This is a genomic window from Variovorax paradoxus (assembly GCF_030815855.1).
Lineage (GTDB): Bacteria > Pseudomonadota > Gammaproteobacteria > Burkholderiales > Burkholderiaceae_C > Variovorax > Variovorax paradoxus_M.
Genome location: NZ_JAUSXG010000001.1, coordinates 5,047,695 through 5,102,373, shown reverse-complemented (window position 1 = coordinate 5,102,373; position 54,679 = coordinate 5,047,695). Strand labels below are relative to the sequence as shown.

The 54,679-nt window shown below is 67.2% G+C and carries 52 protein-coding genes and 1 pseudogene (2 of these 53 only partly in view); 21 read left to right on the top strand and 32 right to left on the bottom strand.

Features of this window, described 5'->3' with window-relative positions:
* A protein-coding gene (lplT, locus tag QFZ42_RS24270) for a lysophospholipid transporter LplT (RefSeq protein ID WP_307703423.1) crosses the window boundary here: on the bottom strand, nt 1-941 show its 5' portion. It extends 364 nt beyond the left edge of the window; the window shows 941 of its 1,305 coding nt (coding positions 1-941); it begins with the start codon at nt 939-941; its stop codon lies beyond the left edge, outside the window.
* Between the two features lie 171 nt (nt 942-1,112).
* On the opposite strand from lplT, the gene alr reads away from it, so the two are divergent.
* Nucleotides 1,113-2,210, top strand: a complete 1,098-nt coding sequence (alr, locus tag QFZ42_RS24265; protein ID WP_307703422.1) for an alanine racemase — start codon at nt 1,113-1,115, stop codon at nt 2,208-2,210.
* A gap of 9 nt (nt 2,211-2,219) precedes the next feature.
* Here the strand turns inward: alr and QFZ42_RS24260 are convergent, their stop codons facing one another.
* From QFZ42_RS24260 to hpaR, 15 genes and pseudogenes are all read right to left on the bottom strand, one after another.
* On the bottom strand, nt 2,220-3,197 hold the full coding sequence (locus tag QFZ42_RS24260; RefSeq protein WP_307703421.1) for a 2-dehydropantoate 2-reductase: 978 nt from the start codon (nt 3,195-3,197) through the stop codon (nt 2,220-2,222).
* A gap of 13 nt (nt 3,198-3,210) precedes the next feature.
* Nucleotides 3,211-4,005: a class II aldolase/adducin family protein gene (locus tag QFZ42_RS24255; protein WP_307703420.1), complete on the bottom strand. Its 795-nt coding sequence runs from the start codon at nt 4,003-4,005 to the stop codon at nt 3,211-3,213.
* 141 nt (nt 4,006-4,146) lie between these two features.
* A complete protein-coding gene (locus tag QFZ42_RS24250; RefSeq protein ID WP_307703419.1) occupies nt 4,147-5,136 on the bottom strand; it encodes a Bug family tripartite tricarboxylate transporter substrate binding protein in 990 nt (329 codons plus the stop codon).
* Nucleotides 5,137-5,171: 35 nt separating this feature from the next.
* The gene (gene ilvD / locus QFZ42_RS24245; RefSeq protein WP_307703418.1) at nt 5,172-6,929 is read right to left on the bottom strand and encodes a dihydroxy-acid dehydratase; all 1,758 of its coding nucleotides are present in this window, start codon (nt 6,927-6,929) and stop codon (nt 5,172-5,174) included.
* A gap of 4 nt (nt 6,930-6,933) precedes the next feature.
* A pseudogene (locus tag QFZ42_RS24240) lies at nt 6,934-7,408 on the bottom strand (nuclear transport factor 2 family protein).
* A 42-nt stretch (nt 7,409-7,450) separates the two neighbouring features.
* A complete protein-coding gene (locus QFZ42_RS24235) occupies nt 7,451-8,272 on the bottom strand; it encodes an HpcH/HpaI aldolase/citrate lyase family protein (RefSeq protein ID WP_307703416.1) in 822 nt (273 codons plus the stop codon).
* Nucleotides 8,273-8,282: 10 nt separating this feature from the next.
* On the bottom strand, nt 8,283-9,086 hold the full coding sequence (gene hpaH / locus QFZ42_RS24230) for a 2-oxo-hept-4-ene-1,7-dioate hydratase (protein ID WP_307703415.1): 804 nt from the start codon (nt 9,084-9,086) through the stop codon (nt 8,283-8,285).
* Between the two features lie 4 nt (nt 9,087-9,090).
* A complete protein-coding gene (locus QFZ42_RS24225; protein WP_307703414.1) occupies nt 9,091-9,495 on the bottom strand; it encodes a 5-carboxymethyl-2-hydroxymuconate isomerase in 405 nt (134 codons plus the stop codon).
* A gap of 15 nt (nt 9,496-9,510) precedes the next feature.
* The gene (locus QFZ42_RS24220; protein WP_307703413.1) at nt 9,511-10,338 is read right to left on the bottom strand and encodes an extradiol ring-cleavage dioxygenase; all 828 of its coding nucleotides are present in this window, start codon (nt 10,336-10,338) and stop codon (nt 9,511-9,513) included.
* Complete coding sequence (locus QFZ42_RS24215) at nt 10,335-10,670, bottom strand: aromatic ring-opening dioxygenase subunit LigA (RefSeq protein ID WP_307703412.1); 336 nt, start codon at nt 10,668-10,670, stop codon at nt 10,335-10,337. Before QFZ42_RS24215 ends, QFZ42_RS24220 begins: the two co-directional genes overlap by 4 nt.
* 327 nt (nt 10,671-10,997) lie before the next feature.
* A complete protein-coding gene (gene hpaE, locus QFZ42_RS24210) occupies nt 10,998-12,461 on the bottom strand; it encodes a 5-carboxymethyl-2-hydroxymuconate semialdehyde dehydrogenase (RefSeq protein WP_307703411.1) in 1,464 nt (487 codons plus the stop codon).
* 12 nt (nt 12,462-12,473) lie between these two features.
* The gene (locus QFZ42_RS24205) at nt 12,474-13,457 is read right to left on the bottom strand and encodes a Bug family tripartite tricarboxylate transporter substrate binding protein (RefSeq protein WP_307703410.1); all 984 of its coding nucleotides are present in this window, start codon (nt 13,455-13,457) and stop codon (nt 12,474-12,476) included.
* 44 nt (nt 13,458-13,501) lie between these two features.
* The gene (locus tag QFZ42_RS24200) at nt 13,502-14,272 is read right to left on the bottom strand and encodes a fumarylacetoacetate hydrolase family protein (protein WP_307703409.1); all 771 of its coding nucleotides are present in this window, start codon (nt 14,270-14,272) and stop codon (nt 13,502-13,504) included.
* Nucleotides 14,269-14,910 carry a fumarylacetoacetate hydrolase family protein gene (locus tag QFZ42_RS24195; protein ID WP_307703408.1) on the bottom strand — a complete coding sequence of 214 codons (642 nt, stop codon included), beginning with the start codon at nt 14,908-14,910 and terminating at the stop codon, nt 14,269-14,271. Before QFZ42_RS24195 ends, QFZ42_RS24200 begins: the two co-directional genes overlap by 4 nt.
* The gene (hpaR, locus tag QFZ42_RS24190) at nt 14,907-15,341 is read right to left on the bottom strand and encodes a homoprotocatechuate degradation operon regulator HpaR (protein WP_307703407.1); all 435 of its coding nucleotides are present in this window, start codon (nt 15,339-15,341) and stop codon (nt 14,907-14,909) included. The genes QFZ42_RS24195 and hpaR overlap by 4 nt, the downstream gene beginning before the upstream one ends.
* Nucleotides 15,342-15,440: 99 nt before the next feature.
* On the opposite strand from hpaR, the gene radA reads away from it, so the two are divergent.
* Complete coding sequence (radA, locus tag QFZ42_RS24185; protein WP_307703406.1) at nt 15,441-16,832, top strand: DNA repair protein RadA; 1,392 nt, start codon at nt 15,441-15,443, stop codon at nt 16,830-16,832.
* Between the two features lie 54 nt (nt 16,833-16,886).
* Here the strand turns inward: radA and QFZ42_RS24180 are convergent, their stop codons facing one another.
* The gene (locus QFZ42_RS24180) at nt 16,887-17,342 is read right to left on the bottom strand and encodes a hypothetical protein (RefSeq protein ID WP_307703405.1); all 456 of its coding nucleotides are present in this window, start codon (nt 17,340-17,342) and stop codon (nt 16,887-16,889) included.
* A gap of 180 nt (nt 17,343-17,522) precedes the next feature.
* On the opposite strand from QFZ42_RS24180, the gene QFZ42_RS24175 reads away from it, so the two are divergent.
* The gene (locus QFZ42_RS24175) at nt 17,523-18,005 is read left to right on the top strand and encodes a glycerate kinase (RefSeq protein ID WP_307703404.1); all 483 of its coding nucleotides are present in this window, start codon (nt 17,523-17,525) and stop codon (nt 18,003-18,005) included.
* A 30-nt stretch (nt 18,006-18,035) separates the two neighbouring features.
* On the opposite strand, the gene QFZ42_RS24170 is transcribed toward QFZ42_RS24175, so the two are convergent.
* Nucleotides 18,036-19,034, bottom strand: coding sequence for a recombination-associated protein RdgC (locus tag QFZ42_RS24170; RefSeq protein WP_307703403.1), 999 nt, complete (start codon nt 19,032-19,034; stop codon nt 18,036-18,038).
* Between the two features lie 132 nt (nt 19,035-19,166).
* On the opposite strand from QFZ42_RS24170, the gene QFZ42_RS24165 reads away from it, so the two are divergent.
* A complete protein-coding gene (locus QFZ42_RS24165) occupies nt 19,167-20,117 on the top strand; it encodes a branched-chain amino acid transaminase (RefSeq protein WP_307703402.1) in 951 nt (316 codons plus the stop codon).
* An 8-nt stretch (nt 20,118-20,125) separates the two neighbouring features.
* On the top strand, nt 20,126-20,335 hold the full coding sequence (locus QFZ42_RS24160; RefSeq protein WP_307703401.1) for a zinc-finger domain-containing protein: 210 nt from the start codon (nt 20,126-20,128) through the stop codon (nt 20,333-20,335).
* Nucleotides 20,336-20,363: 28 nt separating this feature from the next.
* Here QFZ42_RS24160 and QFZ42_RS24155 read toward each other — a convergent pair whose 3' ends face one another.
* The 7 genes from QFZ42_RS24155 to QFZ42_RS24125 all read right to left on the bottom strand — a co-directional run bounded on the left by QFZ42_RS24155 (nt 20,364) and on the right by QFZ42_RS24125 (nt 28,853).
* Nucleotides 20,364-21,620, bottom strand: a complete 1,257-nt coding sequence (locus QFZ42_RS24155; protein ID WP_307703400.1) for an O-antigen ligase family protein — start codon at nt 21,618-21,620, stop codon at nt 20,364-20,366.
* A gap of 60 nt (nt 21,621-21,680) precedes the next feature.
* The gene (locus QFZ42_RS24150) at nt 21,681-22,877 is read right to left on the bottom strand and encodes an ATP-binding protein (RefSeq protein WP_307703399.1); all 1,197 of its coding nucleotides are present in this window, start codon (nt 22,875-22,877) and stop codon (nt 21,681-21,683) included.
* On the bottom strand, nt 22,877-23,599 hold the full coding sequence (locus QFZ42_RS24145) for a response regulator transcription factor (RefSeq protein ID WP_307703398.1): 723 nt from the start codon (nt 23,597-23,599) through the stop codon (nt 22,877-22,879). Before QFZ42_RS24145 ends, QFZ42_RS24150 begins: the two co-directional genes overlap by 1 nt.
* Entirely contained in the window at nt 23,596-25,302 is a 1,707-nt protein-coding gene (locus QFZ42_RS24140) for an NAD(P)/FAD-dependent oxidoreductase (protein WP_307703397.1), read from the bottom strand. The genes QFZ42_RS24145 and QFZ42_RS24140 overlap by 4 nt, the downstream gene beginning before the upstream one ends.
* A gap of 6 nt (nt 25,303-25,308) precedes the next feature.
* Nucleotides 25,309-26,142 (bottom strand): beta-ketoacyl synthase chain length factor, encoded by an 834-nt coding sequence (locus tag QFZ42_RS24135; RefSeq protein WP_307703396.1) that lies wholly within the window; start codon nt 26,140-26,142, stop codon nt 25,309-25,311.
* A complete protein-coding gene (locus QFZ42_RS24130; RefSeq protein WP_307703395.1) occupies nt 26,139-27,341 on the bottom strand; it encodes a beta-ketoacyl-[acyl-carrier-protein] synthase family protein in 1,203 nt (400 codons plus the stop codon). Before QFZ42_RS24130 ends, QFZ42_RS24135 begins: the two co-directional genes overlap by 4 nt.
* A 126-nt stretch (nt 27,342-27,467) precedes the next feature.
* The gene (locus QFZ42_RS24125) at nt 27,468-28,853 is read right to left on the bottom strand and encodes an AmpG family muropeptide MFS transporter (RefSeq protein ID WP_373423365.1); all 1,386 of its coding nucleotides are present in this window, start codon (nt 28,851-28,853) and stop codon (nt 27,468-27,470) included.
* Nucleotides 28,854-28,911: 58 nt separating this feature from the next.
* On the opposite strand from QFZ42_RS24125, the gene QFZ42_RS24120 reads away from it, so the two are divergent.
* Nucleotides 28,912-29,778 carry a M48 family metallopeptidase gene (locus QFZ42_RS24120; protein ID WP_307703393.1) on the top strand — a complete coding sequence of 289 codons (867 nt, stop codon included), beginning with the start codon at nt 28,912-28,914 and terminating at the stop codon, nt 29,776-29,778.
* A gap of 46 nt (nt 29,779-29,824) precedes the next feature.
* Here QFZ42_RS24120 and QFZ42_RS24115 read toward each other — a convergent pair whose 3' ends face one another.
* Nucleotides 29,825-32,326 carry a YncE family protein gene (locus tag QFZ42_RS24115; protein WP_307703392.1) on the bottom strand — a complete coding sequence of 834 codons (2,502 nt, stop codon included), beginning with the start codon at nt 32,324-32,326 and terminating at the stop codon, nt 29,825-29,827.
* Between the two features lie 321 nt (nt 32,327-32,647).
* Between QFZ42_RS24115 and atzF the strand changes: the two genes are divergently transcribed.
* From atzF to QFZ42_RS24070, 9 genes are all read left to right on the top strand, one after another.
* Complete coding sequence (gene atzF, locus QFZ42_RS24110; RefSeq protein WP_307703391.1) at nt 32,648-34,387, top strand: allophanate hydrolase; 1,740 nt, start codon at nt 32,648-32,650, stop codon at nt 34,385-34,387.
* Nucleotides 34,388-34,412: 25 nt separating this feature from the next.
* Nucleotides 34,413-34,793: an oxalurate catabolism protein HpxZ gene (hpxZ, locus tag QFZ42_RS24105; RefSeq protein ID WP_307703390.1), complete on the top strand. Its 381-nt coding sequence runs from the start codon at nt 34,413-34,415 to the stop codon at nt 34,791-34,793.
* A gap of 48 nt (nt 34,794-34,841) precedes the next feature.
* Nucleotides 34,842-35,960: a BMP family ABC transporter substrate-binding protein gene (locus QFZ42_RS24100; RefSeq protein WP_307703389.1), complete on the top strand. Its 1,119-nt coding sequence runs from the start codon at nt 34,842-34,844 to the stop codon at nt 35,958-35,960.
* A gap of 19 nt (nt 35,961-35,979) precedes the next feature.
* Complete coding sequence (locus tag QFZ42_RS24095) at nt 35,980-37,083, top strand: ABC transporter permease (RefSeq protein ID WP_307703388.1); 1,104 nt, start codon at nt 35,980-35,982, stop codon at nt 37,081-37,083.
* Nucleotides 37,080-38,003 carry an ABC transporter permease gene (locus tag QFZ42_RS24090; protein ID WP_307703387.1) on the top strand — a complete coding sequence of 308 codons (924 nt, stop codon included), beginning with the start codon at nt 37,080-37,082 and terminating at the stop codon, nt 38,001-38,003. Before QFZ42_RS24095 ends, QFZ42_RS24090 begins: the two co-directional genes overlap by 4 nt.
* Before the next feature lie 5 nt (nt 38,004-38,008).
* The gene (gene biuH / locus QFZ42_RS24085) at nt 38,009-38,707 is read left to right on the top strand and encodes a biuret amidohydrolase (protein ID WP_307703386.1); all 699 of its coding nucleotides are present in this window, start codon (nt 38,009-38,011) and stop codon (nt 38,705-38,707) included.
* A 374-nt stretch (nt 38,708-39,081) separates the two neighbouring features.
* Nucleotides 39,082-40,680 (top strand): ABC transporter ATP-binding protein, encoded by a 1,599-nt coding sequence (locus QFZ42_RS24080; RefSeq protein WP_307703385.1) that lies wholly within the window; start codon nt 39,082-39,084, stop codon nt 40,678-40,680.
* Entirely contained in the window at nt 40,671-41,339 is a 669-nt protein-coding gene (locus tag QFZ42_RS24075; RefSeq protein WP_307703384.1) for a cysteine hydrolase family protein, read from the top strand. The genes QFZ42_RS24080 and QFZ42_RS24075 overlap by 10 nt, the downstream gene beginning before the upstream one ends.
* Nucleotides 41,336-42,109, top strand: coding sequence for a GntR family transcriptional regulator (locus QFZ42_RS24070; RefSeq protein ID WP_307703383.1), 774 nt, complete (start codon nt 41,336-41,338; stop codon nt 42,107-42,109). The genes QFZ42_RS24075 and QFZ42_RS24070 overlap by 4 nt, the downstream gene beginning before the upstream one ends.
* 13 nt (nt 42,110-42,122) lie before the next feature.
* On the opposite strand, the gene QFZ42_RS24065 is transcribed toward QFZ42_RS24070, so the two are convergent.
* Nucleotides 42,123-42,926 carry an exodeoxyribonuclease III gene (locus tag QFZ42_RS24065; protein ID WP_307703382.1) on the bottom strand — a complete coding sequence of 268 codons (804 nt, stop codon included), beginning with the start codon at nt 42,924-42,926 and terminating at the stop codon, nt 42,123-42,125.
* A gap of 12 nt (nt 42,927-42,938) precedes the next feature.
* On the opposite strand from QFZ42_RS24065, the gene pyrE reads away from it, so the two are divergent.
* Both pyrE and QFZ42_RS24055 read left to right on the top strand, forming a co-directional pair.
* Nucleotides 42,939-43,622 (top strand): orotate phosphoribosyltransferase, encoded by a 684-nt coding sequence (pyrE, locus tag QFZ42_RS24060; RefSeq protein WP_307703381.1) that lies wholly within the window; start codon nt 42,939-42,941, stop codon nt 43,620-43,622.
* Nucleotides 43,623-43,632: 10 nt separating this feature from the next.
* Entirely contained in the window at nt 43,633-44,325 is a 693-nt protein-coding gene (locus QFZ42_RS24055) for a DUF4124 domain-containing protein (RefSeq protein ID WP_307703380.1), read from the top strand.
* 109 nt (nt 44,326-44,434) lie between these two features.
* Here the strand turns inward: QFZ42_RS24055 and gatB are convergent, their stop codons facing one another.
* From gatB to gatC, 3 genes are all read right to left on the bottom strand, one after another.
* Nucleotides 44,435-45,925, bottom strand: a complete 1,491-nt coding sequence (gatB, locus tag QFZ42_RS24050) for an Asp-tRNA(Asn)/Glu-tRNA(Gln) amidotransferase subunit GatB (RefSeq protein WP_307703379.1) — start codon at nt 45,923-45,925, stop codon at nt 44,435-44,437.
* A gap of 1 nt (nt 45,926) precedes the next feature.
* A complete protein-coding gene (gatA, locus tag QFZ42_RS24045; protein WP_307703378.1) occupies nt 45,927-47,414 on the bottom strand; it encodes an Asp-tRNA(Asn)/Glu-tRNA(Gln) amidotransferase subunit GatA in 1,488 nt (495 codons plus the stop codon).
* 82 nt (nt 47,415-47,496) lie between these two features.
* Complete coding sequence (gene gatC / locus QFZ42_RS24040; protein WP_307703377.1) at nt 47,497-47,796, bottom strand: Asp-tRNA(Asn)/Glu-tRNA(Gln) amidotransferase subunit GatC; 300 nt, start codon at nt 47,794-47,796, stop codon at nt 47,497-47,499.
* 213 nt (nt 47,797-48,009) lie between these two features.
* Between gatC and QFZ42_RS24035 the strand changes: the two genes are divergently transcribed.
* The 4 genes from QFZ42_RS24035 (at nt 48,010) to mrdA (ending at nt 52,643) form a co-directional block, all read left to right on the top strand.
* Entirely contained in the window at nt 48,010-49,053 is a 1,044-nt protein-coding gene (locus QFZ42_RS24035; RefSeq protein ID WP_007833435.1) for a rod shape-determining protein, read from the top strand.
* Between the two features lie 83 nt (nt 49,054-49,136).
* Nucleotides 49,137-50,102, top strand: coding sequence for a rod shape-determining protein MreC (gene mreC / locus QFZ42_RS24030; RefSeq protein WP_307703376.1), 966 nt, complete (start codon nt 49,137-49,139; stop codon nt 50,100-50,102).
* Complete coding sequence (mreD, locus tag QFZ42_RS24025) at nt 50,099-50,620, top strand: rod shape-determining protein MreD (RefSeq protein ID WP_307703375.1); 522 nt, start codon at nt 50,099-50,101, stop codon at nt 50,618-50,620. Before mreC ends, mreD begins: the two co-directional genes overlap by 4 nt.
* A 55-nt stretch (nt 50,621-50,675) precedes the next feature.
* Nucleotides 50,676-52,643, top strand: coding sequence for a penicillin-binding protein 2 (gene mrdA, locus QFZ42_RS24020; protein ID WP_307703374.1), 1,968 nt, complete (start codon nt 50,676-50,678; stop codon nt 52,641-52,643).
* Between the two features lie 40 nt (nt 52,644-52,683).
* On the opposite strand, the gene fahA is transcribed toward mrdA, so the two are convergent.
* Together fahA and hmgA are read right to left on the bottom strand one after the other, a co-directional pair.
* Nucleotides 52,684-53,958 (bottom strand): fumarylacetoacetase, encoded by a 1,275-nt coding sequence (gene fahA, locus QFZ42_RS24015; protein WP_307703373.1) that lies wholly within the window; start codon nt 53,956-53,958, stop codon nt 52,684-52,686.
* A gap of 141 nt (nt 53,959-54,099) precedes the next feature.
* On the bottom strand, nt 54,100-54,679 hold the end of the coding sequence (gene hmgA / locus QFZ42_RS24010; protein ID WP_307703372.1) for a homogentisate 1,2-dioxygenase. Its footprint extends 755 nt past the window's final position; 580 of the gene's 1,335 nt are visible here — the last part of the coding sequence; the start codon falls outside the window, past its right edge — the gene reads right to left on this strand; it ends in the stop codon at nt 54,100-54,102.

Sequence of the window (54,679 nt, the reverse complement as noted above, 5' to 3'; positions counted from 1 at the left end):
CTGATCACCAGCAAGCCCATGGCAATGCCCATGGGAATCACGCGCGTGGCCATGTCCAGGCGCATGCGCATCGAGGCCACGATGGCGCCCACCGCCATGCCGATGGTGACCACGCCGGTGAGCGCCGTCGCCTGCGTGGTGTTGTAGTTGAGCGCCAGCGCGGCCCAGGCCAGCACGATGTACTTGAGGTTGGCGCCGGCGCCCCAGAAAAGCGTGGTGGTGGCCAGCGAGATCTGTCCGAGCTTGTCGCGCCACAGGCGGGCGTTGCAATGCCAGAAGTCAGGCAGCAGCGCCAGCATGTTGCGCGCGAGGCCTTGCGCCGGATTGGTGCGCAGCGGCCGCATCTCGACGCCGGTATGCGGAATCCGCGTGTTGAACCAGGCCGCGAGCGCATAGACGAAGATCAGCACTGCAATGGCCGCCTCGGCCGGCGAATCGATGCCGGTGTCGATCAGTGGCAAGTCGAAGGACAGTAGCTGCGTGGACACCGCGTGCCCCACCAGCGAACCGCCGAGCACGATGCCCAGCAGGATCGAGGCGATCGTGAGCCCTTCGATCCAGCCGTTGGCCTTGACCAGCTGGGACGCCGGCAGCAGCTCGGTCAGGATGCCGTACTTGGCCGGCGAATAGGCCGCGGCGCCGAGCCCCACGATCGAGTACGAGAAGAGCGGGTGCGAGCCGAACAGCATCATCAGGCAGCCGATCACCTTGATCGCGTTGCTGATGAACATCACCCGCCCCTTGGGCAAGGCGTCGGCGAAGGCGCCCACCAGCGGCGCCAGCACCACGTAGAAGACGGCAAAGATCGGCACCAGCGCCGCCCGCTGCCATTCGGCCGCCCCCGAGCTTCGCATGAGCTCGACCGCCACGACGAAGATCGCGTTGTCGGCCAGCGACGAAAAGAACTGGGCCGACATGATCGTGTAGAAACCGCGCTTCATCGATGGGCTGGCTGGCCAGGTGGGTACTGGCAGTAGTGAAAAAGTGTCGCGTCTTTTGGGCGAATGGGCGGTTATAGCATGGGGGTACGACGGCGAAATCAGCGTTGCCACCCTGGACGGCTTTGCCTGCGAAGATGCTAAAACACATCCATTCAACATCCGACGTTTTCCATGCCGCGTCCCATTCTCGCCACCGTCCACACTGCCGCACTTCGCCACAATCTCGACCGGGTGCGCCGCGCCGCGGTCGATGCCCGCGTCTGGGCCGTGGTCAAGGCCAACGCCTACGGCCATGGCATCGAGCGGGTGTATGAGGGCCTGCGCGGCGCCGACGGCTTTGCGCTGCTCGACCTGGCCGAAGCCGAGCGCGTGCGCGCACTCGGCTGGCGAGGCCCCGTGCTGCTGCTCGAGGGCGTGTTCGACGCACGCGACCTGGAACTGTGCTCGCGGCTCGATCTCTGGCACACGGTGCATTGCGACGAGCAGATCGACATGCTCGCTGCCCACAAGACGCTCAAGCCGCAGCGTGTGTTCCTCAAGATGAATTCCGGTATGAACCGCCTGGGCTACACGCCCGAACGCTTCGGTTCGGCCTGGACGCGCCTCAACGCGCTGCCGCAGGTCGACGAGATTTCGCTGATGACGCATTTCAGCGACGCCGACGGGGCGCGCGGCATCGCGCACCAGCTCGAAGTGTTCGAGCGCGTCACGCACGACCTGCCGGGCGAACGCTCCATTGCGAACAGCGCCGCCACGTTGCGGCATGCCTCACAGACCCGCGGCGACTGGGTGCGCCCCGGCATCGTGCTGTACGGCAGCGCGCCCGACTTTCCGCAGCACGACGCGGCGCACTGGCAGCTGCAACCCACCATGACGTTGTCGACCAAGCTCCTCGCGGTGCAGCAGCTGAAGGCCGGCGACACCATCGGCTACGGCTCCAACTTCACGGCCGACGGGCCGCTCACCATCGGCGTGGCGGCGGTCGGCTATGCCGATGGGTATCCGCGGCATTGCAACACCGGCACGCCGGTGCTGGTGAACGGCGTGCGCACACGCATGGTGGGCCGCGTGAGCATGGACATGATCACCGTCGACCTCACGCCCGTGCCCGACGCGAAGTTCGGCGCCGAGGTCACGCTGTGGGGCCGCTCGGCCGTGACCGGCGCCGTGCTCCCCATCGACGAGGTGGCGCAGGCGGCCGGCACCATCGGCTACGAACTCATGTGCGCGGTGGCGCTGCGCGTGCCGTTCGCTCCCGCCGACAATTGAAGCGGCGGCTCAGTAAAGCCCGAGCTGCCGCATCCGGAGCCGCGCCAACCCCAGCAGCGCATCGGTGAACGGCGTGGCGACCGCCGTGAGTTCACCGAGCTCGCGCACCACGGTGACCAGCGCATCCAGCTCCACCGAGCGGCCGGCTTCCACGTCCTGCAGCATCGAGGTCTTGAATGCGCCGAGCTTCATCGTTACCGCGTGCCGGTCTTCGGGGCTCTGCGTGATCTCGATGCCGATGCGACGGCCGATTTCCTTGGCTTCGAGCATCACGGCCGAGATGAAGCCGCGCACATAGGGGTCGCCCATGATCAGGTCGGTGGTGGTGCCGGTCAGCGCGCTGATCGGGTTCACCGTCATGTTGCCCCAGAGCTTGAACCACACGTCCTTCTGGATTTGCGGCGACAGCGTGGCGTCGAAGCCGCCGTGTTTGAGCAGCTCGACGAGTTTCTGCACGCGCGGCGTGGCTTCGCCCGAAGGCTCGCCCACGATCAGCCCGTTGCCGAAGTGATGCCGCACCACGCCCGGCGCATCGAGCGAGCAGCTCGCGTGCACCACGCAGCCGATCACGTTGCGCGACGGAATGGCCCTTGCAATCGCGCCGTCGGGGTCGACGGCTGCCAGGCGGTGGCCAGTGATCTCGCCACCGAAGCCGCCTTCGAGAAACCACCACGGCACGCCGTTCATCGCCACCAGCACGAGGGTGTCGGGCCCGATCAGCGGGCCGATGCGTTCGGCCACGCCGGCCAGCGCGGGCGCCTTCACGGCAATGACCACGAGGTCTTGCACGCCCAGGGATTCAGGGTCGGCCACTGCATTGACCGGAACGCGTGTGCGCACCTCGCCGCGCATCAATGAGAGGCCGCCCTGCTGCAGTGCCTCAAGCGTGGCGCCGCGCGCCACCACGTTGAGGCGTTCACCCGCCTGCGCGAGGCCGGCGCCGATCCATCCGCCGATCGCGCCGGCGCCGTAGATGCATATCTTCATGAAAAAGGCCGCCTCAGTTTCTGTAGCTCGGGTCGATGCGGTCGACCTGGCGCACCAGCGCATCGAACACGTCCTGCCCGGCGCCGTGCTCGGGGCTGAACTGCAGCGCATCGCGCGTGCAGCGCTGCGCGATCTCTTCGTTCACCGGAATGGCGGCGCCCATCGAAAGCGTCGCCATCTGGATCTCGCAGGCGCGCTGCAGGGTCCACAGAATCGCAAAGGTCTGCGGCAGCGTCTGCCCCCAGGCCAGCAGGCCATGGTTGCGCAGGATCACGGCGTTGCGGTTGCCGATGCTCTTGAGGAGGCGCGGGCCTTCGTCGGCATGGATGGTGATGCCTTCGAAGTCGTGGTAAGCGACCATGCCGTGCAGCTGGGCGGTATAGAAATTGGTCTGCTGCAGGCCGCCCTGCAGACAGGCCACGGCCACGCCGGCCGTGGTGTGGGTGTGCATCACGCAGTGCGCGCCGGGCAGGCCGTCGTGAATGGCGGCATGCACGGTGAAGCCGGCCGGGTTCACCGGATACGTTGAACCGTCGAGCACCTTGCCCTGCAGGTCGATCTTCACCAGGTTGCCGGCCGTGACCTCGCTGTAGTGCAGGCCGAAAGGGTTGATGAGGAACTGTTTCTCTCCTCCCGTCACGCTGTCGGGCAGCCGCACCGTGATGTGGTTGTAGATCATCTCGGTCCAGCCGAGCATCGCGAACACGCGGTAGCAAGCCGCGAGCTGCTCGCGCGCGGCGCGCTCGTCCGGATGGATCGAGGGATGGACCGGTGCCGACGGCGGCACGCGGGTGGCGAGTGTGTTCATTGCAGTTCCTTTTTTCAGATGACGCTTGTCTTGTCCCCGAACTCTTCGCGGGGAACACCGTGGAACCGGCTTTGCCGGGCCGCTGGTGTTGCCCCCTTGAGGGGGAGGCGACTACACGCAGTGAGCCGCTTCGGGGGTGGGCTAGCCTTCGGCGGTGAAGCCGACTTCCTTGACGATCGGCGCCCACTTGGCGGTGTCTTTCTTGAGCAGGTCGGTCAGCTCGCCCGGCGTGGAAGACGTGGCTTCCAGGCCGAAGGTGCCGAGGCCGTCGATCACGTCCTTCTGCGCCAGCGCGTTCTTCATCGAGGTATTCAGCCGGGCGACCAGCTCCGGCGAAGCCTTGGCGGGCAGGAAGAAGGCGAACCATTCGCTGTGCGCCATGTCCTTGATGCCCTGTTCGCCGAAGGTGGGTACGTCGGGCGCGAAGCGGCTGCGCTTGGCACCCGAAACACCCAGGATGCGCACCTTGCCCGAGGCCAGGTGCTGCGTGATGTCGCCGATGGGGCCCGAGACGGCCGAGATGTTGCCGCCCAGCAGGTCGAGCATGGCCGGCTGCGTGCCGCGGTAGGCCGCATGCTTGAGCTCGGCGCCGCCCTTCTTGCCCAGCAGCGCACCGATGAAGTGCGGCGTGGAGCCCGCGGCGGGTGAACCGAAGTTGGCGCCGGCCGGGTTGGCCTTGGCCCAGGCCAGGAACTCGGGCACCGTCTTCACGCTGGCGGGCACCGCCGGGCCGACGGCAAAGCCGAAGTCGAAGATGCAGGCGATGCTGACCGGCGTGAGGTCGACCATCGGGTCGTACGGCAGCTTCTTGTAGATGTGCGGATAGATCGTGAGGATCGAGGTGGGCGTCTGCAGGATGGTGGTGCCGTCGGCGGGCCGGCCCTTCACGTAGCTCACGGCGATCTGGCCACCCGCGCCGGTGCGGTTTTCCACCACGGCCGCCTTGGCGTAGTCGGGGCTGAGCTTCTGCGCAATGCGCCGGCAGGTGGTGTCCGAGGTGCCGCCGGCCGCAAAGCCGGTGACGATGGTGGCGGTTTCGATCGAGGCTTGTGCAAAGGCGTGCTGGCCCAGGCCGGCAAGCAGCGCCGAGGCGCCGGTGGTCTGCAGCAGGTGGCGGCGGGTGAAGGTCATGGTTTGTCTCCGGGTGTTGGTGGTTGATTGCGGGTTCACGACTCGTCGCGCAGCCAGGTGACTGCGCCCGAATGGGTTACGGCGCCCTGATGGGCCGGGCGCACGGTGAGGGCATATTTTTCCAGCAAGCCGCGGTGCGGGACCCCCGCGTTTACCTCACGTCGGGAGAGCCGGCGCGTGATTTCTTCCGACGTCAATTCCACCGAAATGCTGCGCGCCTCGGCGCGCGCGTCGATGGCCACCATGTCGCCGTCGCGCAGCGCCGCAATCGGCCCGCCGTCGGCTGCTTCCGGGCCCGCATAGCCGATGCACAGGCCGCGCGTCGCGCCGGAAAAGCGGCCGTCGGTCAGGAGCGCCACCTTGTCGCCCATGCCCTGGCCGTAGAGCAGGGCGGTGATGCCCAGCATCTCGCGCATGCCGGGACTGCCCTTGGGGCCTTCGTTGCGGATCACGATCACGTCGCCGGGCTCGTAGCGGCGGTTCTGCACCGCCGCCTGGGCTTCTTCCTCGGAGTTGAAGACACGCGCCGGGCCGCGGTGTACCAGCGTCTGCAGGCCCGCGGTCTTGAGCAGCGCGCCGTCGGGACAGAGATTGCCCTTGAGCACGGCCAGCCCGCCGTTGCGCGTGATCGGGTTGCCGGCTTCGCGCACCACGCGGCCGTCGGGCGCGGCGGCATCGGCCAGCTCTTCGGCCATGGTGCGGCCGGTGAAGGTGAGCGCGTCGCCGTGCAGGAAACCCTGTTCCATCAGCGTGCGGAGAATGACGCCTGCGCCGCCGATATAGAACACGTCGCGCGCCAGGTACTGGCCGCCCGGGCGTAGATCGGCAATGAGCGGCGTGCGCGCGAAGATCTCGGCCACATCGTCCAGGTGGAACTTGATGCCGGCCTCGTGCGCGATGGCCGGCAGGTGCAGCGCGGCGTTGGTCGACCCGCCCGTGGCCGACACCACGGCGCAGGCGTTTTCGAGCGCCTTGCGCGTCACAATGTCGCGCGGCAACGGGGCGGATCCGTCGAGACTGCCCATCACCGCCTTCATGAGGTTTTTCGCGGCGCGGCGCATCAGCGGCGCCCGCTCGCTGAACACCGCTGGCACCATGCTGGAGCCGATGGGCGCAAGGCCCAGCGCCTCGGACACCATGCCCATGGTGTTGGCCGTGAACTGGCCCGCGCAGGCCCCCGCCGTGGGCAGGCAGGCACGGCTCATCGCGTCGAGCTCTTCGTGCGTGGCGGTGCCGGCCAGCACCTTGCCGATGGTCTCGTAGGTGTCGACCACGTTGAGATCGCGGCCCCGTACGTCAGGATGTGGTCCGGGCATCTGTCCCGGCAGCGCCGAGCCGCCATGCACGAACACGCTCGGCACATTGCAGCGCACCATGCCCATCATCAGACCCGGCAGGTTCTTGTCGCACGCGCCAATGGCGAAGATGCCGTCCCACTGGTGGCCGCGCGTCGAGGCCTCGACGCTGTCGGCAATCAGCTCGCGCGAGATCAGCGAGAAGCGCATGCCCGAATGCGCCATGGTGAGCCCGTCGCTGACCGACACCACCGGGCACTCGTGCGGCGTGCCGCCGCCCGCGTAGATGCCGGTCTTGGCATGCTGCGCCTGCTCGCGCAGGTTGAGGTTGCAAGGGCTCATTTCGCCGCCGGTGTGGAACACGCCGATGTGCGGGCGCGTGATGTCGTCGTCGTCCTGGCCCAGCGCATGCAGGAAGCTGCGCGTGGTCGCGCGGATCGTGCCTTCGCGGATGATGGCGGAGCGAAAGCGCTTGGGCGGATCGGCGGGCGCGATCATGGTGTCAGAACATCCCGTTCTTGTTGGCGGCGGTTTCCGGCACCGGCTGCACCACGTCCCAGTGCTCGACGACCTTGCCGTTCTCGAGCTTGAAGATGTCGACGATGGCGCTGCCGCGCGTGCCCGGCTCGCGCACCGCATTCACGTGCAGGATCACGTAGTCACCCTCGACGAAGCTGCGCTTGATCTCGCTGCGCGAGTTCGGAAACTTCTCGCGCAGGAATGCGACGAACTTGCGAAAGCCCTCGGGCCCGTCGGCCGCGGTGGGGTTGTGCTGCACGTAGCGGTTGCCCACGTACTGCAGGGCCGCGTCGGCGTCCTTCTGGTTGAGGCCCTTTTCGTAGAACGCGAGTACCGTCTGGCGGTTGGTCTCCTGCTGGGCGGTGGCGGCGCGCGAATTGCCGCCGCCCATGGGGGCACAGGCGGCGAGGGAACAGGGTGGCGGCCATGGAAATGGCCGCAAGGGTGACGCGTTGCATGCAGGTGTGCTCCGGTGCGAAAGAGAAAGAAGAACGAATCAATCAGTAGCCGCTGGGCGTCACCGCGCTCGCGGCGTTTTTGTATCTCGACGCCAACTGCTTCGCCGCCGCCGTGAGCAGAATCGTGTCCACACCCACGGCCACGAACTGCGCGCCCGCCGCAAGCCACTTGCGCGCCTGCTCTTCGGTGGTGGAGAGAATGCCCGGCGCCTTGCCGGCCTTGCGGATGCGCGCAATGGCGTCGGCGATCATGGCCTGCACTTCGGGGTGGTTCGGCTGTCCGACGAAGCCCATCGACGCCGACAGGTCGGCCGGCCCGATGAACACGCCGTCCACGCCCGGCGTGGCCGCGATGGCGTCGAGGTTCTTCATCGCCTCGACGGTCTCGGCCTGCACCAGCAGGCAGGTCTGCGCATTCGCTTCGTGCAGGTATTGGGAGTAGGCCTGCCAGCGCGAGGCACGTGCCAGCGCGCTGCCCATGCCGCGGATGCCCTCGGGCGGATAGCGCATGCCCTGCACCATGCGCGCGGCCTGTTCGGCCGTGTCGACCATCGGCACCAGGATGGTCTGCGCGCCGATGTCCAGGTACTGCTTGAGCAGCGTGGTGTCGCCCACGGGAACGCGCACTACCGGGTGCGAGCGTTCGGACTCGGGCTGTGCCGACCACGCGCTGGAGATGCCCTGCAATTGCGCGAGCACCGAACGCACGTCGTTCGGCGCGTGCTCGCCGTCGACCAGCAGCCAGTCGAATCCGGTGCCGGCGAGGATCTCGGCCACATAGCCGTCTGCCAGGCCGACCCAGAGGCCGATTTTCTGTTCGCCGGCCTGCATGGCCTGCTTGAAGGTGTTGAGCGGTGTTTGCATGGAGCGTCTTTCAGACAAAACGGAAGGCGATGCTGCCGAGCGGGCCATAGTCGGCATGGAAGGTGTCGCCGGGCACGGCAGTGGTGGGCCGGGTGAACGAGCCCGCGAGTACCACCTCGCCGGCCTCGAGGCATTCGTCCCATGGTGCGAGCTTGTTCGCGAGCCAGGCCACGCCGGTGGCGGGGTGGTTGAGCACGGCCGCGGCCACGCCCGATTCCTCGATCACGCCGTTCTTGTAGAGCAGCGCGCTCACCCAGCGCAGGTCGACAGCGTCGGGCTTGACCGGACGGCCGCCCATGACGATGCCCGCATTGGCCGCGTTGTCGGCGATGGTGTCGAACACCTTGCGCGGCGCCTTCGTGTGGCGGTCGAACTGTTCGATGCGCGCGTCGATGATCTCGATGGCGGGCACCACGTAGTCGGTGGCGGCCAGCACGTCGAAGATGGTCACGTTCGGCCCCTGCAGCTTCTTGCCGAGGATGAAGGCCAGCTCCACCTCGATGCGCGGCGCGATGAAGCGCGTGAACGGGATGTCGCCTCCCTGCTCGAAGAACATGTCGTCGAGCAGCGTGCCGTAGTCGGGCTCGTCGATCTGGCTGGATAACTGCATGGCGCGCGAGGTGAGGCCGATCTTGTGGCCCTTCACGGTGCGGCCTTCGGCGAGCTTGGCCTTGACCCATTCGCGCGAGATCGCGTAGCCGTCTTCCACCGTCATGTCGGGAAAGCGTTTGGAAAAATGCTCGACCTGCACGCGCGACTTCTCGCTCTCGTGCAGCTCGGCCGCGAGCCTGGCGATGGTGTCGGAAGTGAGCATGGCGTTACTTGTTGAAGAGGGGATGCAGGTTGCTGTGCTTGCCGTCGTACACCTGGCCCGGGCCTTCGTCGATCTGCAGCGTGATGCCGATGCGACGCTTGTCGAAGATCGGTTCGAAATGCGATCTCACTGCCGCCAGCAGATTGTCGCCAGCCGTCTTCTTCGCCTCGTCGCTGCGTCCAGCGGCAATGCGCACATTCACGTACACGAAGGCGTAGTCGTCTGCATCGTCCGCTACAGCGTACTGAGCCGCCGGATACGCGAGCACGCGGGTTCCGCCAACGGGAAACAGCGATTGCCCCCGCGCGTCCTTTTGCGAGACGAGCGTCGCTGCGAGCGCACGGCACAAGTCACCCATGGGAATTTCGGCATCGAGGTTAGCGGTGTACTGGATCGTGACGTGTGGCATGGCGTGATTGCTTCCTTACTCAACGGACATCATGGCGACAGTGCATGTCACCGCAAAAATGGGGATGGCCTTCATGTGCAGGATCTCGCCCTTGCCCCGCGCGGCCGCAGCCACGCTCAGAAAGGTGCGAATCTCGAAGCCGCCCTGGCCCGCTTCGCGGTAGGTGGCTTCGTCGTTGTAGTCGGGCTGCGAAAGCAACGCCTCACGGTCATTGGCGCACCAGCGGCGCATGAACTCCGCGTCCCACTCGGCGTTGACCTTGCCTGAATCGGGCGTAGCCGGCCAGTGCGAGATGCCCCCGGTGCCCACCAGCGCAATGCGTTCGGGCACCTTGTCGCAGGCGCGGCGCAGTGCCTCGCCAAAAGCCCAGGCGCGGTGTAGCGGCGTGAGCGGCGGACCCTGGCAGTTGATGTTCACGGGGATGATCTTGGTGTCGAACTTCGGCGTGAGAAAGTGGAGCGGCACCATGATGCCGTGGTCGAACTTCCATTCTTCTGCGTAGGCCACGTCGACCGTCTGCATCACCTCGCGGATCAGGCGTTGCGAAAGTGCGGCGTCGCCGGGAATGGTGTGTTTCTCGATGCCGAGCCACTTCGGGTCTTCGATCGGGCCCTCGTAGCTGTCGGCCATGCCGATGGCATAGGCCGGCATGTTGTTCATGAAAAAATTCGCGAAGTGCTCGGCCGCGACCACGATCACGGCATCGGGTTTTGTCGCGCGCATCGCTTCGCCGAACCGGTGAAACTGCGCGTGAAATTCATCCTTCACCGCCGGATCGGCCAGATGGGCGCGGCCGGTGATGCCAGGGGCGTGGCTGCAAACGCCTGCGAATACAAGGCTCATACGCCTGCCACCTTTTCGTCAGTGCCGGTTGTCATGGCATAGATGCCCGCGCGCACGGGACCGTATTTGCGTACGCCTTCGCGCATGGCTTCGAGGTAGTCGGCCCATACGATGCCCAGCAGCGGCGCGAAGTGCATCAGGAGCTGTCCGTTGCAGCCGAGCACGTAGAGCTTGCCGATGTCGCCCTTGTCGATGGCTTCACGCTCTTCGTCGTTGAAATCATAGGCTGCGAGCAAAGCCGCGCGCGCCTCGCTGCCTTCTGCGTAGCGGCGCTGCACGTCGGTGTCGCGGTTGAGAGTGAACAGGAATTTCTGCATGGCGTAGAGGCTCATTGCGAAGGCCTTGCGTGTTCTTTCAGGGCGCGTGCAAAGGCCACCGGGTACTCCCCTCCGCGAATGTCCCCCGGCCTGCGGCCTCCTCCTTGATTTCGCTGCGGGGAGCACCCGATGCCCTGTGCACTGGGACACGTTCGTGGTGTATCGCTGATCAACGACTGCTCTGAATAACGCTCCCGCTGGTGGGGTGCCTTGCGCAGCGAAATCAAGGGGGAGGCCGCAGGCCGGAGGACATTCGCGGAGCAAGGTACCCCGTCGGCGGGAGCGCCCCACGAACAAAGCGCTGAACCCACAGCGCGTTGAACAGAAAAGCGGGCACTCATCTCACACACCCCAATGCGGAATATGGTGCGACCCCATCGACACCGCAACGTTCTTCGGCTCGCAGAACACTTCGTAGCTCCAGGTGCCGCCTTCGCGCCCCGTCCCCGAGGCCTTGGTACCGCCGAAGGGCTGGCGCAGGTCGCGCACGTTCTGGCTGTTGACGAAGCACATGCCCGCCTCCACCGCGGCCGCCACGCGGTGCGCGCGGCCGATGTTTTCGGTCCACACGTAGCTGCTGAGGCCGTACTGGATGTCGTTGGCCAGGCGGATCGCATCGGCCTCGTCCTTGAACGGAATCAGGCAAGCGACCGGGCCGAAGATTTCTTCTTGCGCAATCCGCATGCGGTTGTCGACACCGGCGAAGACCGTGGGCATCACATAGTTGCCCTTCTTCACACGGTCCGGCAAGTTGCCCGGTACCTCGAGGCCACCGCACAACAGCGTCGCGCCTTCCTTCGGACCGAGCTCGATATAGCTGCGCACCTTGGCCAGGTGGGCCTGCGAAATCATCGGGCCGACGATGGTCTTCTCGTCGAGCGGGTCGCCCACCACGATGCGCTTGGCGCGCTCGGCGAACTTGGCTGCAAAGTCGGCGTAGATCGACTGCTGCACCAGGATGCGCGAGCCGGCCGTGCAGCGCTCGCCGTTGTTGCTGAAGATCATGAATACCGCCGCGTCCAGCGCGCGGTCGAGGTCGGCGTCTTCGAAGATCACGAACGGGCTCTTGCCGCCCAGCTCCATGCTGAACTTCTTCAGGCCCGCGCTCTTCACGATGCGGTTGCCCGTGGCGGTGGAGCCGGTGAACGAGATCGCGCGCACGTCCGGGTGCGCCACCAGCGGCTCGCCGGCTTCCTTGCCGTAGCCGTGCACCAGGTTCAGCACGCCGGGCGGAATGCCGGCTTCGAGCGCGAGTTCCCCCAGCCGCGCAGCCGTGAGCGGCGAGAGCTCGCTCATCTTCAGCACCGCCGTGTTGCCGAAGGCCAGGCATGGCGCGACCTTCCAGGTGGCCGTCATGAACGGCACGTTCCACGGGCTGATGAGCGCGCACACGCCCACCGGGTGGAACAGCGTGTAGTTCAGGTGCGTGGGCGTGGGATAGGTGTGGCCGTCGACGCGCGTGCACATCTCGGCGAAATAGTAGAAGTTGTCGGCCGCGCGCGGAATCAGCTGCTTGCCGGTTTGCGCGATGACCTGGCCACAGTCGTCGGTTTCGGTCTGGGCGATTTCGGGCACATGCTTCGCGATGAGGTCGCCGAGCTTGCGGATCAGCTTTGCGCGTTCGGCGGCGGGCAGGCCGGCCCACTTCGGAAAGGCTTCCTTGGCGGCGGCCACGGCCGCGTTCACCTCGGCTTCGCCGCCCGAGGCGACCTCGGCCAGCACCTCCTGCGTGGCGGGATTGACGGTCTCGAAGTAGTCGGTGCCCGCGACGGACTTGCCGCCGATGAGGTGATGGATCTGCTGCATGGAATTTCCGGTTCAGTCGAGTTTGATGTCGCGCGCCTTGATCAAGGCATGCCATTTCTTGCGTTCCGCATCGACGAAGCGCGTCATCTCGGCGCCGTCGGCGGGGCGTGCTTCCCAGCCCGCGTCGAAGAGCTTCTGGCGCACGCCGGCGTCGGCCATGGTCTTCTGCAGGTCGGCGCCGAGCCGGGCCTGCACGTCCTTCGGCGTGGCGGCCGGCACCACGAGCCCTTGCCATGTATAGGCCTCGACGCCCGCGTAGCCCAGTTCCTTCGCGGTCGGAACATTGGGCAACTGCGGAATGCGCTCGGCGCCCATGGTCACGAGCGGCACCACCTTGCCGGCCTTGACCGCGCTCACGCCGCTGGGCAAGTCGAGCATCATCAGCGGTACCTGCCCGCCCATCAGGTCTTGCAACGCAGGTGCGCCGCCCTTGTAGGGCACGTGCAGCATCGACACGCCGGCTTCGCGCTGGAAGAGTTCCAGGGCCAGGTGATGCGGGCTGCCGGTGCCCGGCGTGGCAATGCTGTATTTGCCCGGCGACGCCTTCAGTGCGGCGATCAGCGCCTTGGCGTCGGCCAGGCCGGCGTTGGGCGCGGCGGTGATCACGAGCGTCGAGCGGCCCATCATGCCCACCATGGCGAAGTCTTTTTCGGCGTCGTAGGGCAGCTTCTTGTAGAGCGCGGGGTTGTAGACCAGCACGCCGTTGTCGGCCGAAAACACGGTGTAGCCGTCGCCGGGCGAGCGCGCCACGTTCTCCGACGCGATGATGGCGCCCGCCCCGGGGCGGTTGTCCACCAGCACCGGCTGGCCCAGCTGCTGCGAGAGCTGCGCGCCGGCGGTGCGCGCGAGAAAGTCGGTGCCGCCGCCCGCGGGATAGCCCACCACCCAGCGCACGGGCCTGGCGGGGAAGGCCTGCGCCTGCGCATGGGGCGCGATGGTCGCGGCGGCGAAGGCCACCAGGGCCGCGGCGAGCCCGAGTCTGTTCCTGGTCGTCATGGGGTTTGTCTCTTTTGTCGTTGGTATGGGAAAGCAGTGCGGCGCTAGGTGCCGGCAATGGTGTTGACCAGCGTCCCGATGCGCTCGATCTCGGTCACCACCACGTCGCCCGGCTTGCAATCGACCACCCCGTCGGGCGTGCCCGTCAGGATCAGGTCGCCGGGCGACAGCGTCATGAAGCCGCTGAAATATTCGATGAGGAACGGGGCGTCGAAGATCATGTCGCGCGTGCTGCCCTGCTGCGTGACCGTGCCGTTGACCGTGGTCTTGAGGGCGAGCGCCATGGGGTCGGGCACATCGGCCGCATCGACGAACCACGGGCCCAGCGGCGTGCAGGTGTCGCGGTTCTTCACGCGCAGGTTGGGGCGGTACCAGTTCTCGAGATAGTCGCGAATCGCGTAGTCGTTGGCCACGGTGTAGCCGCCGATGAAGTCGTAGGCGTCGCCCCGCTTCACGTTCTTCGCGGTCTTGCCGATCACGATGGCGAGCTCGCATTCGTAATGCATGAACTGCACGCCCGTCGGGCGGTGCGTGTGCTGGCGGTGGCCGATGAGCGTGCTTTGTCCCTTGACGAACACCAGCGGTTCCTCTGGCGCCTTGAACTCGAGTTCTTTGGCGTGGTCGGCGTAGTTGAGGCCGAGCGCGAGGATGGTGCGCGGCCGCGCGGTGGGCGCGAGCGGGGGCAGCCAGGTGAGCTGTTCTTGCGGCACGATGCGGCCGTCGTCCAGGCGCACGGCTGCGTGAGGCAGTCCGCCGAATTCGTGCGCGATGCCGGTGTGTTCGCGGCCTTCGTAGATGACGCGTGCGTGCTTCATGCGGCGGTCTCCTGCACCAGCGTATTGGTCAATGTCTCGAAGCCCGGTGAGGAAATTTCGATGCGGTCGCCCGCGCGCGCCAGCGGCCGGCCGGCGTCGCAGCCCAGCAGCAGTACGTCGCCGTGCGCGAGCGTCATGAATTCGCCCACATCCGCGAGCAGTTGCTGTGCCGGCCGCACGAGCTGCGAAAAGTCGATCGACTGCTTGAGCGCGCCGTTGATGCGCACCTCGACGCGAAAGTTCGCCGGGTCGGCCACCTCCTGCGCATCGCGCAGCGCCGGGCCGATGCCGAGAAAGCCGTCGACGCATTTGAACTTGACAGGCGGGCGGAAGAAGCTCGCATGCGGAATCGAGAGGTCGTTCATCAGCACGAAGCCTTCCACGTCGCCCTCGGCGCCGATCACCATGCCGATGCTCGCGCCGATCTCCACTTCGGGCACCGATGCAGGCACGGTGATCGCGCTGCCGTGCGGGCTCCACGTGTTGGCGGTCTTCACATAGAGCACCGGCGCTTTCGGCGCAGCCTTGTACGGCGGCTGCGTCATCCGCGGCGCGAGCGCTTCCACTTCGGCGCGGAAGTTCAGCAGCGTGCCGTACACGGTGCCGACCGGAAGGTAGTGCGCGGCGGTGCTGCTCATGAGGGTTGCTCCAGTGCGATGAGTTGGTCGAGCAGCCCGTAGAGCTGGGTGAGCTTGGCCTTGCCGAGCGACTTTTCCATCCACTCGTAGTGCGCCTCGATGCTGGTCGACAGGCGCTTCACGAGCTTCATGCCGTGCGGCGTGGCCTCGACCACGGTGCGGCGTTGGTCTGCGGGGTCGCGGCTGCGCGTGATGAGCTTGTCGCGCTCCATGCGCGCGAGCACGCCAGTCAGGCTGGGGCCGAGGATGAAGGCCTCTCGCGCGACGTGGCCTGTTTCGACCGCGCCGTGTTCGCCGAGCACGCGCAGCACGCGCCATTGCTGGTCGGACAGCGCGTGCTCGCGCAGGCTGGGCCGGGTGTGGGCCATCACGGCTTCGCGGGCCTGCAGCAGCAGGCGCGGCAAATTGCGGTGAGTGAATGTCGTGCTCAAGGCATGTCTCTTTCGAAATTACTTAACATGTTAAATGAATTGTCGGCACTTTCCAATCCGTTCGCCATCAGGGTTTGTGCGGACCCCTAAACTCCCCGCATGGCCAAGGACAAAACTCTCTTCGTCTGCAGTGAATGCGGCGGCACCAGCCCCAAGTGGCTCGGCAAATGCCCGAGCTGCGGCGCCTGGAACACACTCATCGAGCAAGCGGCGGGCAGCAATAGCGGGCCGGCCAATAACCGCTTCGGCACGCAGTACGCCGCGCTCGCGGGCGTGTCGGAGCTCGCAACCCTGTCGGAAATTGAAGCGACCGACGTCGCGCGCACGCCTACCGGGCTCGACGAACTCGACCGCGTGCTCGGCGGCGGCATCGTCTCGGGCGGCGTCACGCTGATTGGCGGCGACCCCGGCATCGGCAAGTCGACGCTGCTGCTGCAGGCGGTCGATGCGCTGCAGCGCGCGGGGCAGAACGCGCTCTACGTCACGGGCGAGGAAAGCGGCGCGCAGGTGGCGCTGCGCTCCAAGCGCTTGGGGCTCGATCATTCGCAGGTGCAGGTGCTGGCCGAGATCCAGCTCGAAAAGATCATCGCCACGCTCGACGCCACGCGGCCGGCCATTGCGGTGATCGATTCGATCCAGACGGTGTACTCCGACCAGCTCACCTCCGCGCCAGGCTCGGTGGCGCAGGTGCGCGAATGCGCGGCGCATCTCACGCGCTTTGCCAAGACCAGCGGCACGGCCGTGGTGCTGGTCGGCCACGTCACGAAAGAGGGCGCGCTCGCGGGCCCGCGCGTGCTCGAGCACATGGTGGACACGGTGCTGTATTTCGAGGGCGACACGCATTCGAGCTTCCGTCTCGTGCGCGCCATCAAGAACCGCTTCGGCGCCGTGAACGAGATCGGCGTGTTCGCCATGACCGAACGCGGCCTCAAGGGCGTGACCAACCCGAGCGCGATCTTCCTGAGCCAGCACGCGGAGCCGGTGCCTGGCAGCGTGGTGCTGGTCACGCTCGAGGGCACGCGGCCGATGCTGGTGGAGATCCAGGCGCTGGTCGACAACGGCGGACCGAGCCCGCGCCGCCTGTCGGTCGGCCTAGACCGCGACCGGCTCGCCATGTTGCTGGCCGTGCTGCACCGCCATGCGGGCGTGGCCTGCATGGACCAGGACGTGTTCGTCAACGCGGTGGGCGGCGTTCGCATCAGCGAGCCCGCGGCCGACCTGGCCGTGATGCTGGCCATTACCTCGAGCCTGCGCGGCAAGCCGCTGCCCAAGGGCTTCATCGCGTTCGGCGAAGTGGGCCTGGCGGGCGAAGTGCGCCCTGCGCCGCGCGGGCAAGAGCGCCTGCGCGAAGCGGCCAAGCTGGGCTTCAGCGTGGCCGTGGTGCCCAAGGCGAATGCGCCGCGCAAGGGTACGAAAGAGATCGAAGGCCTGACCATCCATGCCGTCGAACGCATCGAAGAGGCGATGGACGTGGTCCGCCGCCTCGATTGATCGATTACCGGGAAAAAATGCCCGGCGCACCACAGGCGCGCCGGGCCACCCTCCCTACCCCCCGATGTGCATCGTGAACGCCGGTCCGCCGTTGAGCACGCATTGGCCGCTGCCCAACGTGGCCGAGTTCATCGTGTACTGGCAACTCAGATTGCCGCCGCGATTGCCGCTGGCGTTCGCCAGGCCGGCACCTCGCGAGCCCGCAACCCGGGTCGCCTCTCCCTGAAACTGCTCATTGCCGATCTGCGCATTGAAGTGCCCGCGTCCGTTCATGTCGTTGGTCACCGTGCCCGCAACGGTTCCGTAGCGCGCCGCTTCGGCGTTCGACGGATACAGCCGCGCGCTGAAGCTCTGCGCCACCGGGCCCGGTGCCACGGCATAGGCCTGCGAAGGCGGCGCCGCGGGAGCGGGTTGTCCGAGCGGCACCACGTAGCAACCGCTGAGTGCGGTGGCCGTGAGTGCGGCGCAAAGGGAGAGACGAACGAAGGTGACGGATCGCGGAATGCTCATACGCTTTTCAGTGGCCCGGGCTGATGCCCGTGAGATGAAATGTGCCGCCTGGTGCCACCGTGCCGCGTGCTTTTCACGGCGAGTACCGCGCTGCGCGCCCGGCGGTAGCCACGGCCGCTACTGCCGCCTGTGTTGCCGGTGGGGCAAGAAAGCGGGCGCTATCCACATGCGTACTTTCGAATGACGCCGACGGGGCGCGAGCCGCTGCGCAGCGACAATGCGGCCATGAATTTCCAGAAATTGCTGGTGCCCGTGGGCGCCATCGTCCTTCTCGGGCTGGCTTGGCGCAGCGGCGGATGGGGCGGCGTCGCCCTGGCGGGCGGCGTGATCGTGATGTTCCTGCTGATGCACTTCAACCGGACCATGCAGGTGCTCAAGCGGGCCACCGATCGCCCGGTCGGCTATGTCGCGAGCGCAGTGATGCTCAACGCCAAGCTCAAGAAGGGCGTGACGCTGATGCACGTGATCGCGATGACGCGCGCCCTCGGCGAGCTGCGCTCACCGCAGGACGAGCAGCCCGAGCTCTACCGCTGGACCGATACGGGCGGCTCGTACGTCGACGCCGTGTTCAACGGCGGCAAGCTGCAGAGCTGGACGTTGACGCGCCCCGAGGCGGAGCCCGACAACGCTGCTCCGCCGTCCGAAGAAAACACGGCGGGCTGAGCCGCCGAGAGCCGCCGACGGGCCGTCAGGTCAGAACGGCGCGTCTTCCTCGACCTCGGCGTCTGCCGGGGTGGTGGTCGTGGGCGGCTCCGCAGCAGCCTTGGGGGCTGCATCGGTCGGCGCGCCGCTGAAGGCCGCCTCGCCGCCCAGCGCGTCGAGCAGCGCCGGCACCAACTGGCCGAGTTCACCGGTGGCAATGGCCACATCGGCGTCGAAGTTGTCTTCCTTCTTGCCGCCCGAGGCGCCGTCGCCCGTGCCCTCGAGGAACACGATCTTGCGGATCAGCATGCCGTGCGTCAGCTCGAACGACACGCGGTCGTCCCAGGTGAGCGCCAGGCGCGTGGGGCGCTTGCCGTCGGTGATGTGCTTCTGCACTTCCTCGATGTCGAGCGGATGCTTGGCGTAGCGCACCACGGCCTTGGAATCGTCCGAGGCCTTGAGCTCGCACTCGCGGTCGATGGTGAAGCCGGCCGGCGGCTCCTGCGTGAGCAGCCAGTTGGCCATCGCGGCGGCGGGTTCGACCTGCGTGTTGATGAGTGCCACGGCAAAACCGTCGAGCGATTTCACGAGGCTGGTCACCACTTCGTCGGCGCGGGCGGCATTTGCGCTGTTGATCACCAGGCGGCGTTCGGCCTGGTCGATCCACACGGCCACGCGGGCGCTGCGGGTGAAGGCCATTGGCAGCAGCTCGAGAGTGATGTCCTCCTTGAGCTCTTTCTTTTCCTTCTTGCCGGGCTTGCGGCCGGTGGTGGTTTCGATCTGCGCGCAGCGCTCGTCGAGCTTGCGGCGCACCACGGAGCCGGGCACCTGCTTGCTCTCGACCATGTATTCGACCAGCCACTGGCCGCCGACGGACTCGACCAGCGGGCCGTTGGCCTCGCCGCGCGGCTCTGCCCAGCCGGCGGACTTTTCCTGCGAAGGGCCGCAGGGCTCGAAGCGCTGCTTGCCGAGGCCTTCTTCGATCTCGGTCAATGTTTGGGACCAGGCAGGTTCGATGCGATAGACGATGACGTTCTTGAATACGGACACGGAAACCCTTTTTCCACTGGTTTGGACAACCCGCCATTGTCGGGCACCCCGTTCCGCCGGGCGCCGTAAAATCGAAAGCTTTTGCGACTCCCGGGTCGCTCCCCACACAGCTGCCCCCAAAGGAATCAGGAAATGAGCTCGATCCCCCCCTCGCTGGACGACCGTGACGGCAAGATATGGATGGACGGCGAACTCGTGGACTGGCGCGACGCCAAGATCCACGTGCTGAGCCACACGCTGCACTACGGTTGCGGCGCCTTCGAGGGCGTGCGCGCCTACAAGACGGCGGAAGGCACGGCCATCTTCCGCCTGGCCGAGCACACCGAGCGCCTGTTCAACAGCGCCAAGATCCTGCGCATGAAGATCCCGTTCACGCACGAACAGCTGAACGAAGCCCAGAAGCAGGTGGTGCGCGAGAACAAGCTCGAAAGCTGCTACCTGCGCCCGCTGATCTGGATCGGCTCCGAAAAGCTCGGCGTGAGCCCCAAGGGCAACAAGATCCACGCCATGGTCGCGGCCTGGTCCTGGGGCGCCTACCTGGGCGAAGAGGGCATGCGCCGCGGCATCCGCGTGAAGACCTCGAGCTACACCCGCCACCACGTCAACATCACGATGACGCAGGCCAAGTCGGTGAGCAACTACACCAACTCCATCCTCGCCAACATGGAAGCGCTGGACGACGGCTACGACGAAGCGCTGCTGCTCGACGCGAGCGGCTTCGTCTCCGAAGGCGCGGGCGAGAACATCTTCGTGGTGAAGGGCGGCGTGGTCTACACGCCCGACCTGTCGGCCGGCGCGCTCAACGGCATCACGCGCAACACGATCCTGCACATCTGCAAGGACTTGGGGCTCGAGCTGGTGCAAAAGCGCATCACGCGCGACGAGGTCTACATTGCCGACGAAGCCTTCTTCACCGGCACCGCCGCCGAAGTGACGCCCATCCGCGAGCTCGACCGCATCGAGATCGGCAACCGCGGCGACGGCGGCTCGCGCGGCCCGGTCACCGAGAAGATCCAGTCGGCCTTCTTCGACATCGTGAACGGCAAGAACCCCAAGTACGCCCACTGGCTCACGAAAGTCTGAAAGAACCCATGCCTACCAACGCAGTCGTCGAACTCCTGGCCAAGGAGCTCAACCACCAGGGCGGCGTGTTCTGCCCCAGCCCCAAGGCGGACATGAAGCTTTGGGACACCCACCCGAAGGTGTACCTCGATGTGGCGCGCACCGGCGAGGCCAAGTGCCCGTACTGCGGCACCGTCTACCGCCTGAAGGCGGGCGAGACGGTGTCGTCGCGGCACTGATTTGGCGGTTCGCGGCAGCCGCCGCCGGCTAGCCGGCAGCGGGAGCCCCGGGTTCCGCTGCGATGCGGCGCCCCGGCCACAGATCGCGCCAGGGCTGCGCATCCTGCGTTTCTAGCGCGAGCCGCAGGTAGACCATCGCAATCCACAGCAGCGCCAGGCCGATCTGCGCATCGCGCATGGCCGAGTTCACGCTCGACGCGATCAACGCGATCAGCGTGGCGGCCAATGCGTAGCGGCCCGCGATGTCTGGCCGCTTCCATGCCTGCCAGACCGCGCCAACCATGATGACCAGCAGGCTCAGCAAGGCCGGCAGCCCGCCCTGCGCGCCGACCCAAAGGAAGTCGTTGTGCGGCATGTTCGACTCGGCGAAGAGCGCCGGGCCGCGCTTGTGCCACTGCTCGGTCCAGCCGCCGATGCCCCAGCCCATGAGCGGGCGGTCGGCGATCATGAGGCCGGTGTCGCGGTACATGTAGTAGCGGATGACCCAGCTGCCCTTGAAGATGGCACCGGCCTGCGCCTCTTCGATTTCCTGCACGCCGGTCTCGACCTTGTGCTGGAGCTGCGGCAACTGGTAGAGCGCGGCACCCAGCACCACGGCGCCCAGCACCAGCGCGCTGACGAGCATCTTCAGGTGATTGCGCCACTGGTGGATGCACATCACCGGAATCACCAGCATCAGCGCGAGCACCGAGGTGCGCGAAGTCAGCGGCAGCGCCACCACCAGACCCAGGCCGAGCACCAGCACGAAGGCCGGCATGGCGCGCAGCGGCCTGTGCGCGGCGATCTGCGCAATGCCCCACACGGCGGCCGTGGAGGCCACCACGCTGAACAGCAGCGCGTTGCTGATCGACTTGTTGCCGACTTCCATCATCACCGCGCGCAGCGGCGACCAGATCGGAAAACCGATGGCGTAGAAGGCCACGATCAGCACGATATTCAGCGCCGCGATCAGCAGGAAGCCGCGCAGCGCCCAGATCGCTTCCTCGCGCGAGAGGGCCAGCGCCATCAGTATCGTGATGCCGATGCGCAGGCCATGGAACAGGTTCGAGCCCGTTTCCGGGTAGTGCGGCCCGACGGCCAGCACGATGAAAGTCCAGGCCAGGTACGCCACCAGCGGCCACCACAGCGGGTTGGCGCGCAGCCGCGCGTAGCGCTCGCGGTACCCGCCGGCGAGCCCCATGGTCGCGAGCAACAGCAGGGCCGAAAGGTAGGTGACGCCGACGGGCATGAACACCACCAGCCCCCAGAACATGGCCGCGGGCCTGACGATGTGCGATCTCTGCATAGGGGCGGGATTTTAGGTGCGGCCGCGGCGGCCCAACCTGACTGCCGGCCCGCGCCCCCGTCAGCTGTGATTGGCCGTGGGTAGGCGAATGACGAAGCTCGCGCCGCCGCCGGGCCGTTCTTCGCAGCGCACGCTGCCGCCGTGGCGCTCGGCAATCGACTTCACCAGTGCCAGCCCCAGGCCGACGCCGCCGTTGCGTTCGCTGGCGCCGGGCAGCCGGTAGAAGGGCTCGAAGATGCGATCGCGCAAGGCGGTCGGCACGCCGGGTCCGCGGTCGTTCACGCGCACGGTGGCGAAGCCGTCGGCACTGCCCAGTTCGACCGAAATTTCGCCTGCGCCATACCGGCGGGCGTTCTCGAGCAGATTGCGGATGGCGCGGCGCAGCAGGCGCGACACGCCGGGCACCGTGAGCTTCGCGTTGTCGGTGCCTTCCTCCAGGTCGAGCTCGGCATTCACCTGCGAACACTCCTCGGCCGCAAGCCCGGTCAGGTCGACCGCCTCGATGGTGCCCACGTCGGCCTCGCTGGCGTCGAGCCGGCTGGCCAGCAGAATCTCGTCGATGAGCTGGTCGAGCTCGCCGATGTTGCGCGAGATCTCGTCGCGCGCCGCGGGGCTCGGGTGCTCGCCCATCAGTTCCAGGCCCATGCGGATGCGGGTGAGCGGCGAGCGCAGCTCGTGCGATGCATTGGCCAGCAGCGATTTGTGCGAGCGCACCAGCTTTTCGATGCGTTCGGCGGAGGCGTTGAAACGCTTGGAGAGATCAGCCACTTCGTCCTGCCCTTCTTCGGTCACGCGCACCGAGAGATCGCCGTCCCCCCAGCGCTGCACGCCCCGCTGCAGGGCCTCCAGCCGCTGGGTGAGCCGCCGCACGATGGGGTACACGCCCAGGGCCACCGCAATGCCCACGAGCGCGATCATCCAGCCCAGCCCGAAAGGCGTGCGCCAGGGCGCGAAACCTCCCGTGCCCGAGGGCCGCTCGCGCGGCGCCACGCGCAGCGTGATGGCCTTGCCGTCGCTCAGCGTCACGTCGAATTCCAGCCCCTGGCCCGGCACACGCAACGCGGTGCCGGAGCCGATGGTGCGGTCCTGCGCATCGAGCACCACCACGTTGCGCGGCACCGGCGCCAGGCGTTCGCGCTCGGCTTCGGCCGCTTCGCGCACGATCCAGTTGGCCATCAGCGTGAGGATGACGACGCCGCCCACCACCGCGAGCCAGATGCGGACGTAGAGGTGGCGGGAGTACAGGCTGCGCAGCATCAGTCTTGCTGCTTGGCGAAGACGTAACCTACGCCGCGCACGGTCAGGATGCGCTTCGGGTTTTTGGCGTCGACCTCGATGGCGGCGCGAATGCGGCCCATGTGCACGTCGATTGAGCGGTCGAAGGCCTCGAGCTCGCGGCCGCGCACGGCTTCCATGATCTGGTCGCGCGTGAGCACGCGGCCCGCGCGCTCGGCCATGGCCACCAGCAGGTCGAACTGGTAGGAAGTGAGGTCGGCCAGCGCGCCGCCCACCGACACGGTGCGCGCGTTGCGGTCGATCTCGAGCGTGCCGAAGCGCATCACGGTGCTGGCCTCGGTGTCGGCACTGTTCTCGCTGCGCCGGCGCAGCACCGCGCGGATGCGCGCCAGCAGCTCGCGCGGCTCGAAAGGCTTGGGCAGGTAGTCGTCGGCGCCGATCTCCAGGCCGATGATGCGGTCCATCGGGTCACCCTTGGCGGTGAGCATGAGCACCGACACCTTCGAGGCCGGCGCGGGCAGCGAGCGGATGCGGCGGCAGATTTCAAGGCCGTCGGTGTCGGGCAGCATCAGGTCGAGGATCACCAGGTCGGGTGCATGCTGCTGCAGCTGCTCGAGGCCGCTGGCGCCATCGCCGGCATGCGTGAAGAGAAAACCCGACTGCGTCAGGTATTCGCCCACCATCTGCGCCAGGCGGGCGTCGTCTTCGATCATCAGGAGTTGGGGGGTGCTCATGCGCTTCATGGTCGTCCACGGGAGGCAACGGGGCTTGAACGCTCCGTAAAGTTGGGTAAACGCGGGTTCCGGCTGTCATCCGGAATTGCTGCGAAAAGCATAGCGCCGCCTGGCACGCTGGCGGCGGGTGGCGTCATGCTTTCCTCAAGAATGGAGGGAAGGGTGCAGCCGCTCAGGTCTGCATGGTCCGCCTGCGCCCGAGCGAGGATCTCACTGGCGAGCTGCCGCAGCTGGGCTGTCGAGGCCCGGATGCGCGCCTTGAACGCGGCATCGTCCAGCCGCGGGTCTTTGAGGCTGCGGTTGAGTTCGGCGAACCACGGCATCGCGGCCTGGTCGAGCAGGACCGCGGCGTTGCGCCTGGCGCTTACGGCGGACCAGGCGCGCAGCAGCTGCTGCACCGCGAGGTTCAGGCGCTGGCAATGCTGCAGCTCTTCCTTCAGGCTGCCGAGCAGCATCAAATCGGTGAGCCGCTGCTGGAAGAAGATCTGCGACAGCACGCCCCAGTAGTAGGCGTAGTCCCAGATCACCTTCACCGGCAGCACCTCGGGGTCGCCGAAGAGCGGGTACTGGTCCTGGTAGAGCGCCAGCGTGCTCTCGTAGAACGAGTGATAGATCTGGTCGTAGAGCTGCGCGCGGGCTTCGAGCGAGCGGCCCGCGCGGTCGTGCGCCACCAGGTCGGTGATGTAGGTGTTGCTCATCGCGATGAAGTCGCTGCCCGGCGAATAGAACGGGTCGAGGAACAGCCCGGCCTCGCCCGTCAGCGCCCAGCGCCGGCCCGAAAACACCTGCTTGCAGCCGTGCGAGAAGTGCCTGAGGAACGCGAAGTCCTGCAGCAGATGCCGCTTGCCGTCGAGCGCTTCGTACAACCGCGGCTGGTAGGTGGCGAACCACTGCATCGCCTTTTCGAAAGTGTCGAAGGTGTCGAGCGGATGCAGCTTCGGGTCGGCCACGATGCCCACCGAGTGCGAACCCGAAGCCAGCGGAATCAGCCAGGCCCAGTAGCCCGCGCCCACCAGGTGGTTGGTCGAAAGCCAGCGCGCGCGGGGATCGCAGCGCGCCTGCCAGTCGGCGTTGTCGCTCCAGTCGTCGATGGCGATGCGCTCGCCGATGCGGAACCACACGGCGTTGACGTCGTGCGCATTGGCCTCGGCGAGGCCGAGCTTGCGCTTGAGCAGGCCGGCGCGGCCGCAGGCATCGATGATCCAGCGCGCTTCGGCGCTGTGCGTCTCATCGTCGCGCGACCATTCGAGGCGATGCGGCGCGCCGGCGTCTTCGGCCAGTTCGACGCGCCGCACCAGCGCGGCGTCCTCGAAGCGCACTCCGCGCCGAACGGCTTCCTGGGCAAGATAGTTCTCGAAGATGCCCCGGTCGATCTGGTAGCTGGGCACCGCGAGGTAGCGGCTGGCGCCGATCTCGGTGACCTGGTCGATATCGCGTCGGCCCTCGCTGAAGAAAAAGCGGAAACCGAACTTGCGCAGCTGCGCGCCGTCCATGTGCGGCTGGAGGCCGAGCACCGTGTCGAAGTAGTGCGCGCCGATCTCGACCGACGACTCGCCCACCTTGTGGGCCGCGTGCGGCACCGGGTGCTTGCGCCGTTCCAGCACCAGCACGTCGATGTCTTGAAAGCGCTGCTTGAGCTGCAGCGCCAGCGTGAGGCCCGCGAGCCCGCCGCCCATGATCACTGCGTCACATCGTTGCGCAGTGCCGGTCATGGAGCTTCAGTCCCGGACCTGCCGCAGTTGCAGCCGCAGCGCCAGGGTGGAAGAAAGCGGCAGGTCCAGGGGCGCGGGCAGGTCGCCGTCCGCCAAGCGCGCCAGCGACTCGAACAGGCCGAGCGCATGCGCCATCGGGTTGATGTGCGCCAGCGTCTTCGCGGCGTCGGACAGCGGCGCCGGCACGCTGCCGTTGCCGCTCTCCGTCGACCAGTCGAAGGACGCCACGGTGCGCTCGGTGCGCTCGGGCGCTATCACCAGCGCCACGGCCAGGAGGCCCTGGCTGTCGGTCACCGAGGTCAGCGCGCCCACGGTGGGGGTGTCGTAGCCCACCAGCAGCACCGGCGAGTGATCGGCCGCGCACTGCACCGCGGCTTCGAGCAAGCCGGCGGCAAAGCTGTTCTCGTAGGCCGAAACCGAGTTGCTGGCGGCCATGCAGCCGGTGCCGATGGTCCAGTAGCCCACAGCCGCGTTGTGCACCGAGTTGTGAAAGCGCGTGGGCGACAGCACCGTCGGGTCGGTCGCGAGCGTGCTGCACATGTAGTCGTTGATCGAAAGATCGCCGTGCGCCGAGACGAACACGCAGGGCACGTCGGCCGCATTGCGGCCCGAGCCCGCCATCGATGCGGCGGCCACCTCGAGCGCGAGGGCCACCGTGTCGGGTGCGCGGCGGCGCTCGGCCGGTGCCAGCACCTGCGGTGACGGCCGCTTGGCGGGCGGATCGGTCAGCGTGCCTTCGCCGCGGAAAGCCGCGCGGGCGGCGTCCCAGCCGGGCAGGGTGGGCGTCCAGAAGGCCGGGCCTTCGATATAGAGGGTCGGGGGCGTGGGAGCGTGCTTCATGCGGTGGCTTTGCCGAACACCAGCGAGCAGTTGTTGCCGCCGAAGCCGAAGGAGTTGGTCAGCGCGTAGCGGACCTCGCCATGCGCGGGCTGCAGCTTGATCTGCGGGCCGAAGCCCGTGTCGAGTTCGTTCGTGTTCACGGTGCCCGGCATCAGGCCGCGTTCGATGGCGAGCAGGCTGATCACCGATTCGACGATGCCCGCCGCGCCCAGCGTGTGGCCCATGAAACCCTTGGTCGAGCTGGCGTGGGTGGTGGCCGGAAAGCGGCGCGCCACCAGCGCGCCTTCGACCTCGTCGTTCTTCTGGCTCGCCGTGCCGTGCATGTTGATGTAGTCGATGGCATCGGGCGCCAGGCCCGCGCGCGCCAGCGCCTCGTCGAGCGCGCGTTCGGCGCCCAGGCCTTCCGGGTGCGGCGTCGACATGTGGTGCGCATCGCTGGCTTCGCCATAGCCGAGCAGCCGCAGCGGCGACGCGGCATCGTCCTGCACGCGCTCCAACAGCGCGAAGCCGGCCGCCTCGCCGAGGCTGATGCCCTTGCGGCTCGCGTCGAAAGGCCGGCAGGGTTCGCTCGACACCAGTTCGAGCGAATTGAAGCCGAACAGCACGCTGCCGCACAGCGTGTCGACCCCGCCCACCACGGCGGCGTCAGCCAGCCCGAGGCGGATCAGCCGCTCGGCCGAAGCGAACACCTTCGCGCTCGACGAGCAGGCGGTGGATATCGTCTCGCTGGGGCCGGTGAGACCTAGCACCTGCTGCACGAACATGGCCAGCGAATGGGGCGTGTGCACCGCGGGGCGCCGCTGGTTCACGGGAAAAAGCCCGTCGGCGTCGAGTTGGGTATAGGCCAGTTCGGTTTCGCCGATGCTCGAGGTCGAGGTGCCCAGGATGAGTGCGATGCGCGAGGGCCCGTACTTGGCCCGCGCGGCCGCCACGGCCTCGGGAAACCCGTCGGCATGCAGGCCGAGCCAGGCGAGCCGGTTGTTGCGGCAGTCCCAGGAGGCGAGGTCCTCGGGCAGGCGAATGTCTTCGATCCCGTCGACCCGGCCGATCCAGGTGGGCAGCGGCGCATCGCCGAAATCGTTGGCGCGCAAACCGCTGCGCGACTGCGCGAGCGCCTCGGCGAGCGGCTCCTTGCCGACACCGACGGCCGACGTGGCCGTGAAGGCGCTGATCTGAAGGGGAGAAATGCGGGGCGGCACGTTTGCTTGTGGGTTGCGGGCGAAAGTAAAAACGCTGGGAAGCGAAGCGAGAGGTAACCGGAAAGTGACAGCCTACCAGTTGCGCGGGCCGTGCAGCGTCAGCTGTTTTCCTATGGGGCCCGTGCTCTATTGACGGTCTGAGGGACTTGTGGTCGTGGTGATCCGGGCGGCCAGCCCCACCAGCAGCAGCACCGGCACCCCGAGGAGGGCCGTGGCGGTAAAGAATTGCGCGTAGCCGTAAGCGTCGACAAAAACGCCCGAGTAGCCCGCAATGAACTTCGGCAGCAGCAGCATCAGCGAGCTGAACAGGGCGTACTGCGTGGCGGAATAACTGATGTTCGTCAGGCTCGACAGGTAGGCAATGAACGCCGCCGAGGCGATGCCGCCGGCGAGGTTGTCGGCCGACACCACCGCAATCAGCGCCGTGAGGTCGTGCCCGCGCGAGGCCAGCCAGGCAAAGAGCAGGTTGCTCGCGGCGCTGAGCACCGCGCCCAGCATCAGCACGCGCATCACGCCCAGTCGCATCGACAGCACGCCGCCGACAAAGGCGCCGACCAGCGTCATGACCACGCCGTAGATCTTGCTGACCGTGGCCACCTCGTCCTTCGTGAAGCCCATGTCCACATAGAACGGATTGGCCATGATGCCCATCACCACGTCGCTGATGCGGTAGATGGCAATCAGCGAGAGGATCAGCGCGGCCTGCCACTTGTAGCGGCGGATGAAGTCGGCAAAGGGCTCGATGAGCACGCTTTGCAGCCACTCGGCCGCGTTCCTTGCCTTGGGCAGCGCGCGGCGCACGGGCTCGGGCGAGAGCAGCACCGTGAGCACGCCCACCGCCATCGACGCGGCCATCACCAGGTACGCTGTTTTCCAGGCCGCGTTCTGGTACGCCGCCGCGCCTGTGACACCGGCCACCGGCGCCACCTCGGCCCAGGCCGCAACCCACAGCACGCCCGCGCCGGCCCAGATCATCGCGAGGCGATAGCCCGTTTGATAAGCGGCCGCGAGCGCGGCCTGCTTGCGGGTTTCGGCCGACTCGATGCGGAAGGCGTCGAGCGCGATGTCTTGCGTGGCCGAACCGAAAGCCACGAGCAGCGCGCACCAGATCAGCGGCACGAGACCTTGGCGTGGGTCGTTGAGCGCCATGCCGATCAGCCCCGCGATCACCAGCCCCTGCGCCAGCAGCAGCCAGCCGCGCCGGCGCCCGAGCAGCGTGGTCAGCGGCGGCAGCGGCAGCCGGTCGACCAGCGGCGCCCAGACCCACTTGAAGCCGTAGGCCAGGCCGACCCAGCTCAGGTAGCCGATGGTGGTGCGGTCGATGCCCGCCTCGCGCAGCCGGAAGCTCAACGTGCCCAGCACCAGCAGCAGCGGCAGGCCGGCCGAAAAGCCGAGCGCCAGCATGCGCAGGGTGGCGGGCTCGAGATAGACCTTCAGCGCGTCGCGCCAGGGCAGGGAAGAGGCGGTGGGGGTTTCGGCGGGCTGGGCAGACATGAACCCCGGATTGTCCATGAGGGCGCGGCATGCGCCGAGCCGTCTTTTTGTCGGCAATTGTTCCTATGATCCGCGCATGTGCACACGATGCGAGCTCCTTCTTCCTTCCGCCGCTTCGCCGTCCCGCTCCCCGGCCTGGCAGCCGCGGCGAGCCTTCCTGCTTGCGGCGACCGGAGCGGCGCTGGCCGGCCCGGCGCTGGCGCAGGTCAACGTGGGCAACGCATCCGTGGCGCGCAACCTGGTGCCGGCCGACCGGATCGAGGCGGCCGGCGTTCAGCAGTACGGACAACTGCTCCAGCAGGCGCGCGCCAAGGGTGCGCTCGCGGGCGACGGCAACGCCCAGCTGCAGCGGCTGCGCACCATCGCCAACCGCCTGATTCCCTTCGCCACGCCCTGGAACACCCGGGCGCGCGAGTGGAAGTGGGAGGTCAACCTGATCGGCAGCAAGCAGATCAATGCCTTCTGCATGCCGGGCGGCAAGATCGCTTTTTTCACCGGCATCCTCGAGCAGCTCAAGCTCAGCGACGACGAAGTCGCGATGGTGATGGGGCACGAGATGGCCCATGCGCTGCGCGAGCATGCGCGCGCTCGTTTGGCCAAGAGCGCGGGCACGGGGGCCGCGCTCTCCATTGGCGCGCAGCTCCTGGGCCTGGGCCAGATGGGCGATCTGGCAGCCCGCGCCGGCACGCAGCTGCTCACCCTCAAATTCAGCCGTGGCGATGAAACGGAGGCCGATCTCGTCGGCCTGGAACTCGCGGCGCGGGCGGGCTACGACCCGCAAGCCTCGGTGTCGCTCTGGAAGAAGATGGCCACGGCGTCGAAGAACCAGGGCGGGCTGAGTTTTCTTTCCACCCACCCGAGCGGGCCGGACCGCATCCAGAAGCTCGAAGCCAACCTGCCGAAGGTGGAGAAGCTTTACCGGGAAGCCCGGCGCGGCAGCTGACCGTTCCTTGTGGAAGGCGGCACCCGCGTGCGCGGGTGCCGGGCAATCACGGGGCACCGAGCGGAATGAACGCCATCCGAGGGTCGCTCGTCAGACCGACGGCAGTCATTCCATCGGGCGTCACCACGAGCTGGCGCTCGAGGAGGTTTCTCGCGTAGCCTGCGAACTTGAAGGACTTCAACAGGCTTCCATCGGGCGCGTGGACCCAGACGTCGGCGCTCGAGTACAAGCCGCTGATGCCGCAGATCGCACGGCCGTCCCGCGTGACCTTGACATTGTTGGGGTAGGCATCTCCGCCCGGAAGGCTCGCAATGAAGGCCAAGTTGACGGGATTCACGGAGGAGCAAAGATACGGCGCACCCGACGCGATATAGAGCGCCGTCGCGTCGGCGTTCACCGCAATGCCCCGTCCGTTGCTGCTGCCGTTGATGAAGCTGGCCCCTGCGGTGGCTTTTGCCATCAGGGTCCCGCCCCCCATGGCCGAATAGTCGAGGTCGAGCGCCTGCACGCCGGAGGGGCTGAGGCCTCGGTCGTGGGAGAAGAGCCTTCGGCCGTCGGACGATGCTGCGTACACCACGTTGCCAAAACCGCTCGGCGACAGCGTGGCAATCCTCCGGCCATCCGCGTAGGCGCCGCCGTCACCGACAAGAACGATGTCCTTGCCATTGGTGCGGATCGCCAGCAGGCTCAGGCTCGAATAAGTGCTCCCTTGCAGCGGCCAGGCGTCGGTCTTCGACGCGGTCGCCAGATCGACAACGACAATGGCCTTGCTGCCGGTGTCCACTGCGTAGAGCTTGCTTCCATCGGGTGCGATGGCCATCTCCGCCAGCGTGGTCCCCGCGTTCGCGATGGTGCCGATCTTCGTGCCGAGATGGGCGTTGTAGATGTCGATCGAGCTGCCACCGTTGTGTGCGTAGACGTAGGGCCGAATCGTGTCGGCGACGGCGTTCACGTAGTCCGTGGGTAGCGTCGTCAGCGCGCTCAGACCCTCGCTGGAACGCCACAGGCCGACATGGATGATCGCGTCCGCAACGCCGGGATTCGAGGTTTTCAGCGTGACCGTCGCATGGCTGAGTGCGCCAGTCGCTGCCAGCACCGGATTGGCGACGAGCACCAGATCCGGTCCGGTGCCGGTCGTGCCGCCGCTCGTCACCGAGAGCCATGGCGCACTGGAGGTGGCGGTCCATGGCAGGGCACCTTCGAAGTTGTCGGTGACCCGAAGGGTTCTGGTGAGCACCGATCCTGCCGGCGTGCTGGCGAAGCCGATGCCCCATTCAGAAGAAAGAAGCTGCCGCTTGTCCCGGTTCAGGACCACCGTCAACGGCAGCGAGACCGTGTCGCCGTTGACCTTGGCCGAGACCGTCGCAACGCCGGAATGGGTGCCGGGCGCGGCGGCGCTCACGACCGGCGAGAAGCTCAGCGGCGTGCCGCTCGCGTCGACGCTGCCGGACGTGGGCGACACGGTGGCCCACGTGATGAGCGGCGCAGACAGGGTCCAGGGCCACTTGTTGGCGCCGGTGTTCAGGCTCACCGAGACCGACTGCGCGACCTCGTCGCGACCTTTGGGGCCACCGAGCGTGACGGTGGTGGACGGCGCCGAAAAGGTCGGCTTCGCGAGCGTGAGCGCGGCGTTCACGGTCTTGCTCGGGTACCCGGCCGAGGCAAGCTCGATGCTCGTGGCGTGAGCGCCCGAGGCCAGGCTGGACTTGCTCGCGTCGACCCGCGCGGTCAGCAAGCCCGGTGTGATGCCCGACCCTGGCGCGAGGAGTAGCCATGGCGCAGCGGTGTTGGCCGTCCAGCTCGCGGATACACCGTTGTCCAGATCGAATGTCAGCGTCTGCGGCGGGATGGTTGCGCCATTGACGCCGGTGAACGAGAAAGCCGCGGTGCTGACCCGGAACTGCGTGGGCAGCAGTTCCAGCGTGAACCCGACCCGGGCCTCCTGGCCATCCGCCGACCGCACGACCAGCTGGTCCTGATAGATCCCGGCAGCCATGCCCTGGATGGCGAACCGCGCCCTGAGGGTGGCGGGCAGCGTGCCTTCCGAAGGGGTGAGTTGGAGCCACCTGCTGCTGGTGCTGGCCTTCCAGCCGCCTGCGGGCCCACTGATTTGCACGTCGACCCCGGACGGATCGGCTGCGCCCACGTGAGCGGTCGCGCGGGTGCTCATCCACGTGAAGGCCGTCAGCGGGTTGGGCGTGACGTTGACAAGGTAGGGCAGGGAAACCCGTGAGCTCGCGTAGCGTCCGGCACAGGCCGGATCCTTGCAGAGATAGGCGGGGAACGTCCCTTGGTACTTGCCCGGTGCGAGACTGGCCGAGGTGTTCAGGACTGCGGCGTAGCTCGACGCGTCGATGCGGACCAGGCTGAGGCCACTGCCCTGGGTCAGTATCTGCTGCGGATCGTCCACCGCCAGATAGAGCGGGCCATCGAAACCGCCTGCATGAGTGACGTCGACCTTCACCATGTGGCTGACGCTGGTGCCGGGCCGCTGGTTGCCGGCGAGCGCCGCCAGCGAAAAGCTGATGCCGGCCGGGGCGGTGCCCATGTCGGCCGGCGCGGGAGCTTCCGAACCGGCGCTGACTGCGCCAGGGAAAGCTGAACCTCCTCCGCCTCCGCCGCCACATGCGGCAAGTGCCAAACAAAGGCCGACGACGGCCGCGAATCTCAGCGCCATATTCCTCCTCCTCCCGGTTTTCTCACCCGCTCGAATCCATGCAGCGATGCCATCGCTGCATGGTGGCTAATTCTCAATACTTGTGCCGCAAGTATCGCAGCTTCGCATGTCACGGCGAGCGCCTGCGGCGGCCTGACCATCGCTGGCACGACGCTTGCATCTCTACTTGTACACAAGTTTGGATGCCTGAAGATGGTGCATGAACACAATGAATCGGCGACTGGCGTGGCATGGATCGCGCGCTTCGCGCAGCCGCTAGCCGGCGCGGCCGGCGGCGGCCCGCTCGCCGGCCTGCGCTTCGCCGTCAAGGACAACATCGATGTGGCCGGCGTGCCCACCACGGCTGGCTGTCCAGCCTTCGACCGCCGGCCCGCCGAGCACGCGGCGGTGGTGCGGAAACTGCTCGATGCCGGTGCATCGCTGCTCGGCAAGACCAACCTCGACCAGTTCGCCTGCGGCCTGAACGGCACGCGCTCTCCCTATGGCGAAGTGCCCAATGCCTTCGACGCGCGCTATGTTTCGGGCGGCTCCAGTTCGGGTTCGGCCTACGTGGTGGCCACGGGTGAGGTCGACTTCGCCCTCGGCACCGACACGGCCGGCTCGGGCCGCGTGCCTGCCGGGCTCAACAACATCGTCGGCATCAAGCCTTCGCGCGGGCTGCTGAGTGCGTTTGGCGTGGTGCCCGCGGCGCAGAGCGCGGACTGCGTGTCGATCTTCGCGCGCACGGTCGGTTTGGCTGTCGACGTGCTTCTTGCGGCCGCGGGCCCCGACGCGCGCGACCCCTATTCGCGGGAACTCGCCTTGCAAAGCGACCCTTTTCCGTCGGCATTCCGCTTCGGCGTGCCCGATACGCTGAGCTTCTTCGGCGATGCCGACGCTGAAGGGGCCTTCCGCGACGCACAGGCGCGGCTTGTCGCGCTCGGCGGCGCGCCCGTGACGATTCCCTTCGCCCCGCTGGCCGAGGCCGCCGCGCTGCTTTATGAAAGCGCACTGGTGGCCGAGCGCTATGCCGCGGTGCGCGGGTTCTTCGATGCGCACGGCTCCCAGGTGATCGAACCGGTGCGCGGCATTCTCGAGAGCGGGCGCGGCTACAGCGCTGCCGACGTGTTCGACGCGCAGACAAGGCTGCGCGGTATCGCGCAACAGGTCGAGCCAATGTGGCGCGGCATCGATGTGCTGCTGGTGCCCACGGCGCCCACGCACTACACGCGCGACCAGATGCGCGCCGACCCGGTTGTGCTCAACCGCAACCTTGGCGCGTACACCAACTTCGTCAACCTGCTCGACTACGCCGCCATCTCGGTGCCGAGTTCGCTGCGCGCCGACGGCCTGCCGTTCGGCATCACGCTGATCGCCCCCTGCGGCAGCGACCTAGCGCTGGCCGATCTGGGCCAGCGCTATCACCACGTCACGGGCCTGCCGCAGGGCGCCACCGGCTTGCCGCTGCCCGAGCCACGTTCGATTGCGGGCCTGTGCACCACGGCGCGGACCATGCCCATCGCCGTCGTCGGCGCGCACCTTTCCGGCATGCCACTCAACAGCCAGCTCACTGAGCGCGGCGCCACGCTGCTGCGAGCCACGACCACCGCGCCGCGCTACCGGCTTCATGCCTTGCCCGGCACCGTGCCGCCCAAGCCGGGGCTGCAGCGTAGCGCAGGCGGCGGTACCGCCATTGCCCTCGAAGTGTGGTTGGTTCCGCTTGCGCAGGTCGGCAGCTTCCTGGCCTTGATCCCGCCTCCGCTGGGGCTCGGTAGCGTCGAGCTTGCCGACGGCAGCTGGGTGCATGGCTTCATCTGCGAAGGCCATGCCCTGGCCGAGGCCGAAGACGTGAGCCACCACGGCGGCTGGCGTTCCTACCTCGCGAGCCGCACCCAGCCGGATGCCGCTTCTTCCGCAGCCAGTTCAACCCGACCGATCAAGGAGTCTTCATGAGCTTCTTCCAGCGCGAGGTGCGTCGATGACCCTCGAGATCAACATCCCCGAGGTGCACGCCGAAGTCGGCGCCGTGTTCGCGCGTTATGAAGAAGCGCTCGTGACCAATCAGCCCGCAGTGCTCGACGAGCTGTTCTGGAACAGCCCGCACACGCTGCGCTACGGCTTCTCGGAGAACCACTACGGCCATGCCGGCATCAGCGCCTTTCGCGCCTCGCTGCCGGTGCAGAGCCCGCCGCGCGAGCTGCTGCGCACTGTCATTACCACCTACGGCCGCGACTTCGCGACCGCCAACGTCGAGTTCCGGCGCGAAGGCAGCAGCCAGGTCGGGCGCCAGAGCCAGACCTGGATACGCACCCCCAAGGGCTGGCGCGTCGTCGCGGCCCACGTGAGCATGCCGGCCTGATCGCGCGGCACATTTTTTGCACCTCCTTCAACTCCCCGAAAGAACGTCATGACCAGCCAATTCAATCGCCGCGATTCCCTCAAGTCCCTGGCCGCACTCGGCGCTGCCGGCACCCTCGGAGGCTGGAGCGCGCTTGCCGGCGCACAGCCCAAGCCGCTGACCGTCGGCGTGATCTACGTCGGCGCGCGCGACGACTACGGCTACAACCAGGCGCACGCCATGGCCGCGGCCGAAATCAAGAAGCTGCCCGGCATCAAGGTGGTGGAAGAAGAGAACGTGCCCGAAACCGCCGCGGTGCAGAAGACGATGGCCGGCATGATCTCGCAGGACGGCGCCAAGCTGCTGTTCCCCACCTCGTTCGGCTATTTCGATCCGCACATCCTCGCGGTTGCGCCCAAGAACCCCGACGTACGCTTCTCGCACTGCGGCGGCCTCTGGACCGAGGGCAAGCATCCGAAGAACGCCGGCAGCTTCTTCGGCTACATCGACGAATGCCAGTTCCTGAACGGCGTGATCGCGGCGCACATGACCAAGAGCAACAAGATCGCCTTCGTCGCGGCCAAGCCGATTCCGCAGGTGCTGCGCAACATCAACGCCTTCACGCTCGGTGCGCGCTCGGTCAAGCCGAACATCACCTGCAGTGTGATCTTCACCGGCGACTGGTCCATGGCCGTGAAAGAGGCCGAGGCTACCAACAGCCTGGCCGACCAGGGCTGCGACGTGTTCACGATGCACGTCGACGGTCCCAAGGTGGTGGTGGAGACCGCGGCCAAGCGCGGCAAGATGGTCTGCGGCTACCACGCAAGCCAGGCGAAGCTCGCGCCCAATGCGTACCTCACCGGCGCCGAGTGGAACTGGCTCACGGCCTACAAGGCCGCGATCGAGGCCGCGCAAGCCGGCAAGCCGCACCCCAACTTCCTGCGCGGCGGCCTGAAGGAAGGCTACGTGAAGATGTCGGCCTACGGCCCGATGGTGCCGGACGCTGCGAAGAAGCAGGCCGACGACATCAAGGCGAAGATGATCGCGGGCAGCTTCGACATCTTCAAGGACGGCATCAAGGACAACAAGGGCGCGGTCGTGGTGCCGGCCGGCAAGGTGCTGAAGCAGACCGACCTGGAGCTGGAAAAGATGAACTACCTGGTCGAAGGTGTGATCGGCTCGGCCTGATTCCAGGTTCATCATCACCATGCGCCACGCGCTCAAGGAATTCGCCCTGCCGGTGTTCGCCATTGCGGCGGCGCTGCTGCTGTTCGGCGTGCTGGTGGCCTTTGCCGGCATCGATCCGGTGGAGGTCTGGGCGACCCTCTTCAAGGGCGCGTTCGGCGACTGGTTCTCGTGGCAGAACACCTTGCAGCGCGCCGCGCCATTGATGCTCACCGCACTGTGCGTGGCGCTGCCGGCGCGTGCGGGGCTGATCGTCATCGGCGGGGAGGGCGCGCTGGTGCTCGGCGGCCTGGCCTCGGCGGCGCTCGCGCATGCGGTGCCGCTGCCCGGCAATGTCGTGGGCACGGCGGCGGTCTGCATGGCCGGTGCGCTCGCCGGCGCGCTGTGGATCGTGCTTGCGGGCTGGCTGCGCCAGTACCGCGGCATCAACGAAACCATCAGCAGCCTGCTCTTGGCCTACATCGCGATCGGCATCTTCAAGCACCTGGTCGAAGGGCCGCTGCGCGACCCGGCCAGCCTCAACAAACCGTCCACCCATGCGCTGAACGACGGGCTGCTGATCGGCGGCATCGGCGGCTCGGACGTGCATTGGGGTTTCGTGATCGGCGTGCTGGCCTGCCTGGCGCTCGGCTGGTGGCTGCGCGCGACGGCGTCGGGCTTCTCGGTGCGCGTGGTGGGCGGCAACCCGCGCACCGCGCAGCTCGTGGGCCTGCCGGCCACGCGGCTCATCCTCGGGGCTTGCGGGCTCGGCGGCGCCTGCGCGGGGCTCGCGGGCGCGGTCGAGGTGGCGGCGGTGCACACCAATGCCAACGCCTCGCTGATCGCGGGCTATGGCTACGCGGGCATCCTCGTCTCGTTCATCGCACGGCACAACCCGGTGGCCATCGTGCCGGTCGCGATCCTGTTCGGCGGCTTCGGTGCGGCCGGCAGCCTGCTGCAGCGCCGGCTCGGTCTGCCCGATGCCTCGGTGCTGGTGCTGCAAGGCATTGCCTTCGTGCTGATCCTCGCGAGCGAGGGTTTGCGCATGGCCGACTGGAACGCACTGCGCGCGCGCGTTCCGCGCGGAGGGGAATTCGGCGCGGGCCGCGCCGCTCCCAAGGCGAATGCCGCGGAGGCTGCGCAATGACCGCCGACCAATGGATCGCACTCGCGGCCGGCATCGTCGGCGGCGCATTGCGCGTGGGCGCGCCCTTCCTGTTCGTGAGCCTGGGCGAATGCCTCACCGAAAAGTCGGGCCGCATCAACCTCGGGCTCGAAGGCGTGCTGGTGCTTTCGGCGATGGCAGCCTTCGGCGGCGCGTATCTCACCGGTTCGGCATGGCTCGGCGTGCTGATCGGTGCGGTGGCGGGGGCTGCGCTCGCGCTGTTGCATGGCCTGTTGTGCTCGCTCGATCGCGTGAACGACGTGGCCACCGGCATCGCTCTGATGCTGCTCGGCACCGGGCTCGCGTTCTACCTGGGCAAGCCGCTGATCCAGCCGCAGGCGCCGCAGATTCCCGCGATTCCGCTCGGCTTCTGGAGCGACGATGCCGTGGTTCGCTCGGCGCTGCAACTCAACGCGCTGGTGCCGATCGGCGTGGCATTGGCCGTGCTGCTCTGGTGGGGCTTTGCGCGCACGCGCGCCGGCCTGCTGGTGCGCATGGCGGGCGATTCGGCGCAGGCGACGCGCGCGCTCGGCTACTCCGTCTCTGGCTTGCGCATTGCGGCGACGACGGCGGGCGGATTCATCGCCGGGCTCGGCGGCGCGTCGCTCACGCTGTTCTATCCGGGCAGCTGGAACGAAGGCATCTCGAGCGGCCAGGGCCTGATCGCCGTCGCGCTCGTGATCTTCGCGCGCTGGAGCCCGCTGCGCTGTGTGGGCGCGGCGTTTCTCTTCGGCGGTGCGGGCGCCATCGGTCCCGCGCTGCAGTCCATCGGCATGGGCTGGGGCTACCACCTGTTCAACACCGTGCCGTACGTGCTCACGCTGGCAATCCTGGTGCTCACCTGCAAACCTGGCAGCGCGGCGGTCGGCAGCCCCGGCGAACTTTCATCGACAAGGAGCTGAATGCCATGACAACAACAGCTGGCCGTCACGTTGACGCCGAGCCTTACGCTTGGCCCTGCAACGGCGCATTGCGGCCCGACAACACCGCGCTCATCGTGATCGACATGCAGATCGACTTCTGCGGCAAGGGCGGGTACGTCGACGTGATGGGCTACGACCTCTCGCTGGTGCAGGCGCCGATCCAGCCGATCGCACGCACGCTTGCGGCGATGCGGCCGCTGGGCTTTCACATCATCCACACGCGCGAAGGACACCGGCCCGACCTGGCCGACCTGCCCGCCAACAAGCGCTGGCGATCGCGCCAGATTGGCGCCAACGGCGTGGGCATCGGCGACGACGGCCCGTGCGGGCGCATCCTGGTGCGCGGCGAGCCGGGCTGGGAGATCATTCCCGAGCTCGCGCCGCTCCCTGGTGAGGTGGTGATCGACAAGCCCGGTAAGGGCTCGTTCTATGCCACCGACCTGGAATTGATCCTGCGCACGTGCGGCATCGAGAACCTCATCCTCGCGGGCATCACCACCGACGTGTGCGTGCACACCACCATGCGCGATGCGAACGACCGCGGGTTCGAATGCCTGTTGTTGTCGGACTGCACGGCCGCGACGGACCACGGCAACCATCTTGCGGCGCTGAAGATGATCACGATGCAGGGCGGTGTATTCGGTGCGCACGCCACGTCGCAGGCCTTGCTGGCGGCGCTATGAAGCTGTCGTGTGTTGCGCCAGGCGCGTCGGGCAACTGAGATGAATGCTTGTTTGTCTGTTCGTCGAGTTGGTTGTTCATGGCGCGCTCCCGCCGACGGGGTACCTTGCTCCGCGAATGTCCTCCGGCCTGCGGCCTGCGGCCTCCCCCTTGATTTCGCTGCGCAAGGCACCCCATCAGCGCGAGCGTTGCAAAGAGCGATCGTTGATCGGCGGTACACCCGGAGCGTGCCCCGGTGCACAGGGCATCGGGTGCTCCCCGCAGCGAAATCAAGGAGGAGGGCGAAGCCCGGGGGACATTCGCGGAGGGGAGTACCCGGTGGCCTGTGCACGCGCCCCGAACACGATCATCACCGCCAGCACAGTGAAAACGTGATATGACCACCACATCGCCTCACGCCATTGGTGCACTCCCGACGGCCAGCGGCGCACTCGCGCTCGACACCTACGAGCTGACCAAGCGCTTCGGCAGCTTCACGGCGATGGACCGCGTCACGATGCGCGTCGAGCCCGGCACGGTGCATGCGCTGCTCGGCGAGAACGGCGCGGGCAAGAGCACGCTCGTGAAATGCGTGGCCGGCTTCCAACGCGCGGAGGAGGGCAGCATCCTGATCGACGGACGCGAGCAGGACATTGCCAACCCGATCGTCGCGCGCGCGCTCGGCATCGGCATGGTCTACCAGCACTTCACGCTGGCGCCGGGCATGACGGTGGCGGAGAACCTGCTGCTCGCGGGCGGCAAGACGCCGGCGTTGATCGACTGGAAAACCAAGCGCGCGGAGCTGAAGGAATTTCTCGCGACCACGCCGTTCAGCCTCGACCTGGACGCGCGGCCTTCGGAGCTTGCCGCGGGGGAGAAGCAGAAGCTCGAACTGCTCAAGCAGCTATACCTGAAGCCGCGCCTCTTGATCCTCGATGAGCCGACCTCGGTGCTGACGCCCCAAGAAGCGGACGAGGTGCTGGGCCATGTGCGCGAGTTTGCGCGCAGCGGCTTGTGCACCGTGCTCATCATCACGCACAAGTTTCGCGAGGTGATGGCCTACGCCGACGGCGTGACAGTGCTGCGCCGCGGCAAGGCGGTGCACCACTGCCGCGTGGGGGACACGAGCCCGGCACAGCTGGCGCAGGTCATGATGGGTGGCGAAGAGACGGCCGTTGCCGCGCCGGTTTCATCGCCCGCCGTGAGGAAGCCCGTGGCCGATGCGGCACCGGTTGCGCTGAAGGTCGAAGGCCTCAAGGCGCAGGGAGACCGCGGCACGCTCGCGCTGCATGACCTGAGCCTGTCCGTGCGCGCCGGCGAGATCCTCGGCGTGGCGGGGGTCTCCGGCAATGGACAGCGCGAGCTGGTCGAGGCCTTGGTCGGCCAGCGGCCGCGCCTTGCCGGCCGCGTGACGGTGATGGGGCAGCCCTACAACGCACGCCGCGCCGAGAACCGGAGCCTCAAGGTTCGAAGCCTCCCCGAAGAGCCGCTGCGCAACGCCTGCGTGGGTGACCTCAGCGTGGCGGAGAACATGGCGCTGCGCGATTTCGACAGGCCGCCCTTGTCGCGCGGCGGCGTGCTGAACTTTCCGTTGTGGCGTAACCGGGCGCGCGACTGGATCGCCGAGTACGGCGTCAAGACGCAAGGCGAGGGCGCACCGATCCGCAGCCTTTCGGGCGGAAACGTGCAGCGCGCGGTACTGGCGCGAGAGCTCGCGGGCGACATCAACGTGCTGATTGCGGCCAACCCGGTGTTCGGCCTGGACTTTGCTGCGGTGGCCGAGATCCACGAACGCATCGTGCAGGTGCGCGAGAAGGGCGGGGCGGTGCTGCTCATCAGCGAAGACCTCGACGAGCTGCTGGAGCTGGCCGACCGCATCGTCGTGATGAGTGAGGGGCGCATCGTGTTCGAGACTTCGGCCGCGGGCGCTGAAAGGCATGTGATCGGCGCGCACATGGGCGGTGGGCATCACGAGCAGGAGCAAGCATGCGCATAGACGCCAACCCCTTCCCCTACGACTTCGGACCAAAGAGCACTGCCTTGGTTCTCATCGACATGCAGCGCGACTTCATCGAACCCGGCGGTTTCGGTGAAACCCTGGGCAACGACGTGTCGCTGCTCGAAGCCATCGTGCCCGCAACGAAAGCAGCTTTGGAGGCGTGGCGAAAAGCCGGCGGTCTCGTGGTGCATACACGGGAGGCGCACAAACCCGACCTCTCCGATTGCCCGCCCGCCAAACGCAACCGCGGCAACCCGGCCTTGCGCATCGGCGACGAAGGCCCGATGGGCCGGATTCTCGTGGCGGGGGAATCGGGCAACCAGATCATCGACGCGCTGGCTCCGATCGAAGGCGAGATCGTCATCGACAAGCCCGGCAAGGGCGCGTTCTACGCCACCGGTCTGCACGAGCTTCTGCGGGAGCGCGGCATCACGCACCTGCTGTTTGGCGGCGTGACCACCGAGGTGTGCGTGCAGACCTCGATGCGCGAAGCCAACGACCGCGGCTACGACTGCCTGCTGCTCGAAGACTGCACCGAGAGCTACTTTCCGGCCTTCAAGGCGGCCACGCTCGACATGGTCCGCGCGCAGGGCGGCATCGTCGGCTGGACCGCGCCGAGCACGGCATTGCTGACGGCGCTTCGCCGTGGGCAATGACAGCGACTACCATTCCACACGTGCCTACCGTTCGTTCCCGCTCCGCTTCACCCGCATCTGCCGTTCCCACCGCCGGCGAAAGCGTTTTTCGCACCCGCGCCGACGAGGTGTACGCGCAGCTCAAGCGCGACGTGGCCGATTTCATCCTCGTGCCCGGCGACCGCTTCACCGAGAACGAGATCAGCGAGCGGCTCGGGGTCTCGCGCACGCCGGTGCGGCAGGCGCTTTTCCGCTTGCAGCAGGAAGGGTTCGTCGAGGTGCTGTTCCGCAGCGGCTGGCGCGTGCTGCCTTTCGATTTCGACCAGTTCGAGCAGCTCTACGATCTGCGCATGGTGCTCGAGACCACCGCTGTGCACCGCCTCTGCGAAGCCGACCGCCGCGTCGACCGCAGCCTGCTCGATGCGCTGGCCGAGATCTGGCTCGTGCCCGCGGCCCAGCGCAGCAGCGACACCGCGCAGGTGGCGCAGTGGGACGAGGCTTTTCACTGCGCGCTGGTGGCTGCGGCGGGCAATGCCGAGATGGCGCGCGTGCACGGCGACGTGACCGATCGCATCCGCATCATCCGGCGGCTCGACTTCACGCAGCAGCCGCGCATCGACGCCACCTATGACGAGCACGCCAAGATCTTGAAAGCCGTTCGCGCCAACCGAGGCGACCAGGCCGCGATGCTGCTGCGCGCGCACATCGAGACCAGCCAGGCCGAGGTGCGCAAGATCACGCTGCACCAGGTGCATCTGGCGCGGCATGCAGGTAAGACCGCGCTGCGCTGAGCGGTGGCCTTTGCTACAGCGTGAAGTCGTAGTCCACCGTGATCGGCGCGTGATCGCTGAACTTGACGGTCTTGTAGATCTGCTCGTTGCGCGCCAGCGCGCCGAGCGCCGGCGTCGCCAGGTGGTAGTCGAGCCGCCATCCCACGTTGTTGGCATAGGCCTGGCCGCGGTTGCTCCACCAGGTGTAGGCCTCGGCCGTGGTGTCGGGCTTGAGCATGCGGTAGACGTCCACCAGCCCGGCGCCGTCGGTGCCGGCGTCGAGCAGCCGGGTCATCCAGGCGCGCTCTTCGGGCAGGAAGCCGCTGTTCTTCTGGTTGCCGCGCCAGTTCTTGAGGTCGATTTCCTTGTGCGCGATGTTGATGTCGCCGCAGAGGATGAATTCGCGCTCTTTCTTGAGTGCGGTGAGGTGCGGGAAGAATCCTTTCAGAAAGCGGAACTTGGCCTCCTGCCGTTCTTCGCCCGAACTGCCGCTCGGGAAGTAGCAACTGATGATCGAGAGCTTGCGCGCGGGCGTGTCGAAGCGCAGTTCGAGGTACCGGCCCTCGGCGTCGAATTCGGCGTCGCCCCAGCCGACGACCACGGCGCTTGGTGCATGCTTCGTGTAGATCGCGGTGCCGGCATAGCCTTTTTTCTCGGCGAAATGAAAGTAGCCCTTGAGGCCGGCCATTTCTTCGAACCGCCCTTCGATGTCGCTCGCCTGCACCCGGATCTCTTGCATGCAAATACAATCCGGCGCAAGTTCGGCCACCCAGTCCGCCACCCCTTTCGTGGCGGCCGAACGAAGGCCATTGAGATTGAGGCTGGTCAGTTTGAACACAAGGAATTCCCGATGGCTGTAGATGGTGAGAAAAGCAGCGCGGTGGCGCAGGACTTCGTCCAGTTCGCGCTCGACTCCGGCGTGCTGCGCTTCGGCGAGTTCAAGACCAAGGCCGGCCGCCTGAGCCCCTACTTCTTCAATTCGGGCCTTTTCGACGACGGCGCCAAGATCGCGCGGCTCGCCGGATTCTATGCAGACCGGCTGATCGAGAGCGGCGTCGAGTTCGACATGATCTTCGGCCCGGCCTACAAGGGCATTCCGCTGGGCGCCACGGTGGCCGCCGAACTGGCCCGGCGCGGCCGCAACTACCCCTTTGCCTACAACCGCAAGGAAGCCAAGGCGCACGGCGAAGGCGGCAACCTGGTCGGTGCGCCGCTCAAGGGTCGCGTGCTCATCGTCGACGACGTGATGTCGGCCGGCACCGCGGTGCGCGAATCGATTGCGGCCATCGAAGCCGCCGGCGCCACCCCGCACGCGGTGTCCATTGCGCTCGACCGCCAGGAGAAAGCCACCGAAAACGGCGTGGACGTGGACCACAGCGCGGTGCAGTACGTGCGGAACCAGCTGGGCCTCAAAGTGGTGGCCATTGCCACGCTCGACGACCTGTTGAATTACCTGTCTGGCAACGCCGCCGCCGACCTTGGCGCACACCGCGAGCGCGTGCTCGCCTACCGCGCCCGCTATGGCGCCAACTGAGATCCCTCTCATGCCTGTGCGCAAGCTCGATCAGACGGCCCGGCCGTTCGCGGCCACCTGTGCGCCGCCGCTATTGCTGCTGCTGGTGATGGCGCTGTTGCCCACCGAGGCACCGGCACAGTCCACACAGGCGCCGGCCGCCATCTATTCCTGCACCGATGCCCGCGGCCGCACGCTCACGGCCGACCGCCCGATTGCCGAATGCACCGACCGCGAGCAGCGCGAACTGAGCCCGAGCGGCACCACGCGCCGCAAGATCGAGCCGACCTACACCGCGCGCGAACTGGCCGAGCGCGAAGACCGTGCCCGCGAAGCATCGATCCAGGCCGCGCGCCTGATCGACGAACGCCGCCGCGAGCGTGCATTGCTGGTGCGCTATCCCAACGCCACCGTGCACGACCGCGAGCGCAAGGAGGCGCTGGTGCAGATCGACGCGGTGATCCAGGCCGCGCAGAAGCGCCTGGACGAACTCGCCGAAGACCGCAAGAAGATCGACGAAGAGCTCGAGTTCTACAAGCACGACATCAGCAAGGCGCCGGGCGCGGTGCGCCGCAAGCTCGAGGACAACGCACAGAGCGTGGCGGTGCAGAAACGCTTCATCGGCGAGCAGGAAGACGAGAAGAGGCGCGTGAATGCGCGCTTCGACGAGGAGCGCTCGCGCCTCAAATTGATCTGGTCGCCGCAGAACGGCGGCGGAAAATAGGCTCGCCCCCAGGCTTCGCGCACTTCGTGTCGCTACTCCCTCCCCCTACCGGGGGCGATACCAGCGGCCCGGCAAAGCCGGTTCCGCGGTATCCCGCGAATAAATCGGGTCAGGCCAGCTTGGCTTTCAGCAGTTCGGTGACCTGCGCGGGGTTCGCCTTGCCGCCGCTGGCCTTCATCACCTGGCCCACGAGGCCGTTCAGCGCCTTTTCCTTGCCGGCGCGGTACTCGTCGACGTTCTTCTGGTTCTTGGCGATGACTTCGTCCAGGATCTTGTCGAGCGCGCCGGTATCGTTCATCGGCTTCAGGTCCTTGGCTTCGATGATCGCGTCGACATCGCTGCCTTCGCCGGTCCACAGGGCATCGAACACCTGGCGCGCCGCGTTGTTGGGCAGCGTGCCGTCGGCGACGCGTTGCACCAGCTGGGCGAGCTGCTGTGCCGTGACCGGTGCGGCTTCGATGCCGATTTCCTGCGCGTTCAGGCGGCGCGCCATCTCGCCGGTGATCCAGTTGCTCGCGAGCTTGGGCGTTGCGCCGGCCTTCACCGCTTCATCGAAGTAGCGCGCGAGCGCCGGGCTCTGCGTGAGCTGCGCCGCGTCGTATTCCGACATGCCGTGGTCGCGCACGTAGCGCTCGGCCATGGCGCGCGGCAGTTCGGGCATGGTGGTGCGCACGCGCTCGATCCATTCGGGCTCGATGGCGAGCGGTGGCAGGTCCGGGTCGGGAAAGTAGCGGTAATCGGCCGCGTCTTCCTTGGTGCGCATGGTGCGCGTCTCGCCAGTGTCGGGGTCGAACAGCACGGTGGCCTGTTCGATCTTGCGGCCGTCCTCGAGCTCGTTGATCTGCGAGTTGATCTCGTAGTCGATGGCCTGCTGCATGAACTTGAAGCTGTTCAGGTTCTTGATCTCGCGCCGCGTGCCGAGCTTCTCGCCGGGCTTGCGCACCGACACGTTGGCGTCGCAGCGGAAGCTGCCTTCCTGCATGTTGCCGTCGCAGATGCCGATCCAGGTGACGATCTTGTGCAGCTCACGCGCATAGGCCACGGCCTCGGCGGTGGAGCGCATGTCGGGCTCGGTCACGATCTCGAGCAGCGGCGTGCCGGCGCGGTTCAGGTCGATGCCGCTCTGGCCGATGAAGTCTTCGTGCAGCGACTTGCCCGCGTCTTCCTCGAGGTGGGCGCGCACCAGGCGCACGGTCTTCTTTTCTTCGCCGAGGAAGAAGGAGACCGCGCCGCCCTGCACGACCGGAATCTCGAACTGGCTGATCTGGTAGCCCTTGGGCAGGTCGGGATAGAAATAGTTCTTGCGAGCGAACACGCTGCGCGGCGCAATGTGCGAGCCGAGCGCGAGGCCGAGCTTGATGGCGCGCTCGACCGCGCCCTTGTTCATCACCGGCAGCGTGCCGGGCAGCGCCAGATCGACCGCGCAGGCCTGCGTGTTGGGCTCGGCGCCAAAGGCGGTAGAGGCGCGGCTGAAGATTTTGCTGGCGGTCGACAGCTGCGCGTGCGTCTCGAAGCCGATGATGACTTCATAGCCGCGCACCAGCGGGCCGGTCGGGCGGCCTTGTTGTTGTGCTTCGAATGTGTTCACGGGGTCGCTCATCTCAAAAGCCCTCGGGCGTGCGCATGTGCCAGTCGGTGGCTTGCTGGAAGCGGTGCGCTGCGTTCAGCAGCTTCGCTTCGCCGAAGTAGTTGCCGATCAACTGCAGTCCCACGGGCATGCCTGTATCGAAGCCCGCGGGCACGCTCATGCCGGGCAGGCCGGCGAGCGATGCGGGCAGCGTGAAGATGTCGGCGAGGTAGTCGGCCACCGGGTCGTCGCCGTGCTCGCCGATTTTCCAGGCGGTGGTCGGCGCGGCGGGGCCGGCGATCACGTCGCACTGCTTGAAGGCCTGCTGGAAGTCGTCCGCGATCATGCGGCGCACCTTTTGCGCCTGCAGGTAGTACGCGTCGTAGTAGCCGTGCGACAGCACGTAGGTGCCGATCATGATGCGGCGTTTCACCTCGTCGCCGAAGCCTTCGGCGCGCGTGCGCTCGTACATGTCGCCGAGGTCTTTGTACTGTTTCGCGCGGTGGCCGAACTTGACACCGTCGAAGCGGCTCAGGTTGCTCGAGGCCTCGGCCGCCGCGAGGATGTAGTACACGGGAATCGACAGTTCGGTGCGCGGCAGGCTCACTTCGACACGCCTGGCGCCGAGCTTCTCGTACTGCGCGAGCGCCGCATCGACGGCGGCGCGCACGCCGGGCGCCACGCCTTCGCCGAAGAACTCCTTCGGCACGCCGATGCGCAGGCCCTCGAGCGAGTCGTTCAGCGAGCGGCCGAAGTTCTCGGCGGGCTTGTCGAGCGATGTCGAATCGCGGTCGAGGTCGGGACCGCAGAAGGCCGACAGCAGCAGCGCGCAGTCTTCGGCCGAGCGCGCCATCGGGCCGGCCTGGTCGAGGCTCGACGCGAAGGCCACCATGCCGTAGCGCGAGGCGCGGCCGTAGGTCGGCTTGATGCCCGTCACGCCGCAGAACGAGGCCGGCTGGCGGATCGAGCCGCCGGTATCGGTGCCGGTGGCCGCGGGTGCGAGGCGTGCCGCCACGGCGGCCGCGCTGGCACCCGAGGAGCCGCCCGGAATGCGCTCGCGGTTCCAGGGGTTTTGCACCGGCACGGCGGTGTCGTGGCCCACGGCGGGCACGGCGACGTTCTCGTTGGCCGAGCCCATCGCGAATTCGTCGCAGCTCAGCTTGCCGAGCGTGACCGCGCCGGCTTCGGCCAGCCGGCGCACCACGGTGGCATCGAACGGCGAGCGGTAGCCCGCGAGCATCTTCGAGCCGGCGGTGGTGGCGAAATCGGTGGTGACGAAGATGTCCTTGTGCGCAATCGGCACGCCGGCCAGCGCGGGTGCGGTGCCGGAGGCGATTTGCGCGTCGGCCGCGCGGGCCTGGGCCAGCGTGACTTCCTCGTTCACGTCGACAAAAGTACCAAGCGATTCGTGGGCCTTCATGCGGCTCAGGAAAGCTTGGGAAGCTTCGACGGCCGAAACCTTGCGCTCGGCCAGAGCCTTGGCCAGAGCGACCACGCCCATCTGATGCAATTCGCCGCTCATTGCGGTACCCCCACGCTTGCCACGTTGTGTGCTGCGCTGCCCCCCGAGGGGGCCTTCGCGCCTTGGAGCGGTCCGGCGGCGCTCATTCGATCACCTTCGGCACGAGGAACAGCCCGGCTTCGACGGCCGGGGCGCTCTTCTGATTGGCTTCGCGGTTGTTGGGCTCGCTCACCACGTCGTCGCGCAAACGCAGTGTGATGTCCTCGATGGCCGCCACCGGATGGGCCAGGGGCTCGACGCCGGCGGTGTCGACCGAACGCATACGTTCGACTAAATCAAAAAAGCCGTTGATCTGGCTGAGCATGCGCTCGCTTTCGTCGGAAGCGAGCTGCAGCCTTGCCAGCGAGGCAATGCGTGCAATATCTGAAGCGGAAAGTGACATGGGTCGAACCGGTCGAAAAACCGGAAGTAATCGCACGCCCAACGGGGTGCTAACACGGGATTCAGAGGGGGATTCAGGTATTATCCCGCCTTTGCCGCAACCCCCGCGAACGCGCCGGCTTTTGCGCCAAAAACGATCAATTCACCCCGTCAAACGACCAAAAACAGAGCGACGACCTGCCGACGCGCAGGCGTGCTCCAGAGGATTCCGCACATGTTTGGAGCTTTCCGTCGGTACTTTTCCACCGACCTCGCGATCGATCTCGGCACCGCCAACACACTGATCTTTGCCCGCAACAAGGGCATCGTGCTGGACGAGCCCTCAGTGGTCGCCATCCGCCACGAAGGCGGCCCCCACGGCAAGAAGGTGATCCAGGCCGTCGGCCGCGAAGCCAAGGCCATGCTGGGCAAGGTGCCCGGCAACATCGAGGCGATCCGCCCGATGAAGGACGGCGTGATTGCCGACTTCGTGATCACCGAGCAGATGATCAAGCAGTTCATCAAGATGGTGCACCCGCGCACGCTGCTCACGCCGAGCCCGCGCATCATCATCTGCGTGCCCTGCGGCTCCACCCAGGTCGAGCGCCGCGCCATCAAGGACGCGGCCGAGGCGGCGGGTGCCACTTCCGTCTATCTCATCGAGGAACCGATGGCCGCGGCCATCGGTGCCGGCCTGCCGGTCAGCGAGGCGTCGGGCTCGATGGTGGTCGACATCGGCGGCGGTACCACCGAAGTGGGCGTCATCAGCCTGGGCGGCATGGTCTACAAGGGCTCCGTGCGCGTCGGTGGCGACCGCTTCGACGAAGCCATCATCAACTACATCCGCCGCAACTACGGCATGCTGATCGGCGAGCCGACGGCCGAGGTCATCAAGAAGAACATCGGCTCGGCCTTCCCGGGCTCCGAAGTCAAGGAAATGGAAGTCAAGGGCCGTAACCTTTCCGAAGGCGTGCCGCGCAGCTTCACCATCAGCAGCAACGAAGTGCTGGAAGCCCTGACCGATCCGCTCAACAACATCGTCTCGGCCGTGAAGAACGCGCTGGAACAGACGCCGCCCGAACTGGGCGCCGACATCGCCGAGCGCGGCATGATGCTGACCGGCGGCGGCGCGCTGCTGCGCGACCTCGACCGCCTGCTGGCCGAGGAAACCGGCCTGCCGGTGCTGGTGGCCGAAGATCCGCTGACCTGCGTGGTGCGCGGTTGCGGCATTGCCCTCGAGCGCATGGACCGCTTGGGAAGCATCTTCACGAGCGAGTGAATGCGCCACCGCCATCATCGGCCGGCTCTGCGTGTGCAGGCCGGCCTTTTTGCCATCTGACGTTGCACAGCCAGGTCTGAACCATGCCCTTGGGCACGCTCGATCGCACAGCCCCGCCCCTGTTCAATCAGGGGCAGTCGGCCCTGAGCAAGCTGATTTTTTTCGGCGCGCTCGCGCTGTTCCTGATGGTGGCCGATGCGCGCTTCCGCCTTGTGCAGCCCATCCGCACGGCCGTGGGCGCGATGCTCTATCCGGTGCAATGGGTCGCGCTCAAGCCGGTGCAGATGGTGGTCGGCGGCAGCCGCTACTTCGAAGACCTTCAAAAGGCCCAGCGCGACGAGCAGGAAGCCCGCAAGGCGCTCATGGCGCAGGCCGAGCGCGCGAGCCAGGCCGACACGCTCGCGCAGGACAACGCGCGGCTGCGCTCGCTGCTCGAGCTTCGCCAGACCACCCAGGCGCCGGGCCGCGCGGCCGAAGTGCTTTATGACGCCGCGGACCCGTACACGCGCAAGATCGTCATCGACCAGGGGCTCACGCAGGGCGTGGCGGCCGGCTCTCCGGTGATCGACGCCTACGGCGTGCTCGGCCAGGTGACGCAGGTGCAGCCCTTCACGAGCGAGGTCACGCTGGTCATCGACCGCGACCTTTCCATTCCGGTTCAGAACACCCGCACCGGCGTGCGCAGCGTGGCCTTCGGCGACGCGTCGGCGCACGGCGCCGGGCTGGAGCTGCGTTTCATGGCCGCCAATGCCGATCTGCAGGAGGGCGACCTGCTCTCCACCAGCGGCGTCGACGGCGTCTATCCGCCCGGCCTGCCGGTCGCGAAGATCGAGCGCATCGAGCGGCGCGCCGACTCCGCCTTTGCGCGCATCTACTGCGTGCCGCTGGCTCGCGTGACGGCCGCGCGCTACGTGCTGGTTCTGGCGCCCACGGGCGCGCCCTCGGCACCGCCTGCGGCACCCACCGCCGCAGCGCGCAAGAAGCCAGAGTCCAAGCCGGCCGCGAAAACCGACAAGGCCGACAAGAAACCCGCGGAGCGCGCCCGATGATCAAACGCCCCGGCCAGCAGCAGCTCCTGCTGCCCGTCAGCCCGCTCTTCATGTGGTCGAGCCTCGTGGTGGCGCTGCTCATCAACATGATTCCGATCGGCCGCGCCGCGTGGATGCCCGACCTGCTTGCGCTGGCCATCGTGTTCTGGGGCGTGCACCAGCCGATGCGCGTGGGCATTGGCGCGGCCTTCGTCTTCGGCCTGTGCATGGACGTGCACCAGGCGTCCATGCTGGGCCAGCATGCGCTGTCCTACACCACGCTGGGCTTCTTCGCGATCACCATCCACCGGCGCCTGCTCTGGTATCCGGTGGCGTCGCAGGCGCTGCAGGTGCTGCCGCTCTTCGCGCTGTCTCAGTTCATCGAGGTGGTCACGCGCCTGATCGGCGGCGGCGTGTTCCCGGGCTGGACGGTGCTCATCTCCCCGGCCATCGAGGCCGCGCTGTGGCCGCTGGCAACCGCGCTTCTGCTGGCGCCGCAGCGCCGCACGCCGGAACCGGACGAAAACCGCCCCCTCTAAGCCCGAGGCAGCCGCATTTGCCATCGCACTTGCACACGCCTAAGCTCACGCCGCCATGACCGAAATCCGCAACGTTGCCGCCGACCTCGCACGCTTCAAGCGCCGCGTGATCGTGATCGGCATGGCGGTGCTCTTCGCCTTCGGACTGCTCGGCGCACGATTGGTCTACCTGCAGGTGGTGCGGCACGAAGACCTGGCGGAGCAGGCCGAGAGCAACCGCACGGCCATCGTGCCTGTGGTGCCCAACCGCGGGCTGATCCTCGATCGCAACGGCATCGTGCTGGCCTCGAACTATTCGGCCTACACGCTGGAGATCACGCCCTCGAAGGTGGGCGATGTCGAGGAGACCATCGACAGCCTGACGCAGGTGCTCGAGGTGTCGCCGCGCGACCGCCGCCGCTTCAAGCGCCTGCGCGAAGATTCGCGCAGCTTCGACTCGATTCCGATCCGCACCCGCCTGAGCGACGAGGAGGTGGCGCGTTTCGCGGCGCAGCGCTACCGTTTCCCGGGCGTGGAAATCAAGGCGCGGCTGTTCCGGAACTATCCGCATGGCGAGATCGCCTCGCACGTGCTCGGCTACATCGGCCGCATCAACCAGCGCGAGAAGACCGCGATGGAAGACTGGGCCGAGGAAGACCAGGCCAACTACAAGGGCACCGATTACATCGGCAAGCTCGGCATCGAGCAAAGCTACGAGAAGACGCTGCACGGCCAGACCGGCGTCGAGCAGATGGAAACCTCGGCCGGCGGCCGCGCGGTGCGCCGGCTCGCGAGCCACCCGGCCACGCCGGGCAACACCGTGATGCTGTCGCTCGACATCAAGCTGCAGAAGCTCGTGGAAGACATGTTCGGCGAGCGCCGCGGCGCGCTGGTGGCCATCGACCCCAAGACCGGCGAGGTGCTGGCCTTCGTGAGCAAGCCCACTTTCGATCCCAACCTGTTCGTCGAAGGCATCGACACCGAAAGCTGGAAAGAGCTCAGCGAGTCGCTCGACAAGCCGCTCCTCAACCGAGCGCTGCGCGGCACCTACCCGCCCGGCTCCACCTACAAGCCCTTCATGGCGCTGGCCGCGCTGCAAACCGGCAAGCGCGGTCCGAACGTGGTGGTCAACGACCCCGGCTACTTCAACTTCGGCGGCCACCGCTTCGGCAGCCCCGAAGGCAATATCGGCGGCGTCGACATGCGGCGCTCGATCCAGCTGTCGAGCAACATCTACTATTACTCGCTGGCCAACGAGATGGGCGTGGACCTGATCCACGACTTCATGAAGCCGATGGGCTTCGGCCAGATCACCGGCATCGACCTGGGCGGCGAGGTGCGCGGCGTGCTGCCCAGCACCGAGTGGAAGCGCAACGCCTACAAGCGGCCCGAGCAGAAGAAATGGTACGCGGGCGAAACCATCTCGCTGGGCATCGGGCAGGGCTACAACGCCTTCACCATGCTGCAGCTCGCGCAGGCCACAGCCATCGTGGCCGACGGCGGCATGAAGCACAAGCCGCACCTGGTGCTGGCCACGCGCAACACGGTGAGCGGCCAGGTGGCGCCGCTGCTCCAGCCGCCGGCCGAGAACCTCGGCTACACCGCGGCCAACGTGGCGGTGGTTCGCGAGGGCCTGACCAGCGTGGTGACCAGCGGCACCGCGCGCGGCGTGTTCGCGGGCGCGGGCTACCAGGCCGCCGGCAAGACGGGCACCGCGCAGGCGGTGACACAGGCGCAGAACACCCGGTACAACGCCCGCGCGCTCGAAGAGCACCAGCGCGACCACGCGCTGTTCATGGCGTTTGCACCGGTCAACAATCCGAAGATCGCCCTCGCGGTGATCGTCGAGAACGCTGGCTGGGGCGCCGGTGCCGCGGCGCCCATTGCGCGCCGGGTGTTCGACTACGTGCTGATGGATCAGTACCCGAGCGAGGCCGACATGGCCGCCGTCAAGATCGGCAAGGCCGCGGCGCCCATCGGCAAGCCGCGCGTGGCGAGCGAAGTGGCGTGGCCGGCGGCGGCCACTGCTGCGACCGCGCCCTGATGGTTTTTCTCCCTCTCCCAGAGGGAGAGGGGACAAGGCACTAAGCCCCTGCGACGGTGCCGCGGACTTCACCCAGGCCGATGCGCACCGCCCCCTCGCGCTCGCAGTAGCCGCGCATGATCAGCGTGTCGCCGTCTTCGAGAAAGGTGCGCTTCTCGCCATTCGGCAGCGTGATCGGCTGTTTGCCGCCCAGTGTGAGTTCCATCAGCGAGCCGGCTTCGTTGGGCTTGGGGCCCGAGAGCGTGCCCGAGCCCAGCAGGTCGCCGGGCTGCAGGTTGCAGCCATTCACCGTGTGGTGCGTGACGAGCTGCGCGGCGGTCCAGTAGGCGGCCTCGGTGGTGTTGCCGCGCGTGAGGTGCACGGGCGCCACGCCTTCGGCGCGCATCTTCGCGGTCTGCAGCAGCACTTCGAGCGTGATGTCGAGCGCGCCGCTTTCGCGGTTCGACGGGGCATCGAGGTACGGCAGCGGCTGCGGGTCTTCGGCCGGCCGTTCGAACTTTGCGCGGAAAGGCGCCAGCGCGTCCATCGTCACGATCCACGGGGACAGCGCGCTCGCGAAGTTCTTCGAGAGAAAGGGGCCGAGCGGCTGGTATTCCCAGGCCTGCAGGTCGCGCGCCGACCAGTCGTTGAGCAGCGTCACGCCGAACAGGTGGTCTTCGGCCTCGCCGACGGCAATCGGCTCGCCGAGCGCATTGCCGCGGCCGATGAGGAAGCCCAGTTCCAGCTCGTAGTCGAGCCGCTTCGATGGCCCGAAGCTCGGTTCGGCCGCATCGGGCGCCTTGGTCTGGCCCTGCGGGCGCTTGAAGACCTGGCCGCTCACGCCGATGGACGATGCACGGCCGTGGTACCCGATGGGCACCCACTTGTAGTTGGGCATCAGCGGCTGGTCGGGGCGGAACAGCTTGCCGATGGTGGTCGCATGGTGGATGCCGGTATAGAAGTCGGTGTAGTCGCCGATGCGGCAAGGCACGGTCATCTCGGCCGCGGCCTGCGGCAGCAGCGCCTTCGACCATGCGGCCTCTTTGCCGCTGCCTTCCGCAAGGCCCGCCGAAATTGCCGCGCGAAGTGCCTGGCGGTCTTTCACGCTCGCGCTCATCAGCACGTTCATGTCGTCCGTATCGACGAGGCCTGCGGCCTTCAGGTCGAGCACCTGGTCACCGATGGCGACGCCGATGCGAAAGGCCTCGCTGCCGCCGGCCGCGCGGAAGCGGCCGAAGGGCAGGTTCTGGATCGGAAAGTCGCAGCCGGCGTCGTTGGCCGAGGCAACCCAGCTGCGCAGCTTCGGGTCATGGGTGGCGTTCAGTGCGATGGTCATGGAATATCTTTCAAATAATGCTCTGCGGCGATAGCGGCTCTTTCGCGGAACACCGCGGAACCGGCTTTGCCGGGCCGCTGGTGTTGCCCCCGGTAGGGGGTTGGCGTAGCGACACGAAGTGCGCGAAGACTGGGGGCGAGCCTATTTCTTGAATTGGTCTTCGAGGCCGGCCCAGCAGTCGGCGTAGTCGGTGTCGAGCGCGGGGCTCTGTAGCGCGAAGTTGGTCGGAATGAAGCGGTAGCGGCTCTCGAACATGAAGGCCAGCGTGTTGTCGAGCTTGTGCGGCTTCAGGTCCGCATGGGCCGCCTTGTCGAAGGCTTCCTCGTCGGGCCCGTGCGGCACCATGCAGTTGTGCAGGCTCGCGCCGCCGGGCTTGAAGCCACCCGGCTTGGCGTCGTACTCGCCGAGCACCAGGCCCATGAACTCGCTCATGAGGTTGCGATGGAACCACGGCGGGCGGAAGGTGTTCTCCATCACCATCCAGCGCGGCGGGAAAATCACGAAGTCGCAGTTCGCGGTGCCGGGCGTGTCGCTGGGCGAGGTGAGCACCGTGAAGATCGACGGATCGGGATGGTCGAAGCTGATCGAGCCGATTACCATGAAGTTGGCCGTGTCGTACTTCACCGGCGCAAGGTTGCCGTGCCATGCGACCACATTGAAGGGCGACTGCTTGGTCGGCGCCTTCCAGAAGCGGCCGCCGAATTTCTTGACGAGTTCGTAG

Coding starts and splice junctions, on each gene's coding strand:
- alr (WP_307703422.1), top strand. CDS start 1,113: ATGCCGCGTCCCATTCTCGCCACCGTCCACACTGCCGCACTTCGCCAC.
- QFZ42_RS24260 (WP_307703421.1), bottom strand. CDS start 3,197: ATGAAGATATGCATCTACGGCGCCGGCGCGATCGGCGGATGGATCGGC.
- QFZ42_RS24255 (WP_307703420.1), bottom strand. CDS start 4,005: ATGAACACACTCGCCACCCGCGTGCCGCCGTCGGCACCGGTCCATCCC.
- QFZ42_RS24250 (WP_307703419.1), bottom strand. CDS start 5,136: ATGACCTTCACCCGCCGCCACCTGCTGCAGACCACCGGCGCCTCGGCG.
- ilvD (WP_307703418.1), bottom strand. CDS start 6,929: ATGATCGCGCCCGCCGATCCGCCCAAGCGCTTTCGCTCCGCCATCATC.
- QFZ42_RS24235 (WP_307703416.1), bottom strand. CDS start 8,272: ATGCAAACACCGCTCAACACCTTCAAGCAGGCCATGCAGGCCGGCGAA.
- hpaH (WP_307703415.1), bottom strand. CDS start 9,086: ATGCTCACTTCCGACACCATCGCCAGGCTCGCGGCCGAGCTGCACGAG.
- QFZ42_RS24225 (WP_307703414.1), bottom strand. CDS start 9,495: ATGCCACACGTCACGATCCAGTACACCGCTAACCTCGATGCCGAAATT.
- QFZ42_RS24220 (WP_307703413.1), bottom strand. CDS start 10,338: ATGAGCCTTGTATTCGCAGGCGTTTGCAGCCACGCCCCTGGCATCACC.
- QFZ42_RS24215 (WP_307703412.1), bottom strand. CDS start 10,670: ATGAGCCTCTACGCCATGCAGAAATTCCTGTTCACTCTCAACCGCGAC.
- hpaE (WP_307703411.1), bottom strand. CDS start 12,461: ATGCAGCAGATCCATCACCTCATCGGCGGCAAGTCCGTCGCGGGCACC.
- QFZ42_RS24205 (WP_307703410.1), bottom strand. CDS start 13,457: ATGACGACCAGGAACAGACTCGGGCTCGCCGCGGCCCTGGTGGCCTTC.
- QFZ42_RS24200 (WP_307703409.1), bottom strand. CDS start 14,272: ATGAAGCACGCACGCGTCATCTACGAAGGCCGCGAACACACCGGCATC.
- QFZ42_RS24195 (WP_307703408.1), bottom strand. CDS start 14,910: ATGAGCAGCACCGCCGCGCACTACCTTCCGGTCGGCACCGTGTACGGC.
- radA (WP_307703406.1), top strand. CDS start 15,441: ATGGCCAAGGACAAAACTCTCTTCGTCTGCAGTGAATGCGGCGGCACC.
- QFZ42_RS24180 (WP_307703405.1), bottom strand. CDS start 17,342: ATGAGCATTCCGCGATCCGTCACCTTCGTTCGTCTCTCCCTTTGCGCC.
- QFZ42_RS24175 (WP_307703404.1), top strand. CDS start 17,523: ATGACGCCGACGGGGCGCGAGCCGCTGCGCAGCGACAATGCGGCCATG.
- QFZ42_RS24165 (WP_307703402.1), top strand. CDS start 19,167: ATGAGCTCGATCCCCCCCTCGCTGGACGACCGTGACGGCAAGATATGG.
- QFZ42_RS24160 (WP_307703401.1), top strand. CDS start 20,126: ATGCCTACCAACGCAGTCGTCGAACTCCTGGCCAAGGAGCTCAACCAC.
- QFZ42_RS24155 (WP_307703400.1), bottom strand. CDS start 21,620: ATGCAGAGATCGCACATCGTCAGGCCCGCGGCCATGTTCTGGGGGCTG.
- QFZ42_RS24150 (WP_307703399.1), bottom strand. CDS start 22,877: ATGCTGCGCAGCCTGTACTCCCGCCACCTCTACGTCCGCATCTGGCTC.
- QFZ42_RS24145 (WP_307703398.1), bottom strand. CDS start 23,599: ATGAAGCGCATGAGCACCCCCCAACTCCTGATGATCGAAGACGACGCC.
- QFZ42_RS24140 (WP_307703397.1), bottom strand. CDS start 25,302: ATGACCGGCACTGCGCAACGATGTGACGCAGTGATCATGGGCGGCGGG.
- QFZ42_RS24135 (WP_307703396.1), bottom strand. CDS start 26,142: ATGAAGCACGCTCCCACGCCCCCGACCCTCTATATCGAAGGCCCGGCC.
- QFZ42_RS24125 (WP_373423365.1), bottom strand. CDS start 28,853: ATGGACAATCCGGGGTTCATGTCTGCCCAGCCCGCCGAAACCCCCACC.
- QFZ42_RS24120 (WP_307703393.1), top strand. CDS start 28,912: ATGTGCACACGATGCGAGCTCCTTCTTCCTTCCGCCGCTTCGCCGTCC.
- QFZ42_RS24115 (WP_307703392.1), bottom strand. CDS start 32,326: ATGGGCACCGCCCCGGCCGGCATCAGCTTTTCGCTGGCGGCGCTCGCC.
- atzF (WP_307703391.1), top strand. CDS start 32,648: ATGGTGCATGAACACAATGAATCGGCGACTGGCGTGGCATGGATCGCG.
- hpxZ (WP_307703390.1), top strand. CDS start 34,413: ATGACCCTCGAGATCAACATCCCCGAGGTGCACGCCGAAGTCGGCGCC.
- QFZ42_RS24100 (WP_307703389.1), top strand. CDS start 34,842: ATGACCAGCCAATTCAATCGCCGCGATTCCCTCAAGTCCCTGGCCGCA.
- QFZ42_RS24095 (WP_307703388.1), top strand. CDS start 35,980: ATGCGCCACGCGCTCAAGGAATTCGCCCTGCCGGTGTTCGCCATTGCG.
- QFZ42_RS24090 (WP_307703387.1), top strand. CDS start 37,080: ATGACCGCCGACCAATGGATCGCACTCGCGGCCGGCATCGTCGGCGGC.
- biuH (WP_307703386.1), top strand. CDS start 38,009: ATGACAACAACAGCTGGCCGTCACGTTGACGCCGAGCCTTACGCTTGG.
- QFZ42_RS24080 (WP_307703385.1), top strand. CDS start 39,082: ATGACCACCACATCGCCTCACGCCATTGGTGCACTCCCGACGGCCAGC.
- QFZ42_RS24075 (WP_307703384.1), top strand. CDS start 40,671: ATGCGCATAGACGCCAACCCCTTCCCCTACGACTTCGGACCAAAGAGC.
- QFZ42_RS24070 (WP_307703383.1), top strand. CDS start 41,336: ATGACAGCGACTACCATTCCACACGTGCCTACCGTTCGTTCCCGCTCC.
- pyrE (WP_307703381.1), top strand. CDS start 42,939: ATGGCTGTAGATGGTGAGAAAAGCAGCGCGGTGGCGCAGGACTTCGTC.
- QFZ42_RS24055 (WP_307703380.1), top strand. CDS start 43,633: ATGCCTGTGCGCAAGCTCGATCAGACGGCCCGGCCGTTCGCGGCCACC.
- gatB (WP_307703379.1), bottom strand. CDS start 45,925: ATGAGCGACCCCGTGAACACATTCGAAGCACAACAACAAGGCCGCCCG.
- gatA (WP_307703378.1), bottom strand. CDS start 47,414: ATGAGCGGCGAATTGCATCAGATGGGCGTGGTCGCTCTGGCCAAGGCT.
- gatC (WP_307703377.1), bottom strand. CDS start 47,796: ATGTCACTTTCCGCTTCAGATATTGCACGCATTGCCTCGCTGGCAAGG.
- QFZ42_RS24035 (WP_007833435.1), top strand. CDS start 48,010: ATGTTTGGAGCTTTCCGTCGGTACTTTTCCACCGACCTCGCGATCGAT.
- mreC (WP_307703376.1), top strand. CDS start 49,137: ATGCCCTTGGGCACGCTCGATCGCACAGCCCCGCCCCTGTTCAATCAG.
- mreD (WP_307703375.1), top strand. CDS start 50,099: ATGATCAAACGCCCCGGCCAGCAGCAGCTCCTGCTGCCCGTCAGCCCG.
- mrdA (WP_307703374.1), top strand. CDS start 50,676: ATGACCGAAATCCGCAACGTTGCCGCCGACCTCGCACGCTTCAAGCGC.
- fahA (WP_307703373.1), bottom strand. CDS start 53,958: ATGACCATCGCACTGAACGCCACCCATGACCCGAAGCTGCGCAGCTGG.